This window comes from Klebsiella sp. V115_8, from assembly GCF_029967715.1.
In the GTDB taxonomy this organism is placed as follows: Bacteria; Pseudomonadota; Gammaproteobacteria; order Enterobacterales; family Enterobacteriaceae; genus Klebsiella; species Klebsiella quasipneumoniae.
Genome location: NZ_JASCAR010000042.1, coordinates 1 through 56,389, shown reverse-complemented (window position 1 = coordinate 56,389; position 56,389 = coordinate 1). Strand labels below are relative to the sequence as shown.

The 56,389-nt window shown below is 59.3% G+C and carries 54 protein-coding genes (1 of these 54 cut by a window edge); 23 read left to right on the top strand and 31 right to left on the bottom strand.

The features are described from left to right. A protein-coding gene (locus tag QLG03_RS19360; RefSeq protein WP_004151052.1) for a PTS transporter subunit EIIC crosses the window boundary here: on the bottom strand, nt 1–606 show its start. The gene continues 666 nt to the left of window position 1, outside the view; only the first 606 of its 1,272 coding nucleotides appear in the window; the start codon lies at nt 604–606; its stop codon lies off the left edge, out of view. Between the two features lie 177 nt (nt 607–783). On the opposite strand from QLG03_RS19360, the gene QLG03_RS19355 reads away from it, so the two are divergent. The 9 genes from QLG03_RS19355 (at nt 784) to QLG03_RS19315 (ending at nt 8,363) form a co-directional block, all read left to right on the top strand. After that, nucleotides 784–1,098 (top strand): PTS sugar transporter subunit IIB, encoded by a 315-nt coding sequence (locus QLG03_RS19355; RefSeq protein ID WP_002914979.1) that lies wholly within the window; start codon nt 784–786, stop codon nt 1,096–1,098. 9 nt (nt 1,099–1,107) lie between these two features. Further along, nucleotides 1,108–2,430: a PTS sugar transporter subunit IIC gene (locus tag QLG03_RS19350; RefSeq protein ID WP_255988639.1), complete on the top strand. Its 1,323-nt coding sequence runs from the start codon at nt 1,108–1,110 to the stop codon at nt 2,428–2,430. A 23-nt stretch (nt 2,431–2,453) separates the two neighbouring features. Beyond that, nucleotides 2,454–2,768: a PTS lactose/cellobiose transporter subunit IIA gene (locus QLG03_RS19345; protein WP_002914983.1), complete on the top strand. Its 315-nt coding sequence runs from the start codon at nt 2,454–2,456 to the stop codon at nt 2,766–2,768. Nucleotides 2,769–2,818: 50 nt separating this feature from the next. Beyond that, a complete protein-coding gene (locus QLG03_RS19340) occupies nt 2,819–3,733 on the top strand; it encodes an ROK family protein (RefSeq protein ID WP_255988640.1) in 915 nt (304 codons plus the stop codon). Between the two features lie 56 nt (nt 3,734–3,789). Beyond that, nucleotides 3,790–4,752: a LacI family DNA-binding transcriptional regulator gene (locus QLG03_RS19335; RefSeq protein WP_048298115.1), complete on the top strand. Its 963-nt coding sequence runs from the start codon at nt 3,790–3,792 to the stop codon at nt 4,750–4,752. A 182-nt stretch (nt 4,753–4,934) separates the two neighbouring features. Next, the gene (locus tag QLG03_RS19330; RefSeq protein ID WP_044524511.1) at nt 4,935–5,852 is read left to right on the top strand and encodes a metal ABC transporter substrate-binding protein; all 918 of its coding nucleotides are present in this window, start codon (nt 4,935–4,937) and stop codon (nt 5,850–5,852) included. Further along, nucleotides 5,849–6,670: a manganese/iron ABC transporter ATP-binding protein gene (locus QLG03_RS19325; RefSeq protein ID WP_222690038.1), complete on the top strand. Its 822-nt coding sequence runs from the start codon at nt 5,849–5,851 to the stop codon at nt 6,668–6,670. The genes QLG03_RS19330 and QLG03_RS19325 overlap by 4 nt, the downstream gene beginning before the upstream one ends. Further along, nucleotides 6,667–7,515: an iron/manganese ABC transporter permease subunit SitC gene (sitC, locus tag QLG03_RS19320; RefSeq protein ID WP_023290804.1), complete on the top strand. Its 849-nt coding sequence runs from the start codon at nt 6,667–6,669 to the stop codon at nt 7,513–7,515. The genes QLG03_RS19325 and sitC overlap by 4 nt, the downstream gene beginning before the upstream one ends. Then, a complete protein-coding gene (locus tag QLG03_RS19315; RefSeq protein WP_117129158.1) occupies nt 7,509–8,363 on the top strand; it encodes a metal ABC transporter permease in 855 nt (284 codons plus the stop codon). The genes sitC and QLG03_RS19315 overlap by 7 nt, the downstream gene beginning before the upstream one ends. A gap of 60 nt (nt 8,364–8,423) precedes the next feature. Here QLG03_RS19315 and QLG03_RS19310 read toward each other — a convergent pair whose 3' ends face one another. Both QLG03_RS19310 and QLG03_RS19305 read right to left on the bottom strand, forming a co-directional pair. Then, on the bottom strand, nt 8,424–8,765 hold the full coding sequence (locus QLG03_RS19310; RefSeq protein WP_023290806.1) for a nitrous oxide-stimulated promoter family protein: 342 nt from the start codon (nt 8,763–8,765) through the stop codon (nt 8,424–8,426). 77 nt (nt 8,766–8,842) lie between these two features. Further along, the gene (locus QLG03_RS19305; RefSeq protein WP_004205627.1) at nt 8,843–9,136 is read right to left on the bottom strand and encodes a SelT/SelW/SelH family protein; all 294 of its coding nucleotides are present in this window, start codon (nt 9,134–9,136) and stop codon (nt 8,843–8,845) included. A 215-nt stretch (nt 9,137–9,351) separates the two neighbouring features. Here QLG03_RS19305 and QLG03_RS19300 point away from each other — a divergent pair, with 215 nt between their 5' ends. The 6 genes from QLG03_RS19300 to QLG03_RS19275 all read left to right on the top strand — a co-directional run bounded on the left by QLG03_RS19300 (nt 9,352) and on the right by QLG03_RS19275 (nt 16,132). Continuing rightward, nucleotides 9,352–11,715: a TonB-dependent receptor gene (locus QLG03_RS19300; protein ID WP_117129157.1), complete on the top strand. Its 2,364-nt coding sequence runs from the start codon at nt 9,352–9,354 to the stop codon at nt 11,713–11,715. A gap of 70 nt (nt 11,716–11,785) precedes the next feature. Then, nucleotides 11,786–12,817 carry a ChuX/HutX family heme-like substrate-binding protein gene (locus QLG03_RS19295; RefSeq protein ID WP_255988642.1) on the top strand — a complete coding sequence of 344 codons (1,032 nt, stop codon included), beginning with the start codon at nt 11,786–11,788 and terminating at the stop codon, nt 12,815–12,817. Then, nucleotides 12,814–13,632 carry an ABC transporter substrate-binding protein gene (locus QLG03_RS19290; protein WP_105491400.1) on the top strand — a complete coding sequence of 273 codons (819 nt, stop codon included), beginning with the start codon at nt 12,814–12,816 and terminating at the stop codon, nt 13,630–13,632. Before QLG03_RS19295 ends, QLG03_RS19290 begins: the two co-directional genes overlap by 4 nt. Then, complete coding sequence (locus tag QLG03_RS19285; protein WP_101992545.1) at nt 13,632–14,627, top strand: iron ABC transporter permease; 996 nt, start codon at nt 13,632–13,634, stop codon at nt 14,625–14,627. Before QLG03_RS19290 ends, QLG03_RS19285 begins: the two co-directional genes overlap by 1 nt. Next, a complete protein-coding gene (locus QLG03_RS19280; RefSeq protein WP_255988647.1) occupies nt 14,620–15,399 on the top strand; it encodes a heme ABC transporter ATP-binding protein in 780 nt (259 codons plus the stop codon). Before QLG03_RS19285 ends, QLG03_RS19280 begins: the two co-directional genes overlap by 8 nt. 115 nt (nt 15,400–15,514) lie before the next feature. Beyond that, a complete protein-coding gene (locus QLG03_RS19275) occupies nt 15,515–16,132 on the top strand; it encodes a Fic family protein (RefSeq protein WP_023290812.1) in 618 nt (205 codons plus the stop codon). Here the strand turns inward: QLG03_RS19275 and QLG03_RS19270 are convergent. Further along, the gene (locus QLG03_RS19270) at nt 16,129–16,296 is read right to left on the bottom strand and encodes a hypothetical protein (protein WP_162838135.1); all 168 of its coding nucleotides are present in this window, start codon (nt 16,294–16,296) and stop codon (nt 16,129–16,131) included. The two genes, QLG03_RS19275 and QLG03_RS19270, sit on opposite strands and share 4 nt — an antisense overlap. A gap of 296 nt (nt 16,297–16,592) precedes the next feature. On the opposite strand from QLG03_RS19270, the gene mutS reads away from it, so the two are divergent. After that, the gene (gene mutS / locus QLG03_RS19265) at nt 16,593–19,154 is read left to right on the top strand and encodes a DNA mismatch repair protein MutS (RefSeq protein ID WP_240709078.1); all 2,562 of its coding nucleotides are present in this window, start codon (nt 16,593–16,595) and stop codon (nt 19,152–19,154) included. 120 nt (nt 19,155–19,274) lie between these two features. Here mutS and QLG03_RS19260 read toward each other — a convergent pair whose 3' ends face one another. The 4 genes from QLG03_RS19260 to QLG03_RS19245 all read right to left on the bottom strand — a co-directional run bounded on the left by QLG03_RS19260 (nt 19,275) and on the right by QLG03_RS19245 (nt 22,126). Continuing rightward, nucleotides 19,275–19,427 (bottom strand): Hok/Gef family protein, encoded by a 153-nt coding sequence (locus tag QLG03_RS19260; RefSeq protein WP_009651623.1) that lies wholly within the window; start codon nt 19,425–19,427, stop codon nt 19,275–19,277. A 431-nt stretch (nt 19,428–19,858) separates the two neighbouring features. After that, entirely contained in the window at nt 19,859–20,095 is a 237-nt protein-coding gene (locus QLG03_RS19255) for a non-oxidative hydroxyarylic acid decarboxylases subunit D (protein ID WP_032453899.1), read from the bottom strand. 10 nt (nt 20,096–20,105) lie between these two features. After that, nucleotides 20,106–21,533, bottom strand: coding sequence for a non-oxidative hydroxyarylic acid decarboxylases subunit C (locus QLG03_RS19250; protein WP_186977131.1), 1,428 nt, complete (start codon nt 21,531–21,533; stop codon nt 20,106–20,108). After that, complete coding sequence (locus tag QLG03_RS19245) at nt 21,533–22,126, bottom strand: non-oxidative hydroxyarylic acid decarboxylases subunit B (RefSeq protein ID WP_023290814.1); 594 nt, start codon at nt 22,124–22,126, stop codon at nt 21,533–21,535. The genes QLG03_RS19250 and QLG03_RS19245 overlap by 1 nt, the downstream gene beginning before the upstream one ends. A 172-nt stretch (nt 22,127–22,298) precedes the next feature. Between QLG03_RS19245 and QLG03_RS19240 the strand changes: the two genes are divergently transcribed. Next, complete coding sequence (locus QLG03_RS19240) at nt 22,299–22,706, top strand: MarR family transcriptional regulator (RefSeq protein WP_023290815.1); 408 nt, start codon at nt 22,299–22,301, stop codon at nt 22,704–22,706. Nucleotides 22,707–22,714: 8 nt separating this feature from the next. Here the strand turns inward: QLG03_RS19240 and QLG03_RS19235 are convergent, their stop codons facing one another. Continuing rightward, the gene (locus QLG03_RS19235) at nt 22,715–23,602 is read right to left on the bottom strand and encodes a LysR family transcriptional regulator (RefSeq protein ID WP_032453901.1); all 888 of its coding nucleotides are present in this window, start codon (nt 23,600–23,602) and stop codon (nt 22,715–22,717) included. Between the two features lie 108 nt (nt 23,603–23,710). Here QLG03_RS19235 and QLG03_RS19230 point away from each other — a divergent pair, with 108 nt between their 5' ends. Both QLG03_RS19230 and QLG03_RS19225 read left to right on the top strand, forming a co-directional pair. Continuing rightward, nucleotides 23,711–24,913 carry an MFS transporter gene (locus tag QLG03_RS19230; protein ID WP_101977760.1) on the top strand — a complete coding sequence of 401 codons (1,203 nt, stop codon included), beginning with the start codon at nt 23,711–23,713 and terminating at the stop codon, nt 24,911–24,913. Continuing rightward, entirely contained in the window at nt 24,910–25,287 is a 378-nt protein-coding gene (locus QLG03_RS19225; RefSeq protein ID WP_101881243.1) for a DUF4440 domain-containing protein, read from the top strand. The genes QLG03_RS19230 and QLG03_RS19225 overlap by 4 nt, the downstream gene beginning before the upstream one ends. 52 nt (nt 25,288–25,339) lie before the next feature. Here QLG03_RS19225 and rpoS read toward each other — a convergent pair whose 3' ends face one another. The 13 genes from rpoS to cysG all read right to left on the bottom strand — a co-directional run bounded on the left by rpoS (nt 25,340) and on the right by cysG (nt 36,565). Beyond that, nucleotides 25,340–26,332: an RNA polymerase sigma factor RpoS gene (gene rpoS / locus QLG03_RS19220; RefSeq protein ID WP_002915106.1), complete on the bottom strand. Its 993-nt coding sequence runs from the start codon at nt 26,330–26,332 to the stop codon at nt 25,340–25,342. Between the two features lie 158 nt (nt 26,333–26,490). After that, the gene (nlpD, locus tag QLG03_RS19215) at nt 26,491–27,621 is read right to left on the bottom strand and encodes a murein hydrolase activator NlpD (protein ID WP_023290819.1); all 1,131 of its coding nucleotides are present in this window, start codon (nt 27,619–27,621) and stop codon (nt 26,491–26,493) included. Nucleotides 27,622–27,746: 125 nt separating this feature from the next. Continuing rightward, entirely contained in the window at nt 27,747–28,373 is a 627-nt protein-coding gene (locus tag QLG03_RS19210) for a protein-L-isoaspartate(D-aspartate) O-methyltransferase (protein ID WP_023290820.1), read from the bottom strand. Further along, nucleotides 28,367–29,128, bottom strand: a complete 762-nt coding sequence (surE, locus tag QLG03_RS19205; RefSeq protein ID WP_004205600.1) for a 5'/3'-nucleotidase SurE — start codon at nt 29,126–29,128, stop codon at nt 28,367–28,369. Before surE ends, QLG03_RS19210 begins: the two co-directional genes overlap by 7 nt. Beyond that, nucleotides 29,109–30,158, bottom strand: a complete 1,050-nt coding sequence (truD, locus tag QLG03_RS19200; RefSeq protein WP_255988653.1) for a tRNA pseudouridine(13) synthase TruD — start codon at nt 30,156–30,158, stop codon at nt 29,109–29,111. Before truD ends, surE begins: the two co-directional genes overlap by 20 nt. Beyond that, on the bottom strand, nt 30,155–30,634 hold the full coding sequence (ispF, locus tag QLG03_RS19195; RefSeq protein ID WP_004181093.1) for a 2-C-methyl-D-erythritol 2,4-cyclodiphosphate synthase: 480 nt from the start codon (nt 30,632–30,634) through the stop codon (nt 30,155–30,157). Before ispF ends, truD begins: the two co-directional genes overlap by 4 nt. Then, nucleotides 30,634–31,344, bottom strand: coding sequence for a 2-C-methyl-D-erythritol 4-phosphate cytidylyltransferase (gene ispD, locus QLG03_RS19190; RefSeq protein ID WP_255988655.1), 711 nt, complete (start codon nt 31,342–31,344; stop codon nt 30,634–30,636). Before ispD ends, ispF begins: the two co-directional genes overlap by 1 nt. A 19-nt stretch (nt 31,345–31,363) precedes the next feature. Then, a complete protein-coding gene (gene ftsB, locus QLG03_RS19185) occupies nt 31,364–31,681 on the bottom strand; it encodes a cell division protein FtsB (protein WP_002915156.1) in 318 nt (105 codons plus the stop codon). A 140-nt stretch (nt 31,682–31,821) separates the two neighbouring features. Then, entirely contained in the window at nt 31,822–32,148 is a 327-nt protein-coding gene (locus tag QLG03_RS19180; protein WP_004205590.1) for a DUF3561 family protein, read from the bottom strand. 50 nt (nt 32,149–32,198) lie between these two features. Then, entirely contained in the window at nt 32,199–32,804 is a 606-nt protein-coding gene (gene cysC, locus QLG03_RS19175) for an adenylyl-sulfate kinase (RefSeq protein ID WP_255988657.1), read from the bottom strand. Beyond that, entirely contained in the window at nt 32,804–34,231 is a 1,428-nt protein-coding gene (gene cysN / locus QLG03_RS19170; protein ID WP_241516404.1) for a sulfate adenylyltransferase subunit CysN, read from the bottom strand. Before cysN ends, cysC begins: the two co-directional genes overlap by 1 nt. Nucleotides 34,232–34,240: 9 nt before the next feature. Beyond that, nucleotides 34,241–35,149, bottom strand: a complete 909-nt coding sequence (cysD, locus tag QLG03_RS19165) for a sulfate adenylyltransferase subunit CysD (RefSeq protein WP_002915160.1) — start codon at nt 35,147–35,149, stop codon at nt 34,241–34,243. Nucleotides 35,150–35,158: 9 nt separating this feature from the next. Beyond that, nucleotides 35,159–36,565 carry a siroheme synthase CysG gene (gene cysG / locus QLG03_RS19160; RefSeq protein WP_072096587.1) on the bottom strand — a complete coding sequence of 469 codons (1,407 nt, stop codon included), beginning with the start codon at nt 36,563–36,565 and terminating at the stop codon, nt 35,159–35,161. 246 nt (nt 36,566–36,811) lie between these two features. Between cysG and QLG03_RS19155 the strand changes: the two genes are divergently transcribed. Then, entirely contained in the window at nt 36,812–37,858 is a 1,047-nt protein-coding gene (locus QLG03_RS19155) for an aminopeptidase (protein WP_023290823.1), read from the top strand. Between the two features lie 68 nt (nt 37,859–37,926). Here the strand turns inward: QLG03_RS19155 and cysH are convergent, their stop codons facing one another. The 3 genes from cysH to cysJ all read right to left on the bottom strand — a co-directional run bounded on the left by cysH (nt 37,927) and on the right by cysJ (nt 42,271). Next, on the bottom strand, nt 37,927–38,661 hold the full coding sequence (gene cysH, locus QLG03_RS19150) for a phosphoadenosine phosphosulfate reductase (protein WP_255988664.1): 735 nt from the start codon (nt 38,659–38,661) through the stop codon (nt 37,927–37,929). Between the two features lie 98 nt (nt 38,662–38,759). After that, nucleotides 38,760–40,472 carry an assimilatory sulfite reductase (NADPH) hemoprotein subunit gene (cysI, locus tag QLG03_RS19145; RefSeq protein WP_004205585.1) on the bottom strand — a complete coding sequence of 571 codons (1,713 nt, stop codon included), beginning with the start codon at nt 40,470–40,472 and terminating at the stop codon, nt 38,760–38,762. Then, entirely contained in the window at nt 40,472–42,271 is a 1,800-nt protein-coding gene (gene cysJ / locus QLG03_RS19140; RefSeq protein ID WP_255988667.1) for an NADPH-dependent assimilatory sulfite reductase flavoprotein subunit, read from the bottom strand. The genes cysI and cysJ overlap by 1 nt, the downstream gene beginning before the upstream one ends. A gap of 316 nt (nt 42,272–42,587) precedes the next feature. Here cysJ and queD point away from each other — a divergent pair, with 316 nt between their 5' ends. Next, nucleotides 42,588–42,953, top strand: a complete 366-nt coding sequence (gene queD / locus QLG03_RS19135; protein ID WP_004174641.1) for a 6-carboxytetrahydropterin synthase QueD — start codon at nt 42,588–42,590, stop codon at nt 42,951–42,953. Nucleotides 42,954–42,993: 40 nt separating this feature from the next. Here queD and queE read toward each other — a convergent pair whose 3' ends face one another. Continuing rightward, the gene (gene queE / locus QLG03_RS19130; protein ID WP_023290825.1) at nt 42,994–43,665 is read right to left on the bottom strand and encodes a 7-carboxy-7-deazaguanine synthase QueE; all 672 of its coding nucleotides are present in this window, start codon (nt 43,663–43,665) and stop codon (nt 42,994–42,996) included. A 478-nt stretch (nt 43,666–44,143) separates the two neighbouring features. On the opposite strand from queE, the gene QLG03_RS19125 reads away from it, so the two are divergent. After that, the gene (locus QLG03_RS19125) at nt 44,144–45,253 is read left to right on the top strand and encodes an SDR family oxidoreductase (protein ID WP_023290826.1); all 1,110 of its coding nucleotides are present in this window, start codon (nt 44,144–44,146) and stop codon (nt 45,251–45,253) included. Between the two features lie 63 nt (nt 45,254–45,316). Here QLG03_RS19125 and eno read toward each other — a convergent pair whose 3' ends face one another. The 5 genes from eno to rlmD all read right to left on the bottom strand — a co-directional run bounded on the left by eno (nt 45,317) and on the right by rlmD (nt 53,181). Further along, nucleotides 45,317–46,615 (bottom strand): phosphopyruvate hydratase, encoded by a 1,299-nt coding sequence (eno, locus tag QLG03_RS19120; protein ID WP_002915213.1) that lies wholly within the window; start codon nt 46,613–46,615, stop codon nt 45,317–45,319. Nucleotides 46,616–46,696: 81 nt separating this feature from the next. Further along, nucleotides 46,697–48,334, bottom strand: coding sequence for a glutamine hydrolyzing CTP synthase (pyrG, locus tag QLG03_RS19115; protein WP_023290827.1), 1,638 nt, complete (start codon nt 48,332–48,334; stop codon nt 46,697–46,699). A 280-nt stretch (nt 48,335–48,614) separates the two neighbouring features. Then, nucleotides 48,615–49,406 (bottom strand): nucleoside triphosphate pyrophosphohydrolase, encoded by a 792-nt coding sequence (mazG, locus tag QLG03_RS19110; protein WP_032453910.1) that lies wholly within the window; start codon nt 49,404–49,406, stop codon nt 48,615–48,617. A gap of 111 nt (nt 49,407–49,517) precedes the next feature. Further along, nucleotides 49,518–51,755: a GTP diphosphokinase gene (gene relA, locus QLG03_RS19105; RefSeq protein WP_023290829.1), complete on the bottom strand. Its 2,238-nt coding sequence runs from the start codon at nt 51,753–51,755 to the stop codon at nt 49,518–49,520. A gap of 121 nt (nt 51,756–51,876) precedes the next feature. After that, nucleotides 51,877–53,181, bottom strand: a complete 1,305-nt coding sequence (gene rlmD / locus QLG03_RS19100) for a 23S rRNA (uracil(1939)-C(5))-methyltransferase RlmD (RefSeq protein ID WP_048335138.1) — start codon at nt 53,179–53,181, stop codon at nt 51,877–51,879. A 112-nt stretch (nt 53,182–53,293) separates the two neighbouring features. Here rlmD and barA point away from each other — a divergent pair, with 112 nt between their 5' ends. Continuing rightward, entirely contained in the window at nt 53,294–56,044 is a 2,751-nt protein-coding gene (barA, locus tag QLG03_RS19095) for a two-component sensor histidine kinase BarA (RefSeq protein ID WP_023290831.1), read from the top strand. The last annotated feature ends 345 nt before the right edge of the window (nt 56,045–56,389 follow it).

Here is a 56,389-nt window from a genome sequence, read left to right as displayed (position 1 = left end):
GGTGGTCTGCAGCAGTATGGCATTCATCACGCTTATCGACAGCATCACCACCAGCAGCGGTATCAGCAGTTGAAAGCCATTGCGAGTCATCAGCGGCACTTCATCAGGCAGGCGGATACACCAGCCTTTTTTGTAGAAAAAACGAATTATCTCAATGGAATAGGTACTGGATATCAGGGCGGTAAATATCCCCATACCGCCGAGATAAACGTTGCTCACCGCAGTCTCGCGAAAGCCGATAAACAGCAGAAAAGCCAGACACCCGGTTAAACCGCAGAGCCGTTCCGGCAGACGGTACTGCTTGGCGAGACTGGCGCTGGCGCCGAAGGCGACAATCAGCGCCACCAGGCCAATGGTTAGCTGAAAGGTCGGCAGCAGGATAGGCCGCAGCAGCAAATAGACCTGGCCGAAACGCGAGGCGCCGTCGATGGAAACGGGCGGAAACAAAATGGGCACCAACAGGCTGCCAACAATCACAAAGGGCATTGCCAGCGCAAAGCTATCGCGCATCGCCGTAATGTGGTTGTTGCGCGTCAGAACATTCGCCAGCGGCGCCAGCCGCTGCTCGATGATATCCACGGCCACATTCATTAACTGAATGTTCATACTCCTACCTTTGCGAATGGTTGTCTCGCCGGGATGATCGCCCACAACACCGGAAAGTGAAAGCCTGCCATAGGTGATCATGGTCACAATTAATAAATCCACAAATGGAAAGCGCTTTCCGTAATGCATCCATTTTGACTATAGTCCGCACATCCAATCTCATCAGGAGCGGTACTTATGAAAAAAATTATGTTGTGTTGTTCGGCAGGCATGTCCACCAGCCTGCTGATGAAAAAAATGATTGCCGAAGCCGAACAGCGGGGCCTGCCGGTAGAGATCAATGCCTATGGCGTAGCGGAATTCGCCGAACAGGTTGGCCATTATCAGGTGGTGCTGCTGGGGCCGCAGGTGAAATACATGCAGCAGGATCTGCAAAAACAGGCGGATAAATACGGTATCCGCGTCGAACCCATCAATATGATGGACTACGGCATGCAAAAAGGCGCCGCGGTCCTTGATTTCGCCCTTTCCCTCATCGAAAACAAGAACTAAGGAAAGATCATGAGCTCTCTGTACGCTAAATTGATCGATGTGATCGAACGGCAGATCACGCCTATGGCGGGGGCGATCGGCCAGCAAAAATACGTTACCTCCATCCGCGACGGATTTATTACCGCCCTGCCCTTTATGATCGTCGGCTCGTTTTTGCTGGTGTTTATCTTTCCCCCCTTCTCACCCGACACCACCTGGGGATTCGCCCGCGCCTGGCTGCAGTTTTCTCTTAACCATCGCGAGGCACTCATGCTGCCGTTCAACTTCAGCATGGGGGTGATGACCCTGTTCATTGCCGTCGGGATCGCCGCCAGCCTCGCCAAGCACCATCACCTGGACTCGCTGACCGCCGGGATGCTGTCGCTGATGTCGTTTCTGCTGGTAGCCGCGCCGCTGAAAGATGGCCAGATCTCTACTGCCTACTTCTCCGGTCAGGGGATCTTCACCGCCATTCTGGTGGCCATCTATTCCACCGAGCTGTACGCCTTCCTCAAGCGGCATAACATCACCATTCGCCTGCCGCCGGAAGTGCCTGCCGGGGTGGCGCGCTCGTTCGAGATCCTGATCCCGGTGCTGGCGATCATTCTGACGCTGCATCCGCTGAACCTGTTTATCGAGGCTCAGCTGGGGATGATCATTCCGGAAGCGATCATGTCGCTGGTCAAACCGCTGGTCGCGGCTTCCGATACGCTGCCGGCCCTTCTGTTGTCAGTGCTGGTCTGTCAGGTGCTGTGGTTCGCCGGGATCCACGGCGCGCTGATCGTCACCGGGATCATGAACCCGTTCTGGATGGCCAACCTGTCGGTCAATCAGGCGGCCATGGCGGCAGGTACCGCTATCCCGCACATCTATGTCCAGGGCTTCTGGGATCACTATCTGCTGATCGGCGGCGTCGGCTCCACCCTGCCGCTGGCGCTGATGCTGCTGCGCAGCAAGGCCGTGCATCTGCGGACGATTGGCCGGATGGGGGTCGTGCCGGGGGTATTCAATATTAACGAACCGATCCTCTTCGGCGCACCGATCATCATGAATCCGCTGTTTTTCCTGCCGTTCGTGCTGGTGCCGATGGTCAACGCGACCCTGGCGTACTTTGCGCTGAAGCTGGATCTCGTCAGCCGCGTAGTATCGATGACGCCGTGGACAACGCCGGCGCCCATCGGCGCCTCGTGGGCGGCGAACTGGAGCTTTAGCCCGGTGATCCTGTGCCTCATTTGTATGGCCACCGCCATGGTGATGTACCTGCCATTTCTCAAAGCTTACGAAAAACAGCTGCTGGCCCAGGAGCGTGAAAACGCCGTCGGCCAGGCTGACAACGCGGCGCAAACCGCTTAACGCTAACGATTCAGAGGATAATCATGGAATTAGAAGAACAGGTGATGGGGATCATCATCAACGCCGGCCAGTCACGTAGCCTGTGCTACGAAGCGCTGCACGCCGCTAAAGCGGGTGATTTCGCCACCGCCGACGCCAAAATGCAGGAAGCGGCCCATTATTCCCGCGAAGCTCACCTTGTACAGACCCAGCTTATCGAAGCTGACGAAGGCGAGGGAAAAACCAAAATGACGCTGGTGATGGTCCATGCTCAGGATCACCTGATGACCTCCATTCTGGCGAAAGAGCTGATTGCCGAACTGATTGCGATTTACCGCGCGCAACCGCTTCACGCCTAGCGCCTTGCCCGGCCAGACGTGCTGGCCGGGTCTGAATCCCCGAGGTCACTATGTTACATCTTGGAATAGATATTGGCGGCACCAAAATGGAAGCCGTACTGCTGGACCCGGCAGGCGAATGCGTCCAGCGCCTGCGTCGGCCGACCCACAAAGATAGCTATGACGCCTTTATGCGTCAGTTGCTGACCCTGATTGCCGATATTCGCGCGGTCAGCCCCCAGCCATTCACTCTGGGGATCGGCCTGCCTGGGGCAATCGATCCGCAAAGCGGACGCATTAAAAACTGCAACTGCCTGGTGCTCAACGGCCACGATCTGCGCCGGGATATCATGCAGCAGCTTGGCCAGCCGGTGTGGATGGCAAACGATGCCGACTGCTTCACCCTTTCGGAGGCGGTGGATGGCGCCGGCGCCGGGGCCGCCACCGTCTTCGGGGTGATTATCGGTACCGGCTGCGGTGGCGGGATCGCCGTTCATCAACAGTTGCTTAGCGGCCCCAACGCTATCGCCGGGGAGTGGGGGCATAATCCGCTGCCGGGCTATACTTCTGAGCGGGATGGCCCGCCGCAGCCCTGCTACTGCGGCAAAACGAACTGCATCGAAAGCTTTCTCTCCGGCACCGGCTTCGCCCGCCGCTACGGGGAACAAGCGCGTGCGGAGGCCATTGTCGCCGCGGCGCAAAACGGCGATCCGCGCGCGCTGGCCCACTGGCGACACTTTATCGATGCTTTTGCCCGTAGCCTGGCGTCGGTGATCAATATTCTCGACCCGCAGGTGATTGTGCTGGGCGGCGGTCTGTCCAACGTCAACCAGATCTATCGCGATCTGCCTGCCGCCATCGTTCCGTGGATCTTCTCCGACAGCTGCCGCACGCAGATCAAACCGGCCCGCTTCGGCGACGCCAGCGGCGTGCGCGGCGCGGCCTGGCTGCCCCGTCTGCCCGGCGCCGTGGACGGGCCACGGTAGACACTTTTTTCAGCAGGTATGTTAAGCTAGGCGAAAATGTCCAGACAGAAAAAGCCATGCCAACGATTGATGATGTTTCAAGATTAGCGAATGTCTCAAGAGCGACGGTTTCCCGCGTGCTGACCGGCACCCGGGGCGTGCGCGAAGAGAGCCGGGAAGCTGTGCTGCGGGCCGTTGAAGAACTCAACTATCGCCCGAGCTTTGCCGCGCAAAACCTCGCCAGTCAGACATCCAGCCACGTTGGTCTGGTGATTTCCGCGCAGGACGAGAGCAACGGCGCGCGTCTGCTGCCGCTCCTCTCGCAGGCGCTGAAAGGGCTGAATAAAAGCCTGCTGGTCCAGTATGTCAGCGATCCGGTAGAGCAGGCGGCGGCGATCGACGATCTGCAGCGCCAGTGCGTGGCGGTGGTGGTGCTGGGCGCCGTTGCTGCCGACGCGCCGCGCAACGTTATCGCCTTTGACCGTTTCGGCGTCGCCGGGAGCAACAGCCAGGGCTATGACTTCGCCTTCGCCACTGAAAGCGCCTGCCGCTATGTGATTGGCAAGGGACACCGCAACATCGCCCTGCTGGTGGACAGCGATAGCGACGATGCCAGCCGCCAGATGATGGAAGGCTACCGCAACGTTCTGCAGAACTACTCCATTCCTTTTAACCGCCAGCTGGTGCTGACGGCCAACGATGATGTCGAACAGGCGCTGCTGACCTTAATTAACAGCTTCAGTAAATACTCAGTCATTATCGTTAAACGTGACCGCTACGCGGCTGAGGCAATGCGCCTGCTGCGCGAATTCACCATCGCCGTCCCGCAGGAGGTCTCCCTGCTGAGCCTTGAGGATTCCCCGCTCGCCTCGCTGCTCTACCCACCGCTGACCTGCATCTCCTGGCCACTGGAGGCGCTGCTGGATAACTGTATTCAGCGTATCCGCAGCCTGATTGACGACCGGCCAACCTTCACCGCCGAGGGCCGCTCGCTGGCTGGCCGCCTGATCCCGCGCCAGTCGGTCGCCGATATCTCTTGATCTTCGCCCGGTTCGCGCCGGGCCAGCCTTATCTCTCCACTTTCTTATCGCTTTCGTTTCCCGGCTCATTATTACCCACGCATGCAAATAAGAATTATTTTCATTTATAAATAGCTTGTGCTATATAACATAGCAATGGCTATAAACGCTGGGAAATTGACCACATCATTGCGAGGGATCCTATGCTGCACCTGACACCGCTGAAATCATTGCTGCTGGCCAGCGCGCTGGCCCTGCTGGCCGCGGCGCCGGCCTCGGCGCAGGAGAAATTCAGGGTTATCACCACCTTCACGGTTATCGCCGATATGGCGCAGAACGTGGCCGGCGATGCCGCCGTCGTCAGCTCCATCACCAAACCGGGCGCGGAGATCCACGACTACCAGCCTACCCCCGGCGATATCAAACGCGCGCAGGGGGCGCAGCTGATCCTCAGCAACGGTCTCAATCTCGAACGGTGGTTTGCCCGCTTTTATCAGCACCTGCAGGGCGTCCCGGAGGTGGTGGTCAGCGAGGGGATCCAGCCGATGGGCATCAGCGCAGGCCCCTATAGCGGGAAGCCCAATCCCCATGCCTGGATGTCGGCAGATAACGCCCTGATCTATGTCGATAATATTCGCGATGCGCTGGTGAAATACGATCCGCCTCACGCCGACACCTATCGCCGCAACGCCGAGGCCTATAAAGAGAAGATCCGCCAGACGATGGCGCCGCTGCAGGCCAGACTGGCGCAGCTGCCGGCGGATAAGCGCTGGCTGGTCACCAGCGAGGGAGCCTTCTCCTATCTGGCCCGCGACTATGGCCTGCGCGAACTGTATCTGTGGCCGATTAACGCCGACCAGCAGGGCACTCCGCAACAGGTGCGCAAGGTTATCGACACCATGAAGAAAGAACAGATCCCGACCATCTTCAGCGAAAGCACCATCTCCGATAAACCGGCGCGTCAGGTGGCGCGCGAAGCCGGCGCCCACTACGGCGGCGTGCTGTATGTCGATTCGCTGAGCGCCGCCGACGGCCCGGTGCCGACCTGGCTCGACCTGCTGCGCGTCACCACCGAAACCATCGTCAACGGTATCCAGGACGGGATGAGGAAACAGCCATGAATACTGCGCAAGCGGGTCTGTATGTCGACCAGCTCACCGTCACCTGGCGCAACGGCCACACCGCCCTGCGCGACGCCTCGTTCAGCGTACCGCGCGGCTCTATTGCCGCGCTGGTGGGGGTTAACGGCTCGGGTAAATCCACACTGTTTAAAGCGCTGATGGGCTTTGTGCGCATCGGTCACGGCGAGATCGCCATCCTCGGTCAGCCGGTCAACCGCGCGCTGCGCCAGAACCTGGTCGCCTATGTCCCGCAGTCGGAAGAGGTGGACTGGTCCTTCCCGGTGCTGGTGGAGGATGTGGTGATGATGGGCCGCTACGGCCATATGGGCTGGCTGCGGCGGGCAAAGCCGCGCGATCGCGAGATTGTCGATGCCGCGCTGGCCCGCGTGGGCATGAGCGAGTACCGCCATCGGCAAATTGGCGAGCTCTCCGGCGGGCAGAAAAAGCGCGTCTTCCTTGCCCGCGCCATCGCTCAACAGGGCCAGGTGATCCTGCTGGATGAGCCTTTTACCGGCGTCGATGTGCAGACCGAAGCGCGGATCATCAGCCTGCTGCGCGAGCTCCGCGATGAGGGCTGTACCATGCTGGTCTCCACCCATAATCTCGGGTCCGTAAGTGAATTTTGCGATTACACGGTGATGGTAAAAGGCACCGTGCTGGCCAGCGGCCCGACAGAAACCACCTTCACCGCCGAGAATCTGGAGCGGGCTTTCAGCGGCGTACTGCGCCACGTCGCGCTCACCGGTGCGGAAGCGCAGATTATCACCGATGACGAGCGGCCGTTTATCAGCCGGCGCGCGGCGGGAGGCCCACGATGAGCTGGCTGCTGGAGCCGTTTGGCTATCACTATATGCTCAATGCGATGTGGGTGGCGGCGCTGGTGGGCGGCGTCTGCGCCTTTCTCTCCTGCTACCTGATGCTGAAGGGCTGGTCGCTGATTGGCGACGCCCTTTCCCACTCGATTGTGCCCGGCGTCGCCGGGGCCTATATGCTCGGCCTGCCGTTTGCCCTCGGCGCGTTTCTCTCCGGCGGCCTGGCGGCGGGCAGTATGCTGTTTTTGCAGCAGCGGTCGCGGCTGAAAGAGGATGCGATTATCGGCCTGATCTTCTCCTCCTTCTTCGGGATCGGGCTGTTTATGGTGTCGCTGAACCCGACGTCGGTGAATATCCAGACCATTATCCTCGGCAATATTCTGGCCATCGCCCCGGAGGATATTATCCAGCTGGCGGCGATCGGCTTTATCTCGATGGCGATCCTGCTGTTGAAGTGGAAAGATCTGATGGTGACCTTCTTCGATGAGCACCACGCCCGCTCGATTGGTCTGAACACCCGCGGCCTGAAGCTGCTGTTCTTTACCCTGCTGGCGGCCTGCACCGTAGCGGCGCTGCAGACCGTCGGCGCCTTTCTGGTTATCTGCCTGGTGGTCACCCCCGGCGCCACCGCCTGGCTGTTAACCGACCGCTTCCCGCGCCTGCTGGCCATCGCCGTCGCCATCGGCAGCCTGACCAGCTTCTTCGGCGCCTGGCTCAGTTACTACCTCGACGGCGCCACCGGCGGCATTATCGTGGTGGCGCAAACACTGCTGTTCCTCATCACCTTTATCTTCGCGCCGAAGCATGGCCTGTTGGCCAACCGCCGCCGCGCCGGGGAGGCCGCATGCTGAATCTGATCCTGGCCCCGTTCCAGTTTCCTTTTATGGTCAACGCGATAACAGTATCGATGGTCGTTGCCGTGCCCTGCGCGCTGCTGTCGGTCTTTCTGGTGCTCAAAGGCTGGGCGCTGATGGGCGACGCCATGAGCCACGCGGTCTTTCCCGGCGTGGTGCTGGCCTACATTATCGGCATCCCCTTCGCCATCGGCGCGTTTATCGCCGGACTGCTCTGCGCCGTGACGACCGGTTTTCTCGACGACAACAGCCGCCTCAAACGCGATACCATCATGGGGATTGTCTTCTCCGGCATGTTTGGCGCCGGGCTGGTGCTGTACGTAGCGATCCGGTCCGACGTCCATCTCGACCATATTCTGTTCGGCGATATGCTCGGTATCTCCCTCAGCGATATTGGACAAACGGCGGCTATCGCGCTGGTGATCGCGCTGATTATCGGGCTGAAATGGCGGGATTTTTTGCTGCACGCCTTCGATCCGACGCAGGCCAAAGCCAGCGGCCTGCGCGGCGGACTGCTGCATTACGGCATGCTGTGCATGATCGCCCTGACCATCGTCGCGACGCTGCAGTCGGTAGGGATTATTCTGTCGATTTCGCTGCTGATTGCCCCAGGGGCGATCGCGCTCCTGCTGGTACGGCGCTTTATCCACGCCCTGCTGCTGGCGGTGGCGATAGCGGTCTGCTGCTCGGCGGGAGGGGTGTGGCTGGCGTTTTATCTCGATAGCGCGCCGGCGCCGACTATCGTGGTGCTGTTCAGCGCGCTGTTTGTGGTCGCCTTTGTGACAAGCACGATCCGGGATAGTCAGAAACAGAAGGCTTCATCACCCATCCCCGGTGGCGGCTAACGCCTTACCGGGGCTGCGCTTGTCCCGCGGCTGCGCGCAGCCCAGGCCGGGGAAAGGCCGCTATTTTTTCGGTCGATATTTTTCCGGCAGCGGCGGCACCGGCCGCCTGTCATCCAGCAGATGGCGAAGGGTCAGGATCGGGTGGCGCCAGAGCATTCGTGGCCCGGCCCAGCGCATAATCTGCTTCATCTCTTCGCGCTTCGCCGGCTGATAGCAGTGTACCGGACACTGCTTGCAGGCCGGTTTATTGTCGCCAAACACGCACTTATCAAGCCGCTTGTCGGCGTAGGCGTTCAGCGCCTGATAGTGCTCGCCGTCGTCGCGGGCATCCGGACAGCGGCGCTGATAAAGCCCAATCATCCGACCGATCGTCTGCTTTTCACGTTCGATGCGTTTGCCCACCGTCAACTTCCCTCTCCACAAAAAGATGCATAAATAATACACCTTTTAAACGGGCCACGCAGCCGCTTTCCTAACGATTAGGTCGGGTTAGCGGGTTTATCAACATGCCCCAATGCTTTTTCCGGGAAGCAGACATCGCGCACCCGGCGTTTCAGCTCTGCCGCATCCGGAAAGCCGCCATCCTGCTTGCGCTCCCAGATCTGCTGGCCGTCGATATCGATAGTGAAGATCCCGCCGGTGCCCGGCACCAGTGTCACCGAGGCGATATCGGTGCTGAAGGTGTGTAACAGCTCCTGCGCCATCCAGCTGGCGCGCAGCATCCAGTTGCACTGGGAACAATAGGTGATGGTGATAGCCGCTTTTGAATTCATCGTCATCTCGCTCAGGCTGAAAGGGCACAGTGTAAACAAAGTGCAGTTTAAATGAGGAATACATGAATATTTTGTTGCAAACGATAATACCTATCATTACCATTCTCAATCAATAAATGGAGTGAGACCCTATCCGCAACGGAAAAGACGGAGCAACCTGCAACTCTGGAAGTAACGCGTGAGCCGATACTAATAACGATCAAGGCGTGGCGACTATGTACAAATCGACTCCGTCAGCAGCAGGGTGTAAAAAACGCCTGCTGGTGACCTCTTTGCTTGCAGCAATTTATCAAACTTCTGCCGTCGCAGCAGGCACTTCCGCCATCGGCGGCGAGGCGGTGGATGACACCTCGGAACAAATGACCGTCACCGCTCCCGCGCCGGCGCAAAAAGCCGGTAACGAGCACAGCATCAGCGCCCGGGAGCTGGAGGACAAAGGCGCTAACGATTTCGGCTCGATCATGCGCTATGAACCGCTCATCAGCGCCACCGGGGCCAGCGGCGGCTCCGGCAACGGCAAAAGCGGCTTCGACCGCGGGGGCTACACCGGCTACAACATTCGCGGCATGGAGAGCAACCGCGTCGGTATCGACGTGGACGGTATCGCCCAGCCCAACGCCACCGGCCGCGGCTACGTCGGCCGCTCGGGGCTCAATACCTTCGGCATCGGCCGCGATTATATCGACCCGTATATGTACGGCAGCGTGGATATCCAGTCCGGCGCCACCTCGACGGAAACGGCCAACAGCGCCATCGGAGGGAATGTCTCCTTCCGCCCGAAATCGGCGGATGATTACCTGCGCCCGGGCAAAACCAGCGCCTTCGGCTATCGCAGCGGCTACGACTCCGCGGATCGCAGCTGGCACAACGGGGTGACCGTCGCCGGCGGCGATGAGTTCCTGCGCGGCATTTTGGTCTACAGCCGCCGCGACGGCCAGGAAACCGAAAATAACAGCGACACCGTCGACGCCTACCCGGCGAACTGGCACTCCGATGCCTTTCTGGCCTCCGGGATCTGGCAGCCCAACGACGAGCACAAGCTAACCAGCACCTTCGACTATTACCACAAAACCAACCACACCCACTACGATACCTGGGATTCCAGCGGTAACAGCACCATCGGCACCGCCAACCAGACCAGCCAGACCCGACGCTGGGGCCTGAGCCTGAAGGATGACTGGACGCCGATGAATGACTACCTCGACAGCGTCTCCACGAAAATCTACTACCAGCATACCGAAGCCCATGACTGGACGTATATGCCGGACAGCGTCACCCGCAGAATGCAGACGGTGAACTCCAACTACGACACCGACACCTGGGGCCTGCAGACCGCGCTGGCGAAAACCCTGGGCCGCCACGATCTGAGCGCCGGTTTCAACGCCAGCACCAGCAAAACCCAGCGGCCGTTCAGCCAGTCGCCGATCCCCAGCGTTTACAGCGAGATCATGCAGCCGGAGGCGGACAGCCGCAGCTACACTCTCGGCGGCTTTGTCCAGGATAAGATCAACTTCGACCTTGATAGCCACAACTTCGCCATTATTCCCGGCGTGCGCTTGGTGCATCAATCGACAAAGCCGGAAAATCTGTCCGACCTTGCCGCCAACAGCAGCGCGCTGACCGAATCGTCGGTGGCGAATCTGTACGGTAAAAACAGCGATACCCAGGTTCTGCCGTCGTTGACCTTCCAGTACGACCTCACCCCGCGCCTGATGACCTACCTGCAGTACCAGCGCGGCGCGCAGTTCCCCAACGCCAGCCAGCTGTATGGATCCTGGAACCTTGGGTCCAGCTACGCCGGCAGCCAGCAGTATGCCCTGATCGGCAATACCGATCTGAAGACGGAAACCAGCGATAATCTCGAGTGGGGGCTGAAGGGGGAAGTTACCGAAGGCATCACCCTGCGCACAGCGCTGTTCTACAACAGCTATAAGAACTTTATCGCCTATACCCGCTATACCCGGGCGAATAATCCGGGCCAGTTCACTAACGTGCCGTCGAATATCTACACCATTTATCAGGCGGAAAACCGCGATAAAGCCTATATCTACGGCGGTGAAATTAGCACTAAATTTAACTTTGGCACCTGGTATGAGCAGGTGGACGGCCTGAGCGCCACCCTCGCCTTCGGCTATAGCGAAGGGAAATCGAAATCCAGCTACAGCGGCGATAAATACGTCGACCTCGACAGCGTAGCGCCGATGAAAGCTATCGTCGGCGTGGCGTGGGACGATCCGGCGAAACGCTACGGCACCGCCCTGACGGCGACCTTCGTCAAGGGGAAACAGGCGACCGCCACCAACCGCGAAAGCTACAGCAACAGCGGGTCCGCCATCGCCGATGCCAGCAGCGACTATATGCGCGTGCCGGGCTACGGCATGCTGGACTGGACCGCGTACTGGCAGGTGGCGAAAAACGTGCGCCTCAATGGCGGGGTCTACAACCTCACCGATCGTAAATACTGGGATTACCTGAGCAGCCGCAATATCGAGACCGGCACCAACCAGGACGCCAATGATAAAGCGCTGGCGGTCATGCCGGGCCGCACCTGGCAGCTTGGGGTCAACGTCGACTTCTGATTGCCCGAATAACAACTCACCTGCCCCGGCCCGCCGGCCGGGGATATTGAACATTGAGAAGGATATGATTATGCCCAATGCCCACCCCGATCTGTGGCAGCGCTACCAGGCCACCAAAGCGTCCAGCACCGCGAAATATGCCCGCGATATCGCCGCGGAAATGGGGATCAGCGAAGCCGAGCTGACCGCCGCCCGCCTCGGTCACGATGCCGTGCGCCTGATCGATGACGCCCGGGCGCTGATTGCCGCCCTGGAGCGCGTCGGTGAAACCAAATGCATCTGCCGCAACGAGTATGCCGTCCATGAGCAGGTCGGCCAGTTCACGCACCAGCACCTCAGCGGCCACGCCGGGCTGGTGCTCAACCCGCGCGCGCTCGACCTGCGTCTGTTCCTCAGCCAGTGGGCCAGCGCCTTCCATCTGAACGATAACGGTCGCCAGAGCATTCAGTTTTTCGACCACCACGGCGACGCCCTGCTGAAAGTCTATGCGACCACGCAGACCGACATGGCGGCCTGGGACACCCTGATCACAGAACATCGGGTGGCGGCCCCGGCGCCGCTGGCCCTGCGCCCGCTGGAGCCGGTGAAATATGCCGAGAGCGCCGACGGCGCCGCCCTGGAGAACGACTGGCGCGCGATGACCGACGTACACCAGTTCTTCGGTCTGCTGCGTAAATATCAGCTTTCCCGCCAGCAGGCCTTCCGCCTGGTGAGCGACGACCTCGCCTGCCGCGTTGATCGCCATGCGCTGCCAGCGTTACTGGAGACGGTGCGCCAGGAGGGCAATGACATTATGATCTTCGTCGGCAATCGCGGCTGCGTGCAGATCTTCACCGGCGCCCTGGAAAAGCTGGCGCCGATGCGCGGCTGGCTGAATATCTTCAATCCCACCTTTACCCTGCATCTGCGTGAAGAGAGCCTCGATGAAGTGTGGGTGACCCGCAAGCCGACCTCAGACGGACACGTCACCAGCGTCGAGCTGTTCGCCAAAGACGGCACCCAGATCGCCCAGCTCTATGGCCAGCGCAGCGAGGGCCACCCCGAGCAGGCGCAATGGCGCCAGCAGGTGGATCGTCTGACCCGCGAAGGACTGCCCGCATGATGCGCTGGTTACTGCTTCTCATCGCCTTCCCGTTGCTGAGCCACGCCGCCGTGGAGCGGCTCGTCACCCTCGGCGGCGATGTCACTGAGATCGTCTATGCCCTTGGCGCGCAACAGAGCCTGGTCGCCCGGGACAGCACCAGCAGCTGGCCCCCGGCGGCGCAAAAGCTGCCGGATGTCGGCTACCTGCGGCAGTTGAACGCCGAGGGGATCCTCGCGTTACGTCCGCAGCTGGTGCTAGCGAGCGCCCAGGCGCAGCCCTCGCTGGTTTTACACAAGGTGCAGGCGAGCGGGGTGAAGGTGGTAAACGTGCCGGGCGGCGAAAGCCTGGCCGCGATCGATAACAAAGTGGCCGTCATTGCCGAAGCGTTAGGCAAAACCCCGGCAGGCGACGCGCTGCGCCAGCAGCTTCAGCAACAGATCGCCGCCATTCCAACGCAGCCGATTGCCAGGCGGGTGCTGTTTATTCTCAGCCACGGCGGAATGAATACCCTGGTGGCCGGGCAACGCACCGCGGCCGATGGCGCCATTCACGCCGCCGGGCTGCAGAACGCGATGCAGGGCTTCGACCACTATCGGGCGATGTCGCAGGAGGGGGTGGCCGCCAGCCAGGCGGATCTGGTGGTGATCTCCGCCGATGGTCTCAAAGGGATGGGCGGCGAAGCCGGGCTGTGGAGACTGCCCGGCCTGGCGCAGACCCCGGCGGGGCGTCATAAACAGCTGCTGACGATCGACGATATGGCCCTGCTCGGCTTCGGGCCGCGCACCCCGCAGGCGATTATCGCGCTGCGTGAAAAAGCGGAGCATCTGCCCTGATGCGCCCTGCCCTCGCCCGCCGTTTGCTGTTGATGACGCTGCTGCTGGTCCTGCTGACGCTGTTCGCCACCACCCTTGGCGCGATGCGTTTGCCGCTGGCCAGCCTGCTGCCCGCCGGGGATGAGATGCTGCGCCACATCTGGCTGACCATCCGTCTGCCGCGGGTGCTGCTGGCCCTGCTGGTAGGCGCGGCGCTGGCCCTCTCCGGCTGCGTGATGCAGGGGTTGTTTCGCAACCCGCTTGCCGACCCGGGCCTGCTGGGCATCAGCAGCGGCGCCGCGCTGGCGGTGGCCTGCTGGCTGGTGCTCCCGCTCTCCGCAACGGGGCTGATCGCCCTGTATATGCCGATGCTGGCGGCGTTTATCGGCAGCCTGGCGGTGATGGTGGTGATTTTTATCCTCAGCCGGGCGGAGGAGGGGTCGCTGTCGCGCCTGCTGCTGGTGGGGATCGCCATCAACGCGCTGTGCGGGGCGCTGGTCGGCGTGCTGGCCTGGCTGAGCAACGACGCCCAGCTGCGCCAGCTGTCGCTGTGGGGCATGGGCAGCCTGGGCCAGGCCGAGTGGCCGACCCTGTTGGTGGCTGCGACCCTGATCATCCCGGCGGCGCTGGCGGTGTGGTGGATGGCCTCCCGCCTGAATTTGCTGCAGCTCGGCGATGAAGAAGCGCACTATCTCGGGGTCAACGTGCGGGCGCTGCAGCGCTGGCTGCTGCTGTGCAGCGCGGTGCTGGTGGCCGCGGCGGTGGCCATCAGCGGCGTCATCGGCTTTATTGGCCTGGTGGTGCCGCACCTGATGCGCCTGTGGCTGGGGCCGGACCATCGCGGGCTGATCCCCGGCTCGCTGCTGGCCGGCGCGATCCTGCTTCTGCTGGCCGACACCCTGGCCCGCACCGTGGCGGCGCCGGCGGAGATGCCGGTCGGTCTGCTCACCAGCCTGCTGGGCGCCCCCTGGTTTCTGTGGCTGGTCTTTCGTCGGGAGAACCCCAAACATGGCTAATGAATATTGCGCGCAGGGGCTGGCGCTTCGCCTCGGCCAGCGGCAGATTATCGACAACATCTCCGTCGCGCTGCGCGGCGGCGAGATGACGGCGCTTATCGGGCCGAACGGCGCGGGCAAATCCACCCTGCTGCGGCTGCTGACCGGGTACCTGACCCCGGATAGCGGTACCCGCCATCTGGCGGGCACGCCGCTGGAGGCGTGGTCACCCGAGGCGCTGGCGCGCCGGCGGGCGGTCATGCTACAGCGTACGGCCCTGCAGGCCGACTGGACGGTGGAAACGGTCATCGCCATGGGGCGCTCGCCGTGGGGCCCGACCGCGGACCCGGCGGAGCTGGCGACGGTAATGGCCGTCACCGGCTGCGATGACCTTGCCGGCCGCCGCTATCCCGGCCTCTCCGGCGGCGAGCAGCAGCGGGTGCAGCTCGCCCGCTGTCTGGCGCAGCTGTGGCGCGACGGCGCGCCGCAGGGCTGGCTGTTTCTCGATGAGCCCACCTCGGCGCTGGACCTTTACTATCAACAGCATCTGCTGCGCTTGCTCAAACGGCTCACCGCCGGCGGGCAACTGCACGTGTGCGTGGTGCTGCATGACCTTAACCTCGCCGCCCTGTGGGCCGACCGCATCCTGCTGCTACACCAGGGCCGCCTGGTCGCCCAGGGGACGCCGCAGGAGGTGATCCAGCAGTCGGTTATCCATCGCTGGTACGGGGCGGATGTCCGTCTCGGCCAGCATCCAGACAACGCGGCCCCCCAGGTCTATCTGGCGCCGTAACCCCCGCGCGGCGCAACTGGAATCCGGATCGCGCCGCGCGCGTTCGGTATTACACCGCAAAAGCTGATGAGCATTATACTTTCATATCTATCAGCGTTCCCTTTTGAGGGTCCCCATGAGCCGATACACAGTTGCTGGCAGCGAAGGCCAGTATGAGAAAAATTCAGGTGAACGGGTTTTGGCTAATAAACTCGGGATTGCTGACGCAAATGAGATGGATAGCGTAGAACTGGTACTGCTGGAACAACTTTATCGCTCGGTTTTTGAGGAACACTTTCCAACCGGATTGCTCAGCGTCAATATCCTGAAAAAGTGGCATTATCGCTGGTTAGGCAATATCTATGCATGGGCAGGCCAGGAAAGAACGGTCAATATCAGCAAAGGCGATTTTATGTTCGCCCCTTCAACACAGCTGGCTAAACTGCTAAACGATTTTGATAAGAAATACCTCGCTCATTATACGCCTTGTTCAGGCATGAGTGAATTGCAGCTCACAGAAGCTATCGCAGTCACACATGTTGAATTGATCCTCATCCATCCATTCAGAGAGGGTAACGGGCGTTTATCACGATTATTAGCTGATGTGATGGCGGTGCAGGCTGGCTATAAACCGCTGAATTATCAAAGCTGGGAACAAAACAAAACCCAGTATATATCGGCTATCCATGCAGGTTTGACTCTGGACTATCGACCGATGAAACACTGGGTCAGCATGGCCTTAAGAAGGGATTAGGCAAGACGAAGATGCGCATATTTTTTGCGCGCGGCTTCAAGACTCTCTTCAACTCTGGCTGAGGGTTGCCCTGTCTCGACCGCGGTTGATGTCGCAACAGAACGAACGATGTCAGCGCGGGAAGGTCTGGCGTATGTGGCCTGATCTTTTTTGTTGTGACTCATGGCATCTCCCTTTTCATTCACCTGATGGTTTCAGTATATCAAGGATCGTTGCTAACTGCTGCCGTTAAGGCTTATCCAGGGAAATATCGGATAGGGCTTTTTTGAACCGGTAACTGCACATCCTGATGCTGGCTTGTGATGACTCATCCCCCTCTGCAACTGGAATCCGGATCGCGCCGCGCGCGTTCGTCAGTTTCCCTCGCCTGCCCATCTCCGTTATCATGTCTCATCCATGTGATAACGACGAAAACAACAAAATCGCAGCCATTTCAAATCAGGGATCTGGATAACACCCCATGAGCACAATTGACAATCTCGACGCCCACACGCCGATGATGCAGCAGTATCTCAAGCTGAAGGCGCAACATCCTGACATTCTGCTGTTTTACCGGATGGGGGATTTTTACGAGCTGTTTTATGACGATGCGAAACGCGCGTCGCAGCTGCTCGATATCTCGCTGACCAAACGCGGCGCCTCCGCGGGCGAACCCATTCCCATGGCCGGCATCCCCCACCACGCGGTGGAAAACTATCTTGCGAAACTGGTTAATCAGGGCGAGTCGGTAGCTATTTGCGAGCAGATAGGCGACCCGGCCACCACCAAAGGGCCGGTCGAGCGTAAAGTGGTGCGTATCGTCACGCCGGGCACCATCAGCGATGAAGCGCTGCTGCAGGAGCGTCAGGACAACCTGCTGGCCGCCATCTGGCAGGACAGCAAAGGCTTTGGCTACGCAACGCTGGACATCAGCTCCGGCCGCTTCCGCCTGAGCGAACCGGCCGACCGCGAAACCATGGCGGCAGAACTGCAGCGCACTAATCCGGCGGAGCTGCTGTATGCGGAAGATTTTGCCGAATCGTCGCTGATCGAAGGCCGCCGCGGCCTGCGCCGTCGCCCGCTGTGGGAATTTGAAATCGACACCGCGCGCCAGCAGCTTAACCTGCAGTTCGGCACCCGCGATCTGGTCGGCTTCGGCGTGGAAAACGCCCCCCGCGGCCTGTGCGCCGCCGGCTGCCTGCTGCAGTATGTCAAAGACACCCAGCGCACCTCGCTGCCGCATATTCGCTCCATCACCATGGAGCGCCAGCAGGACAGCATCATTATGGATGCCGCCACCCGCCGTAACCTCGAGATCACCCAGAATCTCGCCGGCGGCACCGATAACACTCTGGCCTCGGTACTCGACTGTACGGTGACGCCGATGGGCAGCCGGATGCTCAAGCGCTGGCTGCATATGCCGGTCCGCGATACCGCCGTGCTGGTGGAGCGCCAGCAGACCATCGGCGCGCTGCAGGAGCGCTATACCGAGCTGCAGCCGGTGCTGCGCCAGGTCGGCGATCTGGAACGTATTCTGGCGCGTCTGGCGCTGCGTACCGCCCGTCCACGCGATTTAGCCCGCATGCGTCATGCCCTGCAGCAGTTGCCCCTGCTGCGCGAGCAGCTGGCTGACGTTGACAGTCAGCCGGTGCAAAAATTGCGCGAAAAAATGGGCGAGTTTAGCGAACTGCGCGAACTGCTGGAGCGCGCGGTGATCGACACCCCGCCGGTGCTGGTCCGCGACGGCGGGGTCATCGCTCCAGGCTACAGCGAAGAGCTGGACGAATGGCGGGCGCTGGCCGATGGCGCCACCGATTATCTCGATAAGCTGGAGATCCGCGAGCGCGAGCGGCTGGGCCTCGACACCCTGAAGGTCGGCTACAACGCCGTCCACGGCTACTACATCCAGATCAGCCGCGGCCAGAGCCACCTCGCGCCGATCCACTACGTGCGACGCCAGACGCTGAAAAACGCCGAACGCTATATTATTCCTGAGCTGAAGGAATACGAAGATAAGGTGCTGACCTCCAAGGGCAAAGCGCTGGCGCTGGAAAAGCAGCTTTATGACGAACTGTTCGACCTGCTGCTGCCGCACCTTGCCGACCTGCAGGCGAGCGCCAGCGCGCTGGCCGAGCTGGACGTGCTGGTCAACCTGGCGGAACGCGCGGAAACCCTCAACTACTGCTGCCCGACCTTTAGCGATAAGCCGGGCATTCGCATCAGCGAAGGCCGCCATCCGGTGGTCGAGCAGGTGCTGAAAGAGCCGTTTATCGCCAACCCGCTGCAGCTGGCGCCGCAGCGGCGGATGCTGATCATCACCGGGCCGAACATGGGCGGTAAAAGTACCTATATGCGCCAGACCGCGCTGATTGCGCTGCTGGCCTATATCGGCAGCTACGTCCCGGCGCAGAAGGTGGAGATAGGCCCCATCGATCGCATCTTTACCCGCGTCGGCGCGGCGGATGACCTGGCCAGCGGCCGCTCGACCTTTATGGTGGAGATGACTGAAACCGCCAATATCCTGCACAACGCCACTGAACACAGCCTGGTGCTGATGGATGAGATTGGCCGCGGCACGTCCACCTACGACGGTCTGTCGCTGGCATGGGCCTGTGCGGAAAATCTGGCCAACAAAATCAAGGCGCTGACGCTGTTCGCCACCCACTACTTCGAGCTCACTCAGCTGCCGGAGAAAATGGAAGGCGTCGCCAACGTCCATCTCGACGCGCTGGAGCATGGCGACACCATCGCCTTTATGCACAGCGTGCAGGATGGCGCTGCCAGCAAGAGCTACGGCCTGGCGGTCGCCGCGCTGGCCGGGGTGCCGAAAGAGGTGATCAAGCGCGCGCGGCAGAAACTGCGCGAGCTGGAGAGTATCTCGCCCAACGCGGCGGCGACCCAGGTCGACGGCACGCAGATGTCGCTGCTCGCCGCTCCGGAAGAGACCTCGCCTGCGGTTGAGGCGCTGGAGAATCTTGATCCGGACTCCCTGACCCCGCGTCAGGCGCTGGAGTGGATCTATCGCCTGAAGAGCCTGGTGTAGGTCTCTTTTAACGTGAAAAAACGGCAGCGCCCTGCGGTGCTGCCGTTTTAACAAATGCAAAATGGGTGCGAGAGGATGCGTCCTGACAACCAATACGCGGGGTTTCCCCCCGCGCTGATGCTATTTCTTCGATTCGTAAGCGAGAACAGCTTTAAACTCCATACTACGCTCTTTAATACTGAGTTCGCACAGCGAGCTGCGCACCAAAAGCGTAAATCCCAGTACCGTAATACACAGTACGACGATTGCCACAAGGGCATATTTTGTTAGCATGTCTTGCCTCCCTGCAAAGAAGAGACTAACATCTGAATTGTTCGGGTTCATCCGTCAGCCTCAGTTGATAGAAATATCTCCTGGGGCTTTCGTCTGTCTGGGGTCCTGGTCTTGCTCAAGGCCAGACAGCCTCAAGCACCCGCCGCTATTCTATACTCGTCATGGCGTGAAATTTATCTGCAAGGAATTAATCAGACGGATATTATATTAATCTGGAAGCCGACTCGCAAAGTCGCCCCATTATATTACCCCTTTACATAATTTCTGGATTTAATGAGTAAATAACTTTTATCATTTTGCGAAATATAAAAAAGCCGACGGAGAGATTATCCCTGTCGGCGTGATGGTCGCAGGCAGTTTGCGCACGACCCAGTTTTAAAATGGCAGGTAAAATAACCTTAACAGGATAAGCCCTTAGCGGGCTCTTTTCTTTAACGCTTATCTTCCGACAATAGCGGCGGGACGTGCGGCACCTGCGGCGCCTCATCAATATCTTTCTGCGTCATCCGGAACGCTTCAGGATAGTGCTCACGGCTGGTGCGGCGCAGCGGCTCGGTATCCCGCCAGGTATACAGACAGTGCTGGCACTGATACACCGTCCAAACTCCTTTCACCGGCGATTTCGCCATGACGTCAATCTTTTCATCGGCGCAACGTGGACAAATCATCTTCTTCTCCTTACTTACGGTTGGCCAGCATAGCGGTCAGTTTTTCAGCCCAGGCTTTGGTTTCCGGCAGATCCTGCACCGGCTGGCTGTAGTGGCCGCGAAGGTCCGGCGCAACCGGGGTGGTGGCGTCGATAATTAGCTTGTCGGTGATGCCCGCCGGGCTGGAGCCTGGGTCAAGTTCAAGGACCGACATGTTCGGCAACTGCACCAGGTCTCCCGCCGGGTTAACCTTCGAGGAGAGCGCCCACATCACCTGCGGCAGGTTGAACGGGTCAACGTCTTCATCAACCATGATCACCATCTTCACATAGCCGAGGCCGTGGGGAGTGGTCATCGCCCGCAAACCCACCGCGCGGGCAAAACCGCCGTAGCGTTTTTTGGTGGAGATAATCGCCAGCAGACCGTGGGTGTACATAGCGTTGACCGCCTGCACTTCCGGGAACTCTGCCTTCAGCTGCTGATACAGCGGCACGCAGGTGGCCGGGCCCATCAGATAGTCGATTTCGGTCCACGGCATACCGAGATAGAGCGATTCAAAAATCGGTTTGCTGCGATACGAGACTTTGTCGATGCGCACTACCGTCATGTTACGACCGCCGGAGTAGTGGCCGGTAAACTCACCGAACGGCCCCTCTATCTCACGCTTACGGCCTTCAATCACCCCTTCGAGGATCACTTCCGAACCCCAGGGCACGTCAAAGCCGGTCAGCGGCGCGGTGGCGATGGGATACGGGCTCTCACGCAGCGCGCCGGCCATTTCATATTCTGACTGATCGTATTTCAGCGGCGTGGCGCCCATCAGGGTGATAATCGGGTCGTTACCGAGGGTAATGGCGATCGGCAGGTCTTCCCCGCGCTCTTCCGCTTTATGCAGATGCAGGGCGATATCGTGCATCGGCACCGGCTGCAGGCCAAGCTTGCGCTTGCCTTTCACTTCCATACGGTAGATACCGACGTTTTGCTTACCGAAGTTGTCAGGGTCAAGCGGATCGCGCGAAACGACACAGGCTTTGTCGAGGTAGAACCCGCCGTCGCCATCGTTGAGGCGGAACAGCGGCAGAATATCGAACAGGTTGATATCATCGCCATCCACGGTGTTTTCCGCCCATGCCGGGTTGGCGCGGCGCTCTGGCGTCACCGGGAAGTTATCCCAACGGCGGATGAATTCATCAATCTGCTTTTTCACCGGCGTGTTGGGCGGCAGGCCCAGCGAGATGGCATGGTTCTGCCACGAGCCGATGGTGTTCATCGTCACCCGGGCGTCGGTAAAGCCGCGAATCTTATCGAACCACAGCGCCGGGGCGCCGTCGCCGATGCGTCCGGTGGCATTGGCTGCCGCCGCCAGGTCTGGCTCAGCGTTCACCTCCTCACTGATTTTCAGCAGTTGTCCCTGGTCATCCAGCGCCTGCAAAAAGCTGCGCAAATCATCAAAAGCCATTATTCGATCTCCTGTGCTAATTGTTCTGCCGTGCGCAAGCCGTTCCAGCGGCGCGCTTTGTGATAGTCGAGGCCAAACTGATCCAGCACCCGGGTCACAATGTGGTTGGTGATATCGTCAACCGTCTCCGGGTGGTTATAGTAAGCCGGCATCGGCGGCACCATCGCCACGCCCATACGGGACAGCGCCAGCATGTTCTCCAGATGGATCGTGCTGAGCGGCATTTCCCGCGGGACCAGCACCAGCTTGCGCCCCTCTTTAAGCACCACGTCAGCCGCGCGTCCCACCAGCCCCTCGGCATAGCCTGCGCGAATGCCTGCCAGCGTTTTCATACTGCAGGGAATCACGATCATGCCGTCGGTACGAAATGAACCTGATGAGATGGTGGCGGCCTGGTCGGCCGGGCTGTGGGAAAAGTCCGCCAGCGCGGCCACTTCCCGTGCCGTCCAAGGCGTTTCCAGCTCGATGGTGGTTTTGGCCCACTTCGACATCACCAGATGGGTTTCCACCTCCGGCATATCGCGCAGCGCCTGCAGTAATGCCACCCCAAGCGGAGCCCCGGTGGCCCCCGTCATCCCAACAATCAGTTTCATTCCAGACCTCATTCAATTTGTTCGTACACGAACTTTATGCTTAAATTACCCTCTCCTGAGCCGAATGACAAGATCGTTCGTATACGTGCGCATTTTTAATCAAACAGGGAAAAGGTATAAAAAGGCGTACGAACGGCTATCATAGAGGTGACAGTTTTGTTACGGAGTATCCATGGAGTTACGAAACGAAGCATTCCACCTGCTGCGCCAGCTTTTTCAACAACATACCGCCCGCTGGCAGCAGGCGTTACCGGACCTGACTAAGCCTCAGTATGCGGTGATGCGCTCGGTTGCGGAGCAGCCGGGGATCGAACAGGTGGTGCTGATTGAAGCGGCGGTCAGTACGAAGGCCACGCTGGCGGAGATGCTCAGCCGGATGGAAGCGCGCGGCCTGGTGCGCCGGGAGCACGATCCGGCCGATAAGCGCCGCCGTTTTGTCTATCTGACCGACGAAGGCGAGGCGCTGCTTAACCGTTCCATTCCGCAAGGCAATGAGGTCGATGACGAGTTTCTTGGCCGCCTGAGCGATGATGAACGCGAACAGTTCTCCCGGCTGGTGCGTAAAATGATGGTTCCCTGAGCAAGCGCCTAGCCGAGCTGCTCGCGCAGGAAGTCGATAAACGTCCGCACCCGGGTCGGCATATGCTGCGCATCGGGATAAAGGGCATACACTCCCTGCGGCGGGAAATGGTATTCCGGCAGGACAGCCACCAGCTCCCGCTGCGCCAGTTTACCGGCCACCAGCCAGGCTGGCAGCAAAGCGATGCCGCATCCGGCCAGAGCAAAGCTCATCAGCGCCGTGGCGCTGTCGGCTGAAAACCGTGGCGCGTTGACTATCGTAAAATCCACCTCTGCCTGTTCATCCGTTCGCAGCTGCCAGCGCAGCGGGGCCGGCAGACGCTCGTGAATAATCCAGTCAGCTTGCGCCAGATCGGACAGCGTCAGCACCGGATGGCTCGCCAGCCAGGCCGGGGAGGCGACGGGCAGGATCGCGAAACTGGCTATCCGCGTCGCCCGATAGCGGGAATCGGCCAGCGTACCGAGGCGTATCGCCACGTCAAATCGTTCGGAGATAAGATCCGCATGATGGGAGGACGAGACGTGCCGCACCCGTAGCGCCGGATGATGACGGGAAAACGCCGCCAGCGCCGGGATGATGACCTGCGCGCCATACTCCGGCGTGGTGGTGATCCGCAGCTCTCCGCTTAAACCGCTATGGCTGGCCCGGACCTCATCCTGCAGATTTTCCGCCGCTTTGAGCAGCGCCACCCCACGCTGATAGAACAGCGCCCCGGCGTCAGTGAGCCGCAGACGGCGCGTCGAGCGCAGCAGCAGCGTCACCCCCAGCTCATTTTCCAGTTGCCGTACGTTAAAGCTGACCACCGCCTTGGTCTGCCCCAGCGCCGCGGCGGCCTGGGTAAAGCTGCCGGCGTCCACCACGGCGATAAACATGGTCACGCGCTGAAGGTTTAGCATCGTCGTCCGGATGATTGTCAAAAATATTCAGACAGTATATCCCGATTCGCCCCGTTTATCCCCCGCGGCGCCGGGTTTACAGTAGCCGCCTGTCTGAGGGAGTGAATCATGACCTATCGCCACCGCGTTGCCACCGTTTTTCTGTTCGGCTTTTTTCTCGACCTAATCAATATGTTTATCGCCAGCATTGCCTTCCCGGCTATCAGCCACGAGCTGGCGGTGTCCGTCTCGCAGCTGGCGTGGGTCAGCAATGCCTATATTCTTGGCCTGACGGCCGTCGTACCGTTCAGCGCCTGGCTTAGCCAGCGCTGTGGGCCAAAACGGCTGTTTTTACTCTCGCTGGGGCTGTTCAGCCTCGGCGCGCTGGCATCGGGGCTGGCCCATAGCCTGGGTGAGCTGATTTTCTGGCGTACGCTGCAGGGGATGGGCGGCGGGCTGTTAATCCCCCTCGGCCAGGCGCTGACGTGGCCGCTGTTTCAGCCGCAGGAGCGGGCGAAGCTGTCGGCGGCGGTGATGCTGGTCGGCCTGCTGGCGCCCGCCTGCTCGCCGGCGATCGGGGGTCTGCTCGTCCAGGCGTTCAGCTGGCGCTGGGTCTTTTTCGCCAGCCTGCCTGTCGCCCTGCTTACCTTTATGCTGGCGGCGCGATGGCTAAACGACAGCCCCGCTCCCGTCCGGCCGACCCGCTTTCTCCCGCTGTCATTGCTGGCCGATCCTCTCCTGCGCTTCGCCATGCTGATCTATCTCTGCGTACCGGGGATGTTTATTGCCGTCAACGTGGTGGGAATGTTCTACCTGCAACGCGTCACCGGGATGGCGCCGGGGGCCACTGGCGCCCTGATGGTGCCGTGGTCGCTGGCCTCGTTTGCCGCCATCACCTTTACCGGCAGGTATTTCAACCGCTTCGGGCCGCGGCCGCTGGTGATGGTCGGCTGCCTGCTACAGGCGGCGGGGATCCTGCTGCTGCTGCAGGTCGATGCGCGCAGCCCGCTGGCGCTGTTGATTCTGGCCTTTACGCTGATGGGCGGCGGAGGCAGCTTATGCAGCAGCACCGCGCAAAGCAGCGCTTTCCTGCATACGCCTGGCGAAGAGATGCCTGACGCCAGCGCGCTGTGGAATCTTAACCGCCAGCTCAGCTTCTTTGCCGGCAGCGCGCTGCTCGCCCTGCTGTTGAGAGTCTTCCCGCCGGCCTACGCCTGGCAGGGCGCGTTTAGCTGCGCCGCCGCCATAACCCTGTTGCCGCTGCTGTTTTGCCTGCGGCTGAATAATCGGGCGATTATCCATCGCCTGCACACTACTCTGGAGAAGTCATGAACCCTTATCTGCAGGAAGTCGTCGACGCCCATGTCCTTATCGAACGCTGGTTAAGCCAGGGGGAAGGTAGCGCTGAGGCGCTGATGAGCCGCTTTGCCGCCGAATTCACCATGATCCCTTTGAACGGCGAGAAGATGGACTACCCGACGGTGAGCCGTTTTTTCCACCAGGCGGGCGCAAGCCGTCCGGAATTACACATTGTGGTGGATCAGGCGAAAATCATCAGCGAGTGGCACGACGGCGCCGCCGTGCTGTACCGTGAACGCCAAACGCTGGCGGATGGCAGTGAGAACGTACGCTGGTCGACGGCGATTTTTCAGCAAGCGGAAGGGAAAATTGTCTGGCGCCATCTGCAGGAAACCCGCCTCGGCTAGCGCAAAGAAAAAGGCCCCGTCTTTCGAGGGGGCCTTTTTGAGAGAAAAGATCTTATTCGCGGAAGAGCGCTTCGATATTCAGTCCTTGCCCCTGCAGAATTTCCCGCAGGCGACGCAGACCTTCCACCTGGATCTGACGCACACGCTCGCGAGTGAGGCCAATTTCACGGCCCACATCTTCCAGGGTGGCGGCTTCATAACCCAGCAGACCGAAACGACGCGCCAGAACCTCACGCTGCTTGGCGTTCAGTTCGAACAGCCATTTAACGATGCTTTGTTTCATATCATCGTCCTGCGTGGTGTCTTCCGGGCCGTTCTCTTTCTCATCGGCCAGAATATCCAGCAGCGCTTTTTCTGAATCGCCACCCAGCGGGGTATCCACCGAGGTGATGCGCTCGTTCAGACGCAGCATACGGCTGACGTCATCGACCGGTTTGTCCAGCTGTTCGGCAATCTCTTCCGCGCTCGGCTCGTGGTCCAGCTTGTGGGACAACTCGCGCGCGGTACGCAGATAGACGTTCAGCTCTTTGACAATGTGGATCGGCAAACGGATCGTACGGGTTTGGTTCATGATCGCCCGTTCAATGGTCTGGCGGATCCACCAGGTCGCATAGGTCGAAAAACGGAACCCACGTTCCGGGTCAAACTTCTCAACGGCGCGGATCAGGCCGAGGTTACCTTCTTCAATCAGATCCAGCAGCGCCAGACCACGATTGCTGTAACGACGGGCAATCTTCACCACCAGACGCAGGTTGCTTTCAATCATGCGACGGCGTGAAGCGACATCACCACGCAGTGCGCGACGCGCGAAATAGACTTCCTCTTCCGCGGTCAGCAGTGGGGAATAACCAATCTCTCCAAGATAAAGCTGAGTGGCGTCAAGCACGCGTTGCGTTGCGCCTTGCGACAGCAGCTCTTCCTCAGCCAGATCGCTATCACTGGGTTCCTCTTCTACTAAGGCCTTCTCGTCGAAAACCTCAATTCCGTTCTCATCAAATTCCGCGTCTTCATTTAAATCATGAACTTTCAGCGTATTCTGACTCATAAAGGTGGCTCCTACCCGTGATCCCTGAGCAAAGCACCTTCCACGGCGCATCAACAAAAGACGCCAGGACGATTTCTCCTACTCCTCTCAGCGAGAGGCGCATAGACACCGCCCTGGCGCCTGTTAGCTAATGCTTCGCTTATCCGTACTTTGCCAAATTATCGCTGCGGTAAGTACTGCAGCGGGTTGACGGATTTCCCCTTGTAACGAATTTCAAAATGTAATCTTGTTGAGCTGGTTCCGGTGCTACCCATGGTAGCGATTTTCTGCCCCGCTTTGACTTCCTGTTGCTCCCGAACCAGCATGGTATCGTTATGAGCGTAGGCACTCAGGTAATCATCGTTGTGTTTGATGATAATAAGATTACCGTAGCCGCGCAGTGCGTTACCGGCATAGACGACGCGCCCATCGGCGGTCGCGACAATAGCCTGTCCCTTACTGCCTGCAATGTCGATACCTTTATTGCCGCCTTCCGCGCCACTAAAGTTCTCAATAACTTTGCCATCAGTCGGCCAGCGCCATGATGAGATCGGCGAACTGGTTGACGTACTGCTTGCAGTCGGCTGGGTTGTGCTCACCGTTGTAGGTGCCGTCACCGGCGCGACAACCGTCGAGGTCGTGGTCGCTGGTTTATTATTAGGCAACATCTTGGTAGCACTTTGTTCACCTGAGGATTCAGAATACGTAATAGTCGGTTGTGAAGCAACCACCGCGGTCGATTTTTGTGCAGAAGTTGTGGTGGCCGTCGCACCGCCGCTCGCCCTTGCGCTGGCCTGAGAAACGGCGTTTTCACCGGTGATCGGCTGGCCTGAAGCGTTGCCGACCTGCAGCACCTGACCGACGTTCAGGGCGTACGGGGCCGGGACATTGTTGCGTTGCGCCAGGTCACGGAAATCGTTGCCGGTGACCCAGGCGATATAGAACAGGGTGTCGCCGCGTTTGACCGTATAGGTACTGCCGCCGGTATAGCTACCTTTCGGAATATCGCCATATTTGCGGTTGTATACGATCTTGCCATTCACCGTCTGCACCGGCTCCTGCGCCATTGGCTGCGGCTGAATGGTCTGGGTCTGCACCGGCTGGATCGGCTGCGCCTGAGGAGCAGACTGGACGCCGGAGGATGGCGGCGTAATCAACATGCCGGAATTGGTGCTGGAAGAAGCGGCACCGCCGGCAGAGCTAACCGGCGCAGGCGGATTATTGGTGTTGGTACATCCGGCCAGCCAGAGTGAAACCAGTGAAAGAGCCGCAATACGGCTGACGGTAAATTTGGTGCTTCCCGCGCTCATTTATCCCCCAGGAATATGTTAACTGCCAATATCTTGCTTACCGGGCGACGCCCGGCCAGGACACTGAAAAATGTGTCCACCCTACGCCTAAAGTCAGGCAAAAAAAACCTGGAATAATCCGGGTCTCAGGCCAGCTCCCCTTTCACCAGGGGAACAAAGCGAACGGCCTCGACGGTATCAATGATAAATTCGTTGCCCCGGCGACGGATCCGTTTGAGAAACTGATGCTCCTCGCCGACCGGCAGTACCAGCACGCCGTCGTCATCCAGCTGCGCCAGCAGCGCGGTCGGTATTTCCGGCGGCGCCGCCGTCACAATAATGGCATCAAACGGCGCCCGCGCCTGCCAACCTTGCCACCCATCGCCATGACGGGTTGAAACATTATGTAAATCAAGTTGTTTCAGGCGACGACGCGCCTGCCACTGTAAACTCTTAATTCGCTCTACCGAGCAAACGTGATGCACCAGGTGCGCCAGGATGGCCGTCTGGTAACCGGAACCGGTGCCGATCTCCAGCACCCGCGACTCCGGCGTCAGCGCCAGCAGCTCGGTCATCCGCGCCACCATGTACGGCTGGGAGATGGTTTGCCCCTGGCCAATCGGCAGCGCGGTGTTTTCCCACGCTTTATGTTCAAAGGCTTCATCAACAAATTTTTCGCGCGGGACGCGCGCGATCGCCTCGAGGACACGTTCATCGACGATGCCCTGCGTGCGCAGTTGATTCAACAAACTTTCAACACGTTTACTTACCATTGCCTGTCAACCCCGACACGTTCCAGCCAATCGGTGACCACCTCATGCGCCTGATGGGCGGTTAAATCGACGTGCAATGGCGTAACGGAAACATAGCCTTCATCCACTGCCGCAAAATCGGTGCCCGGCCCGGCGTCGCGCTTATCGCCCGGCGGGCCAATCCAGTAAAGGGTATTGCCGCGCGGATCCTTTTGCGGGATCACCTGGTCGGCAGGATGGCGGTTGCCGCAGCGGGTCACGCGGATACCTTTGATCTGGTCAAGGGGCAGGTCCGGGACATTGACGTTGAGGATCCGCCCGGTGCGCAGCGGTTCACGGCTGAGTCCGCGCAGGAGAGTGCAGGTCACCGCCGCGGCGGTGTCGTAGTGTTGATAGCCATTGAGCGACACGGCCAGCGCGGGGAACCCCAGATGGCGGCCTTCCATCGCCGCCGCCACGGTGCCGGAGTAAATGACGTCATCGCCCAGGTTGGGCCCGGCGTTGATTCCGGAAACGACGATGTCCGGACGCGGGCGCATCAGCGCGTTCACGCCGAGGTAGACGCAGTCCGTCGGCGTCCCCATCTGGACGGCGATATCGCCATTTTCATAGGTAAAGGTGCGCAGTGACGATTCCAGCGTCAGCGAATTCGAAGCCCCGCTGCGGTTACGATCGGGTGCAACCACCTGGACCTCGGCAAACTCCCTTAAGGCCTTCGCCAGGGTCTGTATCCCCGGCGCATGGATCCCGTCATCGTTACTCAGCAATATTCGCATAGTCACCCGTTGTATTGATAAGCTCCCTGACCACGCTGGTGGCGAAGCTGCCCGCCGGCAGCCAGAAACGCAGTTCAACGGTTACATCATCCCACCAGTTCCAGCTCAGCTGCTGCGGATAGAGGAGCATCGCCCGGCGCGCCGCCTCGACTTTCTCCCGCACCAGCAGTGTCTGCAGCAAGGTTTCCTCGGCGATGGCGGCCTGCTCGGCGGCCAGAGCGTCGCGCTGGCTTCCCCAGTCGCCGCTGCCCGGCAGCGCAGCCGTGATCATCAGTTCGCGGTTATGCACCCGCGCCTGCGAAACCTCGAGTTCTTCCGGTGTGACGACAAACCAGCTCCCACGCCCCGCTAATTGTAGCGCATCGCCATCAACAACCTGATTAAATTCCGTTTTTTTTAATCTAATACTGACTTGCTGATTAAACAACGCGCTGCGGGCCGCCGACAACCAAAAACTGCGCTTATTGCGATCGCGCACCGGCGCGCCGCTCTCCGCCCAGCGCAGCGCGCCCTGCAGATTGCTGCCGCCGATGCCAAAGCGCTGAGCGCCGAAATAGTTCGGCACGCCCCATTCAGCGATGGCCTGCAGACGCGTCTCCACCTCCTGGCGATCGCTTACCTCGCGCAGGATCAGGGTAAACTGGTTGCCCTTCAGCGCGCCTAATCGCAGCTTACGCTTATGGCGGGCATATTCCAGTACCTGGCAGCCCTCGAGCTGAAATTTGCTCAGATCCGGCATCTCTTTGCCGGGCACCCGGGCGCACAGCCACTGCTCGGTGACGGCGTGCTTATCTTTTTGCCCGGCGAAGCTCACTTCACGGGCATGGATTTTGAGGAATTTCGCCAGCGCATCGGCGACAAAGCGCGTATTGCAGCCGTTTTTGAGGATCCGCACCAGCACGTGCTCGCCTTCGCCGTCCGGGGCGAAGCCCAGGTCTTCCACCACCAGGAAATCTTCCGGATTGGCTTTCAGCAGCCCGCTGCTCTGCGGCTTGCCGTGCAGCCAGGTCAGTTGGTCAAAGGCGATCATTTGTCGGCCTTACGCAGCAGCGCGACCGCTTCGCAGGCGATCCCTTCCCCGCGGCCGGTGAAACCCAGCTTCTCGGTGGTGGTCGCTTTCACGTTGACGTCGTCCATATGGCAGCCGAGATCTTCAGCGATAAAAACGCGCATCTGCGGGATATGCGGCAGCATTTTCGGCGCCTGGGCGATAATGGTGACGTCGACGTTGCCGAGCGTATAGCCTTTGGCCTGAATGCGGCGCCACGCTTCGCGCAGCAGTTCGCGGCTGTCGGCGCCTTTAAACGCCGGATCGGTATCCGGGAACAGCTTGCCAATATCGCCGAGCGCCGCGGCGCCCAGCAGCGCATCGGTCAGCGCATGCAGCGCGACGTCGCCGTCGGAGTGGGCCAGCAACCCTTTTTCATAAGGAATGCGTACCCCGCCAATGATGATTGGGCCTTCACCGCCAAAAGCGTGTACGTCAAAACCATGTCCAATTCGCATTAAGCTTTCTCCTGGTGTCCGGAACGGGTGAGGTAAAATTCCGCCAGCGCCAGATCTTCCGGGCGCGTCACTTTAATATTATCAGCGCGTCCGGCGACCAGCTGCGGATGGAAGCCGCAGTACTCCAGCGCCGAGGCTTCATCGGTGATGGTGGCCCCCTCGTTCAGCGCCCGGGTGAGGCAATCCACCAGCAGCTCGCGAGGGAAAAATTGCGGGGTGAGCGCGTGCCACAGGTCATTACGATCGACGGTATGGGCGACGGCGGTTTTGCCCGGCTCGGCGCGCTTCATGGTGTCGCGCACCGGCGCTGCGAGGATCCCGCCGACGCGGCTGGTTTCACAGAGTGCCAGCAGGCGGCTGAGGTCATCCTGATGCAGGCAGGGGCGCGCGGCGTCATGCACCAGCACCCACTGCGCCTCCGGCAACGCCTGCAGGCCGGCGAGCACCGAATCGGCGCGCTCGGCGCCGCCATCCACGACGGTAATTTGCGGGTGCTGGGCCAGCGGCAGCTGGCTGAAGCGCCGATCGCCGGGGCTGACGGCAATCACCACGCGCTGGACGCGCGGATCCGCCAGCAGCGCGGCGACCGCATGTTCGAGAATCGTTTTGTTACCGATTGAGAGATATTGTTTCGGGCATTCCGTTTGCATGCGGCGGCCGAAACCGGCTGCCGGCACCACGGCGCAAATGCCCGGAAAAGTGGCTGCCATGTTGTAATCCTGGGCCTGGTTATCGATTGTTCTGCTGTTGCCCCGATGCCTGGTTGCGTTTAGACGCATCCGGTACCAGACGATAGAAGGTTTCGCCCGGGCGGGTCATGCTGAGTTCATTGCGCGCACGCTCCTCGATCGCTTCCTGACCGCCGTTGAGGTCGTCAATTTCGGCAAACAGCTGATCGTTGCGTGCTTTTAATTTGGCGTTAGTCGCCTGCTGGGCGGTGACGTCGTCGTTAACCCGCGTGTAGTCATGCAGGCCGTTTTTACCGAACCACAGCGAATACTGTAGCCAGACCAGCAAAGCTAATAATAGCAGCGTTAGTTTACCCATCCTGCCCCCTGAAAAACGGCATCATCATCCCAAAACTCGCCCGGGTACGCTACCGGGGCGCGCGGACGATGCCGCGTAACGCGGGGACTGTACCATATTTTTGCTGCTGATACCCATGCTTGATTCATACCAGAAACGGGTTATCCCAACAGCCAGAGGAAGAGGAGCGCAAACATCAGCCCGACAGTCAGGATGGTCGCGCTGGCGCTATAGAGCAGTTTGCCATTGAGCAGAGAGTGCAGCGCAATACCGACCACCACCGCCACCGGCATCAACGCAAGGAAGAATGGCCAGGTGTAGAGGAGGAAGAAAAGTGTATTACTGCCATAGAGAAGGAAGGGAATACCCAGCGCCAGCAGCCATGAAATAAAGCCCACGGCAGCGCCCGACAAAGACCAGGTGGTCTCGTCGCCGGTCGCCGGAGGCGGTTCTGAACGAATAATACTGAGGTTCTGGGTATTGCGCATATCGAATCCTGTAGACCGGGCAACCGGCACCCCTCGATGCCGCTGCCGTTTCAGGATCTGATAATATCGCTCTGTTGCAGCAGGTCTAATAGTTGGTGCACCAAATTTGTTACCAATTGTTCACCATCCAGATGAATTTCCGCCTTTTCCGGTGCCTCATAGACCGAGTCTATACCGGTGAAATTGCGTAATTCCCCTGCCCGCGCCTTCTTATACAATCCTTTCGGATCCCGCGCCTCGCAGATGGCCAGCGGGGTATCGACGAACACTTCGATAAAGCGTCCCTCCCCCAGGCGCTCGCGCACCATCTGTCGCTCCGCGCGGTGCGGAGATATAAATGCCGTCAATACAACCAGCCCGGCATCGACCATCAGCCTGGCCACTTCACCGACGCGGCGAATGTTCTCTTTGCGATCCTCATCACTGAATCCCAGGTCGCTGCACAAGCCATGACGTACGTTATCGCCGTCCAGCAGATAGGTGCTGACGCCGCGCTCATGCAAGGCTTCCTCCAGCGCCCCGGCGACGGTGGATTTACCCGACCCCGAAAGGCCGGTAAACCACAGCACCACGCCGCGATGGCCGTGATGATGTTCCCGCTGCTGCTGGGTCACAGGATGGGCATGCCAGACGACGTTTTCGTCATGCTGGGCCATTATTTGCCTCCCAGCAGGTCGCGGGCGTCCCAGTGCGGGAAGTGTTTGCGGATCAGCTGGTTCAGTTCCAGCTCGAAAGCGCTGTACTGCGATGCCGACGTCGGCGCCTGCAGGTGCGGCTCGTTGACCATCCCGGCGCCGACGGTGACGTTGGTCAGACGATCGATAAAGATAAGCCCGCCGGTCACCGGGTTTTGCTGATAGGGATCCAGCACTAGAGGTTCGTCAAAGGTCAGCTCCACCAGCCCGATGCCGTTCAGCGGCAGAGACTCGACTTCACGCTGGGTCAGGTTGTTAATATCCACCTGGTAACGGATAGCATCCACGCGGGCGCGGGTCTTCTTACCGGCGATTTTGATGTCGTAGCTCTGCCCCGGGGTCAACGCCTGCTCGGCCATCCACACCACGTCGATGCTGGCGCTTTGCACCGCCGGCAGCGTGGCTTGCGCGTCAACCAGCAGGTCGCCGCGGCTGATGTCGATTTCATCTTTCAGCACAATGGTAATGGCTTCCCCGGCGGCGGCTTCCTGCAGATCGCCGTCGAAGGTGACGATACGCGCCACGCTCGACTCGACGCCCGACGGCAGCACCTTCAGACGCTGGCCGACCTGCACGGTACCGGAGGCGACCGTACCGGAGAAGCCGCGGAAATCGAGGTTCGGACGGTTAACATACTGCACCGGGAAGCGCAGCGGTTGGCTCTCCACTACCCGTTGGATCTCCACCGTTTCGAGGACTTCCAGCAGAGTCGGGCCGCTGTACCACGGCATGTTCGCGCTCTGGCTGGCGACATTATCGCCCTCCAGCGCCGACAGCGGCACAAAGCGAATATCGAGGTTGCCCGGCAGCTGCTCGGCAAAAGTCAGGTAAGCTTCACGGATCTCGTTGAAGCGCGCTTCGCTAAACTCGACGAGATCCATTTTGTTGACCGCCACCACCAGGTGTTTAATGCCCAGCAGGGTGGAGATAAAGCTGTGACGGCGGGTCTGGTCGAGCACGCCTTTACGCGCGTCGATCAGCAGGATCGCCAGATCGCAGGTGGACGCGCCGGTGGCCATATTGCGGGTGTACTGCTCGTGCCCCGGGGTGTCGGCGATGATAAATTTGCGTTTTTCCGTCGAGAAGTAGCGATAGGCCACGTCAATGGTGATGCCCTGCTCGCGCTCGGCCTGCAGACCATCCACCAGCAGCGCCAGGTCCAGTTTTTCGCCCTGGGTGCCGTGACGCTTGCTGTCGTTGTGCAGCGAAGAGAGCTGATCTTCATAGATCTGGCGGGTATCGTGCAGCAGACGGCCAATCAGGGTGCTTTTACCGTCATCGACGCTGCCGCAGGTCAGAAAACGCAGCAGGCTCTTGTGCTGTTGCGCGTGCAGATAAGCTTCTACGCCGCCTTCATCGGCAATTTGTTGGGCAATGGTCGTGTTCATGGCGGCTCCTTAGAAATAACCCTGACGTTTCTTCAGCTCCATCGAGCCGGCCTGGTCGCGATCGATGACGCGCCCCTGACGTTCGCTGGTGGTGGATACCAGCATCTCTTCAATAATTTCCGGCAGCGTCTGCGCTTCAGACTCCACCGCGCCGGTCAGCGGCCAGCAGCCGAGGGTACGGAAACGCACCATCCGTTTTTCAATCACTTCGCCCGGCTGCAGATCGATACGGTCGTCGTCGATCATCATCAGCATGCCGTCGCGCTCCAGCACCGGGCGCTCAGCGGCCAGATACAGCGGCACGATTTCGATGTTTTCCAGATAGATGTACTGCCAGATATCCAGCTCGGTCCAGTTGGAGAGCGGGAAGACGCGGATGCTTTCGCCTTTGTTAATCTGGCCGTTGTAGTTGTGCCACAGCTCCGGACGCTGGTTTTTCGGGTCCCAGCGGTGGAAGCGGTCGCGGAAGGAGTAGATGCGTTCTTTAGCGCGGGATTTCTCCTCATCACGCCGCGCGCCGCCGAATGCGGCGTCAAAGCCGTATTTGTTCAGCGCCTGCTTCAGCCCTTCGGTTTTCATGATATCGGTATGCTTGGCGCTGCCGTGGACGAACGGGTTGATGCCCATCGCCACCCCTTCCGGGTTTTTATGCACCAGCAGCTCGCAGCCATAGGCTTTGGCGGTACGGTCGCGGAACTCATACATCTCACGGAATTTCCAGCCGGTATCGACGTGCAGCAGCGGGAACGGCAGGGTTCCCGGATAAAACGCTTTGCGCGCCAGATGCAGCATTACGCTGGAATCTTTCCCGATGGAGTACATCATCACCGGGTTAGAAAATTCGGCGGCCACCTCACGAATAATATGGATGCTTTCCGCCTCCAGTTGCCGCAGGTGAGTGAGTCGTTTTTGGTCCATAACCGTTCCTTAAGCCAGATTGACCACCGAAGAGTTAAACCCCTCGGCGGATGATGTATGTTGAAACCAGGCGAGCTGCTGATGCAGCTGCACCACTTCGCCGACCACCAGCAGGGCGGGCATCGGGGCGTCTTTCGCCAGGTGTTCGAGTTGTTGCAATGTGCCGGTTATCGTCTGCTGATCGTCACGGGTACCGCGGGAAATCACCGCTACCGGCGTATTGCTGTCGCGACCGTGGGCGATCAGCTGGGCGCTGATTTCCGCCGCCTTCATGGTGCCCATGTAAATGGCCAACGTCTGTTGGCTCTTCGCCAGCAGCGCCCAGTCGAAGGGAGCGCTGTCCGGCTTATAGTGCCCGGTGACAAAGACGGCGCTTTGCGCATAATCGCGATGGGTCAGTGGAATACCGGCGTAGGCCGTCGCGCCGGCGGCGGCAGTGACGCCAGGCACCACCTGGAACGGGATGCCCGCGGCGGCGGCAGCCTGCAGCTCTTCTGCGCCGCGGCCAAAAATAAACGGATCCCCGCCCTTCAGACGCACGACGGTTTTCCCCGCCTTCGCCGCCTCCACCAGCAGCTGATTGGTTTCATGCTGCGGCACCGAGTGCTCGCCGGCGCGCTTACCGACGCAAACCAGCTCGGCATCGCGGCGCACCAGTTCGAGAACCGGCTGGGTCACCAGATGGTCGTGGAAAACCACGTCCGCCTGCTGGATCGCCTGCAGGCCACGCAGGGTCAGCAGCCCGGCATCGCCCGGTCCGGCCCCCACCAGAATAATTTCACCTGTTTCGCGTTCAGGCTTATCCAGCTCATCCTGCAGCGCTTTTTCCGCCTCCGCAGCGTTGCCCGCCACCATCAGGCTGGCGAAGCGGCCGGTAAAGACCCGCTCCCAAAAGCGGCGACGCGCTTCGGTGGTCGTCAGACGGGTTTTCAGATGATTGCGCCAGTAGCTCGCCGATTCCGCCAGACGCCCGAGGTTCGTCGGCAGCAGCGCTTCGATTTTTTCGCGCAGAATACGCGACAGCACCGGCGCTTTCCCGCTGGAGGAGATCGCCACCAGCAGCGGCGAACGGTCGACGATAGAAGGGAAGACAAACGAGCAGAGCGCCTGGTTATCCACTACGTTGACCAGCCGGTAGCGCGCGTTAGCCGCCGCAAACACCCGCTGGTTAAGCGCCTCGTCCTCCGTGGCGGCAATCACCAGAAAGACATCATCCACCAGAGCGTCGCTAAATTCCGTCGCCCGCCAGCTAAGCGCCTGGCGCGCCGCCAGATCGGCCAGCGCCGGAGACAGCGTCCCGGCGACCACCTGCACCTGCGCCTGGGCGCGCAGCAGAAACTTGATCTTGCGTTCAGCAATCTCACCGCCGCCGATCACCAGCACGGGCCTTTGTTTCAGTTCGGCAAAAAGGGGCAAGTAATCCACGGGGTAACAACTCTCTTACAATCAGCGATACTGCGACTATAGGGTGCGCCTTAGAGCAAATGAAATTACGAAATGGAATGAGTTGTGACACAAAGGAATAACGCGGTGGAAATCTAAATATCAAAAAGTGCTTAACACGCTATTTTTCCGCTATTTAAGAGCAATTGAAATTGTTTAACCGCGGTCACAGTTTCATACTGTACGCGTCAAATTGTCTCGTTCGTGTAAGGACCCCTTATGTTTTCCGCGTTGTGCCGCCGTCTGCTTCCGCTGGCGCTCGGCACCGGTTTTGTTTTCGCCGCCGCCCCCGCATTCAGCGCGCTGGGCGACACCGCCAGTAGTCAGGCTCGCCATATCGCCACCGTCTTCCCGGGACGAATGACCGGAACGCCCCCGGAAATGCTCTCAGCTGACTATCTGCGCCAGCAGTTCGCCCGGATGGGCTATCAGAGCGACGTGCGGAGCTTCAATACCCGCTACATCTATACCGACAGCAACCAGCGTAAAAACTGGCATAACGCCACCGGCAGTACGGTGATCGCCGCCCATGAAGGCCAGTCTCGCCAGCAAATCATCATCATGGCGCACCTCGATACCTACGCGCCGCAGAGCGATAAAGACGTCGAAAACAACCTCGGCGGCCTGACGCTGCAGGGAATTGACGACAACGCGATGGGGCTCGGGGTGATGCTGGAGCTGGCGGAGCATTTAAAGAACGTCCCCACCCGCTATGGCATTCGCTTTATCGCCACCAGCGGCGAAGAGGAAGGTCGTCTCGGCGCGCAAAACCTGCTGCAGCGGATGAGCGAGGCGGAAAAGAAAAATACCCTGCTGGTGATCAATCTCGATAACCTGGTGGTGGGCGATAAGCTTTACTTCAACAGCGGCCGCCGCACGCCGGCCTCGGTGCGCAAGCTGACCCGCGATCGCGCGCTGGCTATCGCCCGCAGCAAAGGCATCGCCGCCTACACCAATCCGGGACTCAATCCGGCTTACCCGAAAGGCACCAGCTGCTGTAATGACGCCAGCGTCTTCGACAACGCGGGGATCCCGGTGCTGTCGGTCGAAGCGACCAACTGGTCATTAGGCAAGAAAGATGGCTATCAGCAGCGGAGCAAATCGCGCAGCTTCCCGCAGGGAATCAGCTGGCATGACGTTCAGCTGGATAATCAGCAATATATCGACAACGCGCTGCCGGGACGGATCGAGCATCGCGGGCGCGATGTCGTGAAAGTGATGCTGCCGCTGGTGAAAGAGCTGGCGAAGGTGGAGAAGAAAAGCTGACGGGTGCAAATGAACACGCGGTATCACCCGCGTGTTCTCTTTCACACCATTCCCTGAGGAAGCGCTAATCAACCCTCGTGCAATCCGCACTCGCGTTTAAGCCCGAAGAACCGGGTCTCTTCTTCTGCCATGCCCGGCTCCCATTTGCGGGTGGTGTGGGTATCGCCTACCGACAGATACCCCTGATCCCACAGCGGATGGTATTTCAGCCCATGCTTTTGCAGATACTGATACACCGTCCGGTTATCCCAGTCGATAATCGGCAACACCTTGAACACCTCGCGCTGGACCGCCAGCACCGGAAGCGTCGCCCGACTGCCCGACTGCTCGCGGCGCAGACCGGCAAACCACGTCTGCGCGTTCAGCTCTTTCAGCGCCCGGTTCATCGGTTCAACCTTGTTGATCTCATTGTATTTCTCAATGCCCTCAACGCCCTGCTCCCACAGCTTGCCGTAGCGCGCCTCCTGCCAGGCCGCGCTTTCGGCCGCGCGGTAGACCTTCAGGTTCAGCTTGAGCTTGTCCGTCAGTTCGTCAATAAACTGGTAGGTTTCCGGGAACAGGTAACCGGTATCGGTGAGGATCACCGGAATGTCCGGGCGGATTTGATTCACCAGGTGCAAACTCACCGCCGCCTGAATACCAAAGCTTGACGACAGCACATAGTCTCCCGGCAGGTTTTCCAGCGCCCAGGCCACACGCCCTTCGGCGTCGAGCTTTTCCAGTTGGGCGTTGGTTTCCGCGAGTGCCAGAATGCGTTCCACTTTCGGCAATGCATTAAGCGCGTTTAGATCGAGTACGGACATAAGAACCTCGTTTGCCTGTTTTGCCGGGCGGCACTGCGTTTGCCCGGCCTACGGGTTTTACAGGCCCGGATCGCTACGCGCCACCGGGCACCAGGATGTTACTCCCAGAAATCGCGGGCTGGATCGAGCACCGGGCGAATGATGCCCGCACGCACCGTAAAGTCGCCGAAGCCTTCACCCGCTTCGCGCTCTTTCGCCCAGCGCCCTACCAGTTGGTCTAGCGAGTCGAGAATTTCCGACTCGGTAATGTTCTCACGGTACATCCGCGGGATGCGGGTGCCGCTGCGGTTACCGCCGATGTGCAGGTTATAGCGGCCTGGCGCTTTCCCCACCAGCCCCACTTCCGCCAGCATCGCGCGGCCGCAGCCGTTCGGACAGCCGGTGACGCGGGTGACGATATGCTCATCGCTCACGCCATGCTTGCTCATCACCCCTTCCACCTTGTCGATAAACGACGGCAGGAAACGCTCGGCTTCCGCCATCGCCAGCGGGCAGGTCGGGAAGGAGACGCAGGCCATTGAGTTTTCGCGCTGCGGGGTGACGGCATTCATCAGACCATGATCCCGCGCCAGCTTCTCGATCCGCGCCTTCTGATCTTCCGGTACGCTGGCGACGATCAGGTTCTGATTGGCGGTGATGCGGAATTCGCCTTGATGGATCTTAGCAATCTCCAGCAGACCGGTTTTCAGCGGGCGCCCCGGATAATCCAGAATGCGGCCGTTTTCAATAAACAGCGTCAGGTGCCATTTATCATCAATCCCCTTCACCCAGCCGATGCGGTCGCCGCGGCCGGTGAATTCGTACGGGCGGATCGGCTCAAACTTAATGCCTGCCCGGCGCTCCACTTCCGCCTTAAAGGTTTCAACGCCAACGCGCTCAAGGGTGTACTTGGTTTTCGCATTCTTACGGTCGGTACGGTTACCCCAGTCGCGCTGGGTAGTCACGACCGCTTCCGCCACCGCCAGAGTATGCTCCAGCGGCAGATAACCGAATTCGCTCGCCGTGCGGGCGTAGGTTTTTTTGTTACCGTGTTCGATAGAAAGACCGCCGCCCACCAGCAGGTTAAAGCCCACCAGCTTGCCGTTTTCGGCGATCGCCACGAAGTTCATGTCGTTGGCGTGCAGATCGATATCGTTCTGCGGCGGGATCACCACCGTGGTTTTAAACTTACGCGGCAGATAGGTCTGACCGAGGATCGGCTCTTCGTCAGTGGTGGCGACCTTTTTCTGATCCAGCCAGATCTCGGCATAGGCGCGGGTGCGCGGCAGCAGATGCTCGGAGATCTTTTTCGCCCACTCGTAGGCCTCAGCGTGCAGCTGCGATTCGTACGGGTTGGAGGTGCACAGCACGTTACGGTTCATATCGTTGGCGGTGGCCAGCGCGTCCAGCCCCACCGAGTGCAGCATCTGATGCACCGGCTTGACGTTCTTTTTCAGAATACCGTGAAACTGGAAAGTCTGCCGGTTGGTCAGGCGAATACTGCCGTAAATGGTGTTCTCGGCGGCAAACTTATCGATCGCCTTCCACTGGGTGGTGGTGATCACCCCGCCCGGCAGACGGCAGCGCAGGAGCATCGCATGACGCGGCTCCAGCTTCTGAGCGGCGCGCTCCGCGCGGATATCGCGATCGTCCTGCTGGTACATACCGTGGAAACGGATCAGCAGGAAGTTATCGCCTTTAAAACCGCCGGTCAGACCGTCGTTTAAATCTTCCGCAATGGTGCCGCGCAGGTAGTTGCTCTCGAGCTTCATACGCTCGGCATCGGTCAGTTTACCTTCGACCACTAAAGGCCCCGGATGTTTTTCGCTCATTAGTAGACATCTCGCTGATAACGGCGCTCAACGCGCAGCTCACTTAAAAATTCGTCCGCCGCTTCGGCGTCCATCGCGCCGTATTCGGCAATCACTTCCAGTAAAGTCTGTTCCACGTCTTTCGCCATACGATTGGCGTCGCCGCAGACATAAATGTGGGCGCCATCATTGATCCAGCGCCACAGCTCGGCCCCCTGCTCACGCAGTTTGTCCTGCACATAGATTTTTTGTTGTTGATCGCGGGACCAGGCCAGATCGATACGGGTCAGCAGACCCTCTTTCACATAGCTCTGCCACTCCACCTGATAGAGGAAATCTTCGGTGAAGTGCGGGTTGCCGAAGAACAGCCAGTTCTTACCTGGCGCCCCGTCCGCTGCGCGCTGCTGCATGAAGGCGCGGAACGGCGCAATACCGGTGCCAGGGCCAATCATGATCACCGGCGTCTCCGGGTTAGCTGGCAGACGGAAGTTGTCGTTGTGCTCGATAAAGACGCGGACTTCGCCATCCTCTTCCACGCGGTCGGCGAGGAAGCTGGAGGCGCCGCCAGCCCGGGCGCGGCCTTCGATGTCATAGCGCACCACGCCCACGGTGACATGCACTTCGCTCTCCACTTCCGCCTGCGAGGAGGCAATAGAGTACAGACGCGGCGTCAGCGGGCGCAGCAGACCGATTAACGCCTCGGCGTCCAGCTGCGCGGGGGAGAAACGGACCATATCGACGATCGGCGTCGCGGCGGCATACTGCTGCAGTTGAGCTTTATCGCCCACCAGCGGCAGCAGCGATTCGCTGCGGGTCAGGGTGGCGTAGTTTTCGACGATAGTCGCGGTGTTAACCGTCAGCTCAAAATGCCACTGCAGGGCTTCCGCCAGCGGCAGGGTTTTGCCCTCGACGGTCACCGGCTCGTCGCCTTTCAGCCACAGCAGCTCCACCAGCTCTTTCACCAGCTGAGGATCGTTTTGATACCAGACGCCCAGGGCGTCGCCCGGCTGATAGCGCAGACCGGAATCACCGAGGTCAATTTCGATATGGCGTACATCTTTTTCTGAATCGCGGCCGGTGATTTTCTGGTTGACCGACAGGGTCGCCGTCAGCGGAGCCTCTTTGGTGTAGGGACTGGTGTGAATGTCGTTCACTGCGCCGCTGGCGGACAGCTGAGCGGGCGCGGCGACCGGCGCACGGGCCTTCAGCACCTCAACGACGCGCGCGCGCCATTCAGCGGCCGCGGCCTGATATTCAACGTCGGCGTCGACGCGATCGAGCAGGCGTTCCGCGCCAAGTTCGGCCAGCTTGCTGTCGAAATCTTTGCCGGACTGGCAGAAGAATTCATAAGAGGTATCGCCGAGGCCAAAGACGGCGAATGCGGTCCCGTCCAGCTTCGGCGCTTTCTTCGAGAACAGGAACTTATGCAATGCGACCGCTTCTTCCGGCGGCTCACCTTCCCCCTGGGTGGAGGTCACGACCACCAGCAGTTTTTCAGCAGCAATTTGTTTGAATTTATAATCGCCGGCATTCACCAGCTTCACGTTCAGCTTCGCCGCCAGCAGATCGTCGCGCAGCGCTTCGGCGACGCGGCGAGCGTTGCCGGTTTGCGAGGCGGAAATCAGCGTGATCGTCGGGACATCGGCGGCCGGGGCGGGAACGGCGGCTGCCGCGCCGGACTGCTGATTCAGCACGCCCCAGAAATAGCCAGACACCCAGGCGAGCTGAGTGGGCGTGAAGTCAGTGGTGGCCGCCTGAAGGCGCGCCAGTTGCTCCGGGTTGAGCGGCAGCAAGTTGGAAGGTGGGGCCTGTGTCGTCATGCGTCGTTTGTTCCAGTAAGCAAAGCTGTTATTCGCACCCTGTCAGCGCGACAAAAACAGAAGAGAATAGAAGGTTAACGGCGGGCATAGTAACAATTAAAGAAGGGATGGAAATAATAAATAACCAAATGGACTAACCTGTTTTAGTTGTAGTTATTAACAACAAAATCGATTAAATAACTATTTGAAATATCACAACTTAATTCATTTAACCCAGATAAATGTGTCGATTTTCTGTTCAGGGCCGTTTTAGTTAATGCGAAAAAATGTACTTTCCGGTACCCTACGGCGGTTTTTTTCGTCCTGTTGAGAGTCAATGATGTCCACCACGCTGTTTAAAGATTTCACCTTCGAAGCCGCCCACCACCTGCCGCACGTCCCGGAAGGACACAAATGCGGTCGCCTGCATGGCCACTCCTTTATGGTGCGTCTGGAGATAACCGGTGAAGTCGATCCCCATACCGGGTGGATCATGGATTTTGCCGAGCTGAAGGCCGCCTTCAAGCCGACCTACGATCGCCTGGACCACTATTATCTGAACGATATCCCCGGTCTGGAAAACCCTACCAGCGAAGTGCTGGCCAAATGGATCTGGGATGAGATGAAACCGCGGGTACCGCTGCTGAGCGCGGTGATGGTGAAAGAGACCTGCACCGCCGGCTGCGTCTATCGCGGCGAGTAAGCGAAAAAAAGCCCGGTCAGTACGCTGCCGGGCTTTTTTATCAGGCGATATTCAGATATTTATGCGTCTGCATGGACAGGCGCCAGTTACGGGCGATGCAGGTGTCGATACACAGGCGCGTCGCGTCTTCTTTCTGGCTGATTGGCTGCAGGGCGATGATCCGCGGTTTGTCATCGCTCAGCGTTTCCAGCAGCTCGTCCAGCGCTTCAATGTCGCGGACGCGCCCTACCGGATGTTTGATCTCATCCGCCCGCTGCAGGGCCTGAGACAGCACGTCATACCCGCCGCGCATATTCACCTTCGGCGATACCGTCACCCAGGTATGAGGCGTACAGCGAACTTCGTGAGTGCCGCTGGTTTCAATCTGGCAGCTAAAGCCGTTTTGCTCCAGCAGCGAGGTTAACGGCGTTAAATCATGAATGCAGGGCTCACCGCCGGTAATGACCACGTGGCGGGCAGTCCACCCCTGACGACCGATAATCGCCAGCAGATCTTCACTGCTTGCCGGCCCCCACTTATCGCTCTCTTTGGTTTTCGCCAGGATGCTGAACAACGACACTTCCCGATCGGCCAGTTTGTCCCAGGTATGCTTGGTGTCACACCACGCGCATCCTACCGGGCATCCCTGCAGACGAATAAAAATGGCAGGCACGCCGGTGAAGTAACCCTCGCCTTGCAGGGTCTGGAACATCTCGTTAATCGGGTACTGCATAGTCATCTCTGTTTAGGGTGATAAACGCTTATTATCGCAGATTTCACTGTCCAGGTCTTGTCCTGCGCTGCGATCGTTTTTTCCCTCACGGCGTCGCTTTCTCTCCCCGGAGGTTATTCATTGTTAATTAAAAGCATGCTTCTGTTTTCGTTTATTTCATTAGTGTGGTAAGGATTAAAATAAACGTCGCGCCATGCCACCGTAAAGAAAGATGTAACAGAAGATGTTTTTCGCGTTATAAACCAGAATATATTAAATGTCAGTATAAACACAAAAATATCTTTAAATACAGCAGTGTACAAACTGATACATGAAAGAGTGAATTATTTATCTGGTCTGAGAGTCGAATCCAATCCACCGCCGAAAATAAGCTTAAGCTCCTCTTAATAAAGCCCTGTTGCCCGCCATTTTTTATTTAATCGTCGTTTACTTTGTCCCTCCTAGAATCCCGCAGACCAACCATAATGAGATAGCGTTTATGACCACATTATTCATTACCGGCGTCACCGGTTTTCTGGGCGGCGCGGCGTTAGAGAAAATACTCCATCAGGATAGCCAGTTAGATCTGCTGCTGCTGGTGCGTGCCGACAGTCCCGACGCAGGCCTGGAGCGGGTCAAGGAGAACATGCGTAAGTTCAACATCGCCGAGGAGAAACTGGCGATGCTGCGCCCGCAGCAGATCCTGCTGGGCGATCTCGCCTCTCCGGAGCATTTTCTTAACGACCCGCGGCTTGAGCAAGTCACCCATGTCCTCAACTGCGCCGCTGTCGCCTCATTTGGCAGCAACCCGCTCATCTGGAAGGTTAACGTTGCGGGTACGCTGCGTCTGGCGCAACGGATGGCGCAGGTGGCGGGTCTGCAGCGTTTTCTTCACGTCGGCACCGCTATGTCCTGCTCACCGGAGCCGGATTCGCTGGTCGCCGAGAGCGCGGAGTTTCGGCAGCGCGCCGAGCATCTGGTGGAATATACCCACTCGAAATCGGCCATCGAGCAACTGATGCAGCAGCACTGCCCTACGCTACCGCTGGTCATTGCCCGCCCTTCTATTGTGGTGGGCCATACCCATCATGGCTGCCGGCCTTCCAGCAGTATTTTCTGGGTGTTCAGCATGGGGCTGATGCTGCAGAAATTTATGTGCGCGATGGAGGATCGGATCGATGTTATTCCGGTGGACTACTGCGCCGATGCCCTGCTGATGCTGCTTAACCAGCCGCTGGCCCGCGGCGAGGTGGTGCATATCTCTGCCGGCGAGGAGAACAGCGTGAAGTTTGCCGAAATCGACCGGGCGATGGCCCTGGCGCTGGAGCAGGCGCCGGTGGGAGACAAGTACGCCCAGGTGAGCTATGAAACGCTGGTCAAAATGCGTCGCGAACTGAAAGGAATTTTTGGGCCGTGCAATGAGCGACTGATGCTGAAAGCGATGCGCTTATATGGCGCGTTCGCCACGCTGAACGTGCGCTTTAGCAACGACAAGCTGCTGAGCATGGGGATGCCAAAACCGCCGCGCTTTACCGATTACATCGACCGCTGCGTGGAAACCACTCGCGGGCTGTCGATCCCTCAGCAAATGGCCGTCGACTTTAAATAATGGCCGCAGGCATAAAAAAAATGCCAGCCCGAAGGCTGGCATGCTTATTTCACAAAGACAGGATTAAGCCTGGCCTTTGATCTCTTTACGACCGTTGAACGGCGCTTGCTCACCCAGCGCTTCTTCGATACGAATCAGCTGGTTGTATTTAGCAACGCGGTCAGAACGGCTCATAGAACCGGTTTTGATCTGGCCTGCAGCGGTACCCACAGCCAGGTCGGCAATGGTCGCGTCTTCAGTTTCGCCAGAACGGTGAGAGATGACAGCGGTGTAGCCAGCGTCTTTCGCCATCTTGATAGCCGCCAGAGTTTCGGTCAGAGAACCGATCTGGTTGAATTTGATCAGGATGGAGTTAGCGATGCCTTTTTCGATGCCTTCTTTCAGGATCTTGGTGTTGGTTACGAACAGGTCGTCACCAACCAGCTGGATTTTGTCGCCCAGTACTTTGGTCTGGTAAGCGAAACCTTCCCAGTCAGATTCGTCCAGGCCATCTTCGATGGAGACGATCGGGTACTGTTTGGTCAGCTCTTCCAGGAAGTGAGTGAACTCTTCAGAGGTGAACGCTTTGTTGCCTTCGCCGGCCAGAACGTATTTACCGTCTTTGTAGAATTCAGACGCTGCGCAGTCCATCGCCAGGGTGATGTCTTTGCCCAGCTCGTAGCCTGCAGCTTTAACCGCTTCAGCGATAACAGCCAGCGCTTCGGCGTTGGAACCCAGGTTCGGCGCGTAGCCGCCTTCGTCACCAACGGCAGTGTTCATGCCTTTGGACTTCAGCACTTTCGCCAGGTGATGGAACACTTCAGAACCCATGCGTACTGCTTCTTTCAGGGTCGGCGCGCCAACCGGCTGAATCATGAATTCCTGGATGTCGACGTTGTTGTCAGCGTGCTCACCGCCGTTGATGATGTTCATCATCGGAACCGGCATGGAGTATTTGCCCGGAGTGCCGTTCAGTTCAGCGATGTGCGCGTACAGCGGCAGGCCTTTGGAGGCAGCTGCTGCTTTGGCGTTCGCCAGAGAAACGGCCAGGATTGCGTTCGCACCGAAGTTAGATTTGTTTTCAGTACCGTCCAGGTCGATCATGATCTTGTCGATGCCAGCCTGATCTTTGGCATCTTTGCCCAGGATTGCCTGAGCGATCGGGCCGTTTACCGCAGCAACAGCTTTGGTTACGCCTTTACCCAGGAAACGGGATTTGTCGCCATCGCGCAGTTCCAGCGCTTCGCGGGAACCAGTAGAAGCACCTGACGGAGCAGCTGCCATACCGACGAAACCACCTTCCAGGTGTACTTCGGCTTCAACAGTCGGGTTACCACGGGAGTCGATGATTTCACGACCGATGACTTTAACGATTTTGGACATTAGGTTTTCCTCAGTACAAGTTAAACTAAAACTCCAGACAAACAATGCACCCGGATGGGTGCATTGCCGTTCTAACTCTTTTTACTTCGCCTGGCGTTTCTGGTACTCGCTGGCGGCTTTCACAAAGCCGGCAAACAGCGGGTGTCCATCACGCGGCGTCGAAGTAAACTCCGGGTGGAACTGGCAGGCCACAAACCACGGATGGTTCGGCACTTCGATGATCTCGACCAACTGATCATCCCCGGAACGGCCCGCAACGCGCAGACCGGCAGCTTCAATCGGTTTCAACAACATGTTGTTGACTTCGTAGCGGTGACGATGGCGCTCGGTGATGGTCGGCTCGCCGTACAGCTGGCGTACCAGAGAATCATCATCCAGCTGGCACTGCTGCGCGCCCAGGCGCATGGTGCCGCCCAGATCGCTCTTCTCGGAGCGGACTTCGACGTTGCCATCTTCGTCACGCCATTCGGTAATCAGGGCCACAACCGGGTATTTACAGTCTGGCACAAATTCCGTCGAGTTGGCGTTTTCCATACCCGCTACGTTGCGCGCGAACTCAATCAGCGCAACCTGCATACCCAGGCAAATGCCCAGATAAGGAATATTGTTCTCACGCGCATAGCGCGCGGTGGCGATCTTACCTTCCACACCGCGGTAGCCGAAGCCGCCCGGGATAAGGATAGCATCTAAATCCTTGAGGATTTCGACGCCGCGCGTTTCCACATCCTGCGAATCGATCAGCTTGATGTTGACGGTAACGCGGTTTTTCAGACCACCGTGTTTCAGCGCTTCAATCACCGACTTGTAGGCATCCGGCAGTTCAATGTACTTACCGACCATACCGATGGTGACTTCGCCTGCCGGATTGGCTTCTTCATAGATTACCTGTTCCCATTCGGCCAGGTTTGCTTCCGGACAAGTTAAGCTGAATCGTTTACAAATATAATCGTCCAGCCCCTGAGATTTCAACAGGCCTGGAATTTTATAAATGGAATCGACGTCTTTCAGAGAAATAACAGCCTTTTCCGGAACGTTACAGAACAAAGCAATTTTCGCCCGTTCGTTGGCCGGAACAGCGCGATCGGAGCGGCAGATCAGGATGTCAGGCTGGATACCGATGGAGAGCAGCTCTTTCACGGAGTGCTGAGTCGGTTTGGTTTTGACTTCGCCCGCGGCGGCCATGTACGGCACCAGAGTCAGGTGCATAAACAGGGTATGCTCGCGGCCAATCTCTACCGCCATCTGACGAATGGCTTCGAGGAACGGCAGGGATTCGATATCGCCTACGGTACCGCCAATCTCCACCAGCACCACGTCATGGCCTTCGCCGCCCGCCAGCACACGCTCTTTGATAGCGTTGGTGATGTGCGGAATAACCTGAACGGTCGCGCCCAGGTAGTCGCCACGGCGCTCTTTGCGCAGCACGTCAGAGTAAATACGGCCGGTGGTGAAGTTGTTGCGGCGAGTCATCTTGGTACGGATGAAACGCTCGTAGTGGCCCAGGTCCAGATCGGTTTCTGCGCCGTCTTCAGTAACGAACACTTCCCCATGCTGGATTGGGCTCATGGTGCCCGGATCGACGTTGATATACGGATCCAGTTTCATGATGGTCACGTTGAGACCACGGGCTTCAAGAATGGCTGCCAGGGAGGCTGCGGCAATGCCTTTACCCAGAGAGGATACGACCCCGCCGGTCACAAAAATATAGTTCGTTGTCATGCTGAACCTGAGAAGTTAGGGTAAAACGATGGAATAACCAGGACGGGAAAGTAGTATACCCGAACATGCGTGACGCCACAAACTTTCATTCTTCCCCTCCCCTTCGTTCTTCAAGTTGCACCTGTGTTGCGACCCGAACAACTCGAAGAGGCAGGCTACATGGTGTTTCAACGACATAACGGAAAGAGAAAATAGACGCTTTTGGAGAAATGTTTTTGACGTAAATCAAGCGCTTGTTATTTATAAAATCACACAAATCGCGCTTGATCACGAAAACTCGTTAGAGATCAGTTTCCTGGCGTTTTACCTGTTGCCATACTTCTTCCATGGTATCGAGGTCGACGCCGGTCATTTCCAGGCCGCGGGCAGCGACAATGCGCTCGACTTCGCGGAAGCGGCGCTCGAATTTGAGGTTCGCCTTCTGCAGCGCCACCTCGGCTTTGACCCCTAAATGGCGGGATAAATTCACCGTGGCGAACAGCAGATCGCCCACTTCCTCTTCCAGTTTCGCTTCATCCACCACCGCCTGCTGCGCTTCATGCATCACTTCATCAATTTCTTCATGCACCTTGTCGAGCACCGGGCCCAGCGAGGTCCAGTCAAAACCGACCGCCGAGCAGCGACGCTGGATTTTATGCGCGCGCATCAGCGCCGGCAGGCTATGCGGAATGTCGTCCAGCGCTGAGTGCTGGGCTTTTTCCGCCCGCTCCGCGCTTTTGATCTGCTCCCAGCGGGCCAGGACTTCGCTGCTGTTTCCCGCAGTGGCATCAGCGAAGATATGGGGATGGCGGCGCTCCAGCTTGTCGCTGATGGCGGCGCAGATATCGTCAAAGTTAAAACGTCCCTCTTCCTGCGCCATCTGCGCATAGAACACCACCTGGAACAGCAGATCGCCCAGCTCACCGCGCAGGTCGTCAAAATCCTCTCGCGAAATGGCGTCCAGCACTTCATAGGTTTCTTCGAGGGTATAGGGGGCGATGGTGGCAAAGGTCTGCTCTTTATCCCACGGGCAGCCGTTTTCCGGGTCGCGCAGGCGGCGCATGATGCCGAGCAAGCGGTCGATTTGGGTCATGTGACAATCCTGGAAATGTAAAAAATAGTCGGCCGGATAAGGCGTTTCGACCTTATCCGACGTGGCGAAATTGCCGGATGGCGGCTTCGCCTTATCCGGCCTGGAGACGAATTAACCGCCGTGCAGACGGCGCGCGTCAATGACATCTGGCACCTGGTTCAGCTTACCGAGCACCCGGCCCAGCACCTGCAGGTTGTAAATCTCGATGGTCATATCGATGGTGGCCAGCTGCTGACGGGTATCGCTGCGGCTGGCAACGCCCAGCACGTTCACCTTCTCATTGGCGAGGATGGTGGTGATATCGCGCAGTAACCCGCTGCGATCGTTCGCCTCCACCCTGACCACCAGCGAATATCCGGCCGAGTAGCTTTCGCCCCATACCGCATCGACGATGCGCTCCGGGGCATGCGACTGCAGTTCAGCGAGCTGATCGCAGTCGGCGCGATGCACAGAAATCCCGCGCCCCTGGGTGATAAAGCCGACGATCTCATCGCCCGGGATCGGCTGGCAACAGCGGGCAATATGGTGCATCAGATTGCCAACCCCTTCCACCACCACCCGGCCATTGTCCTTGGTACGGTTCTGCGGAGCATAGGTTTTCTGCTGCAACTGCTTCAGCGCTGCCGCATCCTGCTCGGCGGCGCTCGGTTTATTGAACTGCGCCTGCAGGAAGTTAACCATCTGGTTGAGACGGATATCGCCGCCGCCGATGGCCGCCAGCAGTTCATCGAGCTCGTTGAAGTTGTAGCGCGGCAGCAGGTGCTTTTCCGCATCCTTCAGGCTGATGCCCAGATGCTCCAGCTCGTCGTCAAGGATCTGTCGGCCGGCAAGAATGTTCTTGTCGCGGTCCTGCTTACGGAACCAGGCGTGAATTTTGGAGCGTCCGCGGCTGGTGGTGACATAGCCGAGGTTAGGGTTGAGCCAGTCGCGGCTCGGGTTCGGCTGCTTCTGGGTAATGATTTCGATCTGATCGCCCATCTGCAGCTGATAGGTGAACGGCACGATGCGGCCGCCAATTTTGGCGCCGATGCAGCGATGACCGACGTCGCTGTGGATATGGTAGGCAAAATCGAGCGGCGTCGACCCCGCCGGCAGGTCCACCACGTCGCCTTTCGGCGTAAAGACATACACCCGGTCGTCAAAGACCTGGCTGCGCACTTCGTCGAGCATTTCGCCGGAGTCGGCCATCTCTTCCTGCCAGGCAATCAGCTTGCGCAGCCAGGCGATACGGTCCTCATAGCCGCGGCCGCCGCTGGTCCCCGCTCCCGCGCCCTCTTTGTACTTCCAGTGCGCGGCCACGCCCAGCTCGGCGTCTTCATGCATCTGCCGGGTGCGGATTTGAATCTCCACGGTCTTGCCGCTCGGCCCCAGCACCACGGTATGGATAGACTGGTAGCCGTTGGGTTTCGGGTTGGCCACGTAGTCATCGAACTCATCCGGCAGGTGACGGTAGTGGGTATGAACGATCCCCAGCGCGGCATAACAATCCTGCAACCGCTCGGCCACGATGCGCACCGCGCGTACGTCAAACAGCTCGTCAAAGGCGAGGTGTTTTTTCTGCATTTTGCGCCAGATGCTGTAGATATGCTTCGGCCGACCATAGACCTCGGCCTTGACCCCTTCGGCTTTCATTTCTGCCCGCAGGTGGCCGACGAACTCGTCGATATAATGCTCGCGGTCGATACGGCGTTCGTGGAGCAGTTTGGCAATGCGCTTGTACTCTGCCGGGTGCAGGTAGCGGAAGCAGTAATCTTCCAGCTCCCACTTCAGCTGGCCGATACCTAAGCGGTTAGCCAGGGGAGCATAGATATTGGTGCACTCTTTCGCCGCCAGCACCCGCTCATCTTCCGGCGCGTCCTTGACCTCGCGCAGATGCGCGATACGTTCGGCAAGCTTGATAACCACGCAGCGGAAATCGTCAACCATCGCCAGCAGCATGCGGCGAATGTTATCCACCTGCTCGGAAGATACCGAGTCGGTATGAGTGGCTTTCAGCTGACGGATGGCGGCCATGTCCCGTACCCCGTGAATCAGGGTCACGACCGATTTACCCACGCTTTCCTGCATGACCTCTTCGCTGACGACTTCGCCGTCGGCTAGCGGGAACAGCAGCGCCGCGCGCAGGGTATCGATATCCATACTCAGGGTGGAGAGGATCTCCACCATTTCGACGCCCCGCCACAGCAGCAGGTCCGCCAGCGGGTGTCCTTGCGTTTTTTCGCGACAATAATCCCAGGTTTCGGCTAAGCGCTCACACGACTGCTGGCTGGAAATCCCCAGACTCGCGATCCATTTCTTCGGGTCAAATTCACCAGCTTTATTAAGATGTGCACTTCTTACCGCAACCATTGTCCTCTCCTTAAGGGACCGGCCTGCCGAAGTCGGCAAGCCTCAACTTTCTACATGTCATCCTGCAGGTCGCGTCAGCATTGATGGCCGGGGCGGCTCTTCTGCGACGTTGTGAATGACCTTATGTAAGCCTGCGCTCAAACAACACCATTGATTCCAGATGACCGGTATGCGGGAACATATCCAGCATCGCCAGGCGTTGAATCTGATATCCAGCCTGCAACAGGGTTTCGCTGTCTCGCGCCAGCGTCGCCGGGTTGCAGGAAACATACACCACCCGCCGCGGCGCCAGTTTTATAATATGCGGCATCACGCCCGGCGCGCCGGCGCGGGCCGGGTCCAGCAGCACTTTATCAAAGCCATGCTTCGCCCAGGCCTGGCGGGTGACATCCTCTTCCAGATTTTCATGGAAGAAGGTGACATTTGATAAACCATTGAGGGCGGCGTTTTCCCGCCCCTTCTCCACCAGCGCCGGCACCCCTTCCACACCAACCACGTGGGCGGCGCGAGTCGCCAGCGGCAGGGTAAAATTGCCCATCCCGCAGAACAGATCCAGCACCCGGTCCTCCGGCTGCAGATCCAGCCACGCCAGCGCGGTACGCACCATCTGCTGATTCACGCCGTCGTTGACCTGGATAAAATCCCGCGGACTGAACACTAAGCGTAGTCCGTCTGAGGTATACCATGGCGCTTCGCCGTGAATATGTTCCAGTATCTCGCTTTGCGGCGCGAGGTACAGGGAAAGACCGTGAGTTTGCGAAAAACGTTCCAGTTTTTCCCTGTCAGCCGCCGGCAGCGCAGCGGTATGGCGCAGCACCATCAGTGGGCCGTTGTCCGCCAGCACCAGCTCGACGTGGCCAAGGTGGCGTAATGCGCTCAGCGCGCTTAAGCACTCGCGCACGGCGGGCAGCAGCGCCTCAAGTTGGGGCACCAAAACAGGGCACTGCACCACATCGACGATCGCTTTATCGCTGGCCTGACGAAAACCCATCTGCAATTGTTGGGTCTTTGGCTGATAATTCAAGCTTAAGCGCGCGCGCCGGCGATAGCCCCACGGCTCGCCGGCGATGATCTCATCCACCTCGCGCTTCATCAGGCGCGCCAGCGCGGCGCGTTTACTTTGCTGCTGAAGCGTGATGCTGGCATGCTGCTGTTGGCAGCCGCCGCAAACGCCAAAATGGGGGCAGCGCGGCGCCTGGCGCTGCGGGCTGTCGGTCAGACGGCGTTTCACCTGGGCGCGGGCGTACTGCTTTTTGTCTTCCACCAGCACCACCTCAGCCTGCTCCTGCGGCAGCACGCCGCCGATGAACAGCGCTTTCCCCTGGTGGCGGGCCACGCCCTGGCCAAAGGGATCGAGGTCGTTGACTGTAACGGTTATGATCTGGCGCGTCGTCACACGCCGTTTTGCAGAGTAGAATTGCGCCATCGTAGAGAGTTGTCTCAATCAAATAAAACGAGCTCGTTCAGAGCGGCAGCGCCGCGAGGCGCACCGACGCGCACCGAACGATGATGTCTATATTCTCCCATAATGGAACCGCATGACCAACTACAGCCTGCGTGCTCGCATGATGATTCTGATTCTGGCGCCAACCGTCCTGATAGGGCTGTTGCTCAGTGTTTTCTTTGTCGCTCACCGTTATAACGACCTGCAACGTCAGCTGGAGGACGCCGGCACCAGCATTATTGAGCCGCTGGCGGTCTCCAGCGAATATGGCATGAATCTGCAAAACCGCGAATCTATCGGCCAGTTGATCAGCGTTCTGCATCGTCGCCACTCGGAGATCGTGCGGGCCATCTCGGTGTACGATTCGCATAACCGCTTGTTTGTCACCTCCAATTACCAGCTCAACCCCAGCGACCTGCAGATCCCGAAAGGCGAAGCGTTTCCCCGTCGTCTCAGCGTCATCCGCGACGGCGACATGATGATCCTGCGCACGCCGATCGTCTCGGAAAGTTATTCGCCGGATGAATCCCCGGAATCCGATGCCAAAATGCCGGGCAATATGCTGGGCTACGTCGCGCTGGAGCTGGATCTCAAATCGGTGCGCCTCCAGCAGTACAAAGAGATTTTCATCTCCAGCGTGATGATGCTGTTCTGCATCGGCATCGCGCTGATCTTCGGCTGGCGCCTGATGCGCGACGTCACCGGCCCTATCCGCAATATGGTCAACACCGTCGACCGCATCCGCCGCGGACAGCTGGACAGCCGCGTCGAGGGCTTTATGCTCGGCGAACTGGATATGCTGAAAAACGGCATCAACTCGATGGCCATGTCGCTGGCGGCGTACCATGAGGAGATGCAGCACAACGTCGACCAGGCGACCTCCGATCTGCGGGAAACCCTTGAGCAGATGGAGATTCAGAACGTCGAACTGGACCTGGCGAAAAAGCGCGCCCAGGAGGCGGCGCGCATTAAGTCTGAATTCCTGGCCAATATGTCCCACGAACTGCGCACCCCGCTCAATGGGGTGATCGGCTTTACCCGTCTGACGTTGAAAACCGATCTCAACGCCACGCAGCGCGACCACCTGACCACCATCGAACGCTCGGCCAATAATCTGTTGGCGATCATCAACGACGTGCTCGACTTTTCCAAGCTGGAAGCCGGGAAGCTGATCCTGGAGAGCATTCCGTTCCTGCTGCGCACCTCGCTTGATGAGGTGGTCACTCTGCTGGCGCATTCCGCGCACGATAAAGGGCTGGAGCTGACGCTGAACATTAAGAACAACGTGCCGGATAACGTCATCGGCGACCCGCTGCGTCTGCAGCAGATTGTGACCAACCTCGTAGGCAACGCCATCAAATTTACCGAGCACGGTAATATCGATGTGCTGGTGGAGCAGCGGGCCATCAGTAATTCGCGGGTGCAGATCGAAATTCAGATCCACGATACCGGCATCGGCATCCCCGAGCGCGACCAGTCCCGGCTGTTCCAGGCCTTCCGTCAGGCCGATGCCAGTATTTCACGCCGCCACGGCGGCACCGGGCTCGGGCTGGTGATCACCCAGCGTCTGGTTAAGGAGATGGGCGGCGATATCTCGTTCCACAGTCAGCCAAACCGCGGCTCCACCTTCTGGTTCCATATCAGCCTCGATCTCAACCCGAACGCCATCCCGGATACGCTGAATACCGACGGGCTGGCGGGCAAGCGTCTGGCCTATGTGGAAGCCAACGCGACGGCGGCGCAGTGCACGCTGGAGATGCTGGCCGCCACGCCGCTGGAGGTGATTTACAGCCCCACCTTCTCTGCGCTGGCGGAAGCCCAGTACGACATTCTGCTGGTCGGTATTCCGGTCTCAATGCGCGATTTGTCGCCGCACCGGGAAAAATTAGCCAAAGCCTGCGCGATGTCAGATAACGTACTGCTGGCTCTGCCATGTCATGCCCAGGTCAGCGCCGAAGCCCTGAAGCGCGATGGCATCGCCGCCTGTCTGTTGAAACCGCTCACCACCACCCGTCTGCTGCCAGCGCTGGTGGCCACCCATCATGCGACGGCCTCCGCGCCGTTGACCCAGGCCGACAGCCATAAGCTGCCGATGACCGTGATGGCCGTCGACGACAACCCGGCAAACCTGAAGCTCATTGGCGCCCTGCTGGATGACCTTGTGCAGCAGGTGATCCTCTGCGACAGCGGCCAGCAGGCGGTGGACAAGGCCAAGCAACTGCAGATGGATCTGATCCTGATGGATATTCAGATGCCGGATATGGACGGCATCCGCGCCTGTGAGCTTATCCATCATTTGCCGCATCACCAGCAAACGCCGGTTATCGCCGTCACCGCGCACGCCCTGGAGGGCCAGCGCGAGAAGCTACTGAGCGCCGGCATGAACGACTATCTGGCGAAGCCGATCGAAGAAGAGAAACTGCACGCCCTGCTGCTGCGCTATCAGCCTGGAGTACACAGCATCGCCCCGGCGGCGATACCACCCGCAGAGCCGGTCATCGACCATAACCAGACGCTCGACTGGCAGCTGGCGCTGCGTCAGGCGGCGATGAAGCCGGACCTGGCGAGGGAGATGCTGCAGATGCTGATCGCTTTTATGCCGGAGGTGCGTAACAAAGTGGAAGAGCAACTGGTCGGCGAGCAGCCGGAAGGGCTGGTGGATCTGATCCACAAACTGCACGGCAGCTGCAGCTACAGCGGCGTGCCGCGGCTGAAAAAGCTCTGCCACACTCTGGAGAGCCAGCTGCGCGCAGGCACCGCCGCCGAGGATCTGGAGCCGGAGCTGCTTGAGCTGTTGGATGAGATGGATAACGTGGCGCGCGAAGCCTGCCGGATGGGGGGCTAAAACCACAGGGCTTCCCGGCCTGCACCCGGCTCGCCAGGCATCGCGCCGCCGGGCAAGGAGAGCGGACACGGAGCCGCTTTTATGCCGGGCGGCGGCGACGCCTTGCCCGGCCTACGGTTCCTGCACCCGGCTCGCCAGGCATCGCGCCGCCGGGCAAGAAGAGCGGACACGGAACCGCTTTTATGCCGGGCGGCGGCGACGCCTTGCCCGGCCTACGGTTCCTTCACCCGGCTCGCCAGGCATCGCGCCGCCGGGCAAGGAGAGCGGGCACGGAGCCGCTTTTATGCCGGGCGGCGGCGACGCCTTGCCCGGCCTACGGTTCCTGCACCCGGCTCGCCAGGCATC

Bases quoted from the DNA above. Each gene is read 5' to 3' on its own strand.
- mazG (WP_032453910.1), bottom strand. From the start codon at position 49,406: ATGACCCAAATCGACCGCTTGCTCGGCATCATGCGCCGCCTGCGCGAC.
- surE (WP_004205600.1), bottom strand. From the start codon at position 29,128: ATGCGAATATTGCTGAGTAACGATGACGGGATCCATGCGCCGGGGATA.
- QLG03_RS19305 (WP_004205627.1), bottom strand. From the start codon at position 9,136: ATGAATTCAAAAGCGGCTATCACCATCACCTATTGTTCCCAGTGCAAC.
- barA (WP_023290831.1), top strand. From the start codon at position 53,294: ATGACCAACTACAGCCTGCGTGCTCGCATGATGATTCTGATTCTGGCG.
- cysI (WP_004205585.1), bottom strand. From the start codon at position 40,472: ATGAGCGAAAAACATCCGGGGCCTTTAGTGGTCGAAGGTAAACTGACC.
- pyrG (WP_023290827.1), bottom strand. From the start codon at position 48,334: ATGACAACGAACTATATTTTTGTGACCGGCGGGGTCGTATCCTCTCTG.
- ftsB (WP_002915156.1), bottom strand. From the start codon at position 31,681: ATGGGTAAACTAACGCTGCTATTATTAGCTTTGCTGGTCTGGCTACAG.
- QLG03_RS19355 (WP_002914979.1), top strand. From the start codon at position 784: ATGAAAAAAATTATGTTGTGTTGTTCGGCAGGCATGTCCACCAGCCTG.
- QLG03_RS19235 (WP_032453901.1), bottom strand. From the start codon at position 23,602: ATGCTAAACCTTCAGCGCGTGACCATGTTTATCGCCGTGGTGGACGCC.
- mutS (WP_240709078.1), top strand. From the start codon at position 16,593: ATGAGCACAATTGACAATCTCGACGCCCACACGCCGATGATGCAGCAG.
- QLG03_RS19180 (WP_004205590.1), bottom strand. From the start codon at position 32,148: ATGCGCAATACCCAGAACCTCAGTATTATTCGTTCAGAACCGCCTCCG.
- cysD (WP_002915160.1), bottom strand. From the start codon at position 35,149: ATGGACCAAAAACGACTCACTCACCTGCGGCAACTGGAGGCGGAAAGC.
- QLG03_RS19335 (WP_048298115.1), top strand. From the start codon at position 3,790: ATGCCAACGATTGATGATGTTTCAAGATTAGCGAATGTCTCAAGAGCG.
- relA (WP_023290829.1), bottom strand. From the start codon at position 51,755: ATGGTTGCGGTAAGAAGTGCACATCTTAATAAAGCTGGTGAATTTGAC.
- QLG03_RS19155 (WP_023290823.1), top strand. From the start codon at position 36,812: ATGTTTTCCGCGTTGTGCCGCCGTCTGCTTCCGCTGGCGCTCGGCACC.
- QLG03_RS19260 (WP_009651623.1), bottom strand. From the start codon at position 19,427: ATGCTAACAAAATATGCCCTTGTGGCAATCGTCGTACTGTGTATTACG.
- QLG03_RS19270 (WP_162838135.1), bottom strand. From the start codon at position 16,296: ATGAGTCACAACAAAAAAGATCAGGCCACATACGCCAGACCTTCCCGC.
- QLG03_RS19240 (WP_023290815.1), top strand. From the start codon at position 22,299: ATGGAGTTACGAAACGAAGCATTCCACCTGCTGCGCCAGCTTTTTCAA.
- ispD (WP_255988655.1), bottom strand. From the start codon at position 31,344: ATGGCAGCCACTTTTCCGGGCATTTGCGCCGTGGTGCCGGCAGCCGGT.
- QLG03_RS19245 (WP_023290814.1), bottom strand. From the start codon at position 22,126: ATGAAACTGATTGTTGGGATGACGGGGGCCACCGGGGCTCCGCTTGGG.
- QLG03_RS19280 (WP_255988647.1), top strand. From the start codon at position 14,620: ATGGCTAATGAATATTGCGCGCAGGGGCTGGCGCTTCGCCTCGGCCAG.
- cysH (WP_255988664.1), bottom strand. From the start codon at position 38,661: ATGTCCGTACTCGATCTAAACGCGCTTAATGCATTGCCGAAAGTGGAA.
- QLG03_RS19330 (WP_044524511.1), top strand. From the start codon at position 4,935: ATGCTGCACCTGACACCGCTGAAATCATTGCTGCTGGCCAGCGCGCTG.
- ispF (WP_004181093.1), bottom strand. From the start codon at position 30,634: ATGCGAATTGGACATGGTTTTGACGTACACGCTTTTGGCGGTGAAGGC.
- queD (WP_004174641.1), top strand. From the start codon at position 42,588: ATGATGTCCACCACGCTGTTTAAAGATTTCACCTTCGAAGCCGCCCAC.
- cysC (WP_255988657.1), bottom strand. From the start codon at position 32,804: ATGGCCCAGCATGACGAAAACGTCGTCTGGCATGCCCATCCTGTGACC.
- QLG03_RS19315 (WP_117129158.1), top strand. From the start codon at position 7,509: ATGCTGAATCTGATCCTGGCCCCGTTCCAGTTTCCTTTTATGGTCAAC.
- QLG03_RS19300 (WP_117129157.1), top strand. From the start codon at position 9,352: ATGTACAAATCGACTCCGTCAGCAGCAGGGTGTAAAAAACGCCTGCTG.
- QLG03_RS19255 (WP_032453899.1), bottom strand. From the start codon at position 20,095: ATGATTTGTCCACGTTGCGCCGATGAAAAGATTGACGTCATGGCGAAA.
- QLG03_RS19285 (WP_101992545.1), top strand. From the start codon at position 13,632: ATGCGCCCTGCCCTCGCCCGCCGTTTGCTGTTGATGACGCTGCTGCTG.
- QLG03_RS19225 (WP_101881243.1), top strand. From the start codon at position 24,910: ATGAACCCTTATCTGCAGGAAGTCGTCGACGCCCATGTCCTTATCGAA.
- QLG03_RS19290 (WP_105491400.1), top strand. From the start codon at position 12,814: ATGATGCGCTGGTTACTGCTTCTCATCGCCTTCCCGTTGCTGAGCCAC.
- eno (WP_002915213.1), bottom strand. From the start codon at position 46,615: ATGTCCAAAATCGTTAAAGTCATCGGTCGTGAAATCATCGACTCCCGT.
- QLG03_RS19210 (WP_023290820.1), bottom strand. From the start codon at position 28,373: ATGGTAAGTAAACGTGTTGAAAGTTTGTTGAATCAACTGCGCACGCAG.
- QLG03_RS19275 (WP_023290812.1), top strand. From the start codon at position 15,515: ATGAGCCGATACACAGTTGCTGGCAGCGAAGGCCAGTATGAGAAAAAT.
- truD (WP_255988653.1), bottom strand. From the start codon at position 30,158: ATGATCGCCTTTGACCAACTGACCTGGCTGCACGGCAAGCCGCAGAGC.
- QLG03_RS19350 (WP_255988639.1), top strand. From the start codon at position 1,108: ATGAGCTCTCTGTACGCTAAATTGATCGATGTGATCGAACGGCAGATC.
- cysJ (WP_255988667.1), bottom strand. From the start codon at position 42,271: ATGACGACACAGGCCCCACCTTCCAACTTGCTGCCGCTCAACCCGGAG.
- QLG03_RS19250 (WP_186977131.1), bottom strand. From the start codon at position 21,533: ATGGCTTTTGATGATTTGCGCAGCTTTTTGCAGGCGCTGGATGACCAG.
- QLG03_RS19325 (WP_222690038.1), top strand. From the start codon at position 5,849: ATGAATACTGCGCAAGCGGGTCTGTATGTCGACCAGCTCACCGTCACC.
- QLG03_RS19125 (WP_023290826.1), top strand. From the start codon at position 44,144: ATGACCACATTATTCATTACCGGCGTCACCGGTTTTCTGGGCGGCGCG.
- QLG03_RS19345 (WP_002914983.1), top strand. From the start codon at position 2,454: ATGGAATTAGAAGAACAGGTGATGGGGATCATCATCAACGCCGGCCAG.
- nlpD (WP_023290819.1), bottom strand. From the start codon at position 27,621: ATGAGCGCGGGAAGCACCAAATTTACCGTCAGCCGTATTGCGGCTCTT.
- sitC (WP_023290804.1), top strand. From the start codon at position 6,667: ATGAGCTGGCTGCTGGAGCCGTTTGGCTATCACTATATGCTCAATGCG.
- rlmD (WP_048335138.1), bottom strand. From the start codon at position 53,181: ATGGCGCAATTCTACTCTGCAAAACGGCGTGTGACGACGCGCCAGATC.
- QLG03_RS19295 (WP_255988642.1), top strand. From the start codon at position 11,786: ATGCCCAATGCCCACCCCGATCTGTGGCAGCGCTACCAGGCCACCAAA.
- QLG03_RS19340 (WP_255988640.1), top strand. From the start codon at position 2,819: ATGTTACATCTTGGAATAGATATTGGCGGCACCAAAATGGAAGCCGTA.
- rpoS (WP_002915106.1), bottom strand. From the start codon at position 26,332: ATGAGTCAGAATACGCTGAAAGTTCATGATTTAAATGAAGACGCGGAA.
- cysN (WP_241516404.1), bottom strand. From the start codon at position 34,231: ATGAACACGACCATTGCCCAACAAATTGCCGATGAAGGCGGCGTAGAA.
- queE (WP_023290825.1), bottom strand. From the start codon at position 43,665: ATGCAGTACCCGATTAACGAGATGTTCCAGACCCTGCAAGGCGAGGGT.
- QLG03_RS19230 (WP_101977760.1), top strand. From the start codon at position 23,711: ATGACCTATCGCCACCGCGTTGCCACCGTTTTTCTGTTCGGCTTTTTT.